The following is a 55,229-nucleotide window of genomic DNA, read 5'->3' on the forward strand; positions in this document are numbered from 1 at the left end:
CTTTCAAGCCCCGACACACACGAGTCACGATCACGAGGAGTCCCAGTGCCCAGCAAAAACGGACCGGTCCGAAGCCGGACCGTCGCCCCCCGACGAGACGCTCTACTTCGGCAGAAGGGTCAGAGGGAGACGCCTACCATCACCGTCTCCGGGACCAGGGTCACGCCGAACCGGTCGCGAACCCCGTCGCGCACCGCACGGGCGAGGGCCACGACGTCCTCGGCCCGGGCGCCGCCACGGTTGGTCATCGCGAGCGTGTGCTTGGTCGACAGCCGCGCCGGGCTGCGCTCCCCCGCCAGGCCGAAACCCTTGCCGAAGCCGGCCCGCTCGATGAGCCAGGCGGCACTGGTCTTGACGAGCGTCGGGTCGATCGCGCCGAGGCTGGGGCCCGTGCTGGTCTCCGGCGTCGACGAACGGACCGGGTACCGAGGGGCGTCCTCGGGCAGGTGCGCGAGGTGCTCGACGGGGATCACCGGATTGGTGAAGAACGATCCGGAGTTCCAGCGGTCGTGGTCCGGCTCCGCGCCGAAGGGCGGGCGATCGAGCAGCATGCCCTTGCCACCACGCAGTCCCAGCACGGTGTCGCGGACCTCCCGCATCGGGGCGCGCTGCCCCACCTCGACGCCCAGACGACGGGCCAGCTCGCCGTAGCCCACGGGCGCCGACAGGGTGCCGAGGCGGAACTGGAACTGCACGTCCAGCACCACGTAGCGCGGCGACGGGTACCAGGGAGCACGCGGGTCCTCGTCCCGGCCCTCGCTGTGCATCGAACGCTTGAGCAGCGACGTGCGGTACCCGAAGTCCAGCTGCCCGACGGAGAAGGTGCGCACCCGCCGCTCGCCCCTGTCCCAGGTACGGACCAGCGAGACCACGCCGGAGAGCTCCTGGCCGTACGCGCCGATGTTCTGCACCGGGGCCGCGCCCACCGTCCCGGGGATGCCCGACAGGGACTCGACACCCACCCAGCCCTCTGTGACGGCGCGCTCCACGAGCTCGTCCCAGTTCTGGCCGGCCGGGGCGCTCACCACGGCGCCGCCACAGGAGTCGTCCGACTCGACGGCGATGCCGCTGCGGGTGTCCCGCACGACGAGACCGTCAAAACCTTCGTCAGCCACCAGCAGGTTGGAGCCGCCACCCACGACCAGCAGCGGCACACCGTCATCGTCGGCGGTGCTCACCGCCTCGATCAGTGCAGCCTCTTCCTCGGCCTCGACGAACGAGGCTGCCGGGCCACCCACGCGGAGTGTGGTGAGGTCGGCGAGGCTTGGGGCCACCGCTTGCGCCTGGACGGTGTCTGCCGGGTATGGGCTCACCGTGCAAGCCTATCTACCTGTCGCGTTGGATTTGTGCACATCTTCGACATGCCGTGGGTGATGTCTGCCAATTCTGGAACCTTTTGGTGTCGGCGGACGTGTTCCTTGCTCGTCCTGGCGGGCCCCAGCGCCGAAGCCGAGGGCCCGTCTCCCTGCACTACCTCTTCACACCGGCCGCAGTGGGCAGCGGCCGGACCGACCGGGCGACGACCAGACCCAGCACCATGGGGACGAGCAGCACGAGGACCGCGAGCCGGTAGCCCGTGGCGTGCGCGACGAAGCCGATGAGCGGCGGCCCCACGAAGAACGCCGTGTAGGCGATGGTCGAGACCGCGGCCACCCGCATGGCGGCCCGCTTCGGCTCGTCGGACGCCGCGCTCATCCCCATCGGGAAACCCATCGCCGCACCCAGACCCCACAGGCCGACGCCGATCAGGGCCACCCACAGGACCGGGACCAGCGCGAACATCAGCACGCCCACGAACGCCAGCAACGCGGAGAGCACGAGCACCGGCACCCGTCCGAACCGGTCGATGGCTCCTGTCCCCGCGAGCCGAGCGGTGGTCATGGCGGTCAGGAAGACGGCGAGACCCACGGCCCCCATCCCGTCCGACGTACCGAACCCGTCCACCACCGCGAGGCCTACCCAGTCGTTGGCCACGCCCTCCGTGAGGGCTGCGGCCAGCACGACGAGCCCGATCGCCAGCGTGCGCGGCTCCCGCCAGGCGGCGAGAAGCCCCGCCAGGCCCGACGTCGGCGGGGTCACTGCTCCCGGGTCGGCGCCGTCCGCGCTCCCCACCTCGGCGGTGGGCACGCCGTGGGGCACAGCGGCCGAGACGACGCTCGGCGAGAAGTAGCGGACCGCGATCAGCACCGAAAGAAGAGCCACGGCCCCTGCCGTCACGATGTGCCAGATCACCGGGACCCCCATCGTGGCCACGAGAGCGCCGATCCCAGCGCCGATCACCGTTCCGAACGAGAACCCGGCGTGGAAGATCGGCATGACCGCACGGCCGAGGCGCTGCTCCACCGCCGCGCCCTCGAGGTTCATCGCGGCGTCCCAGACGCCGGCGCCCACGCCGAACAGGATCAGCCCGAGTCGCACCGCGAGGTGCGCGTCGGCCACGACGCCGTACCCGGCCACCACCAGCCCCACCACCACGACGCTCGCGAAGGTGACCACCGTCCTCGCAGTGCCGAAACGCTCGGCGACCAGGCCTGACAGCGGGATGGCCGCGACGGAGCCGACGGACCCCGTGAGCAGCAGCAGACCCATCTCCTGCTCGGAGAAGGCCAGCCCGTCCCGGACGGCCGGAAGACGTGATGCCCAGCTCGCGAAGGCGAACCCACTGGCGGCGAAGACGACGAAGACCGCACGAGCGGCGGCGTGTGCAGTAGGCACTGAACTCCTTGGTGCGATTGAATCTCCCGACCGTAAGCCACAATCTGGGACCAGCCCAGCAGATTCCTGGGCCCCGCACCACTGGTGCCGAGTGAGAGACAAGGAACCCGCGATGAGCCGCCAGACCGTACGACCGACCCTCGCGAGGGTCGCCGAGCTGGCCGGTGTCTCCGTCTCCACCGCGTCGCTCGCCTTCTCCGGCGCCGGACCGATCACCCCGGAGACCCGGGAGAAGGTGCTGGCCGCCGCACGCGAGCTCGAGTACTCCGGTCCCAACCCGCTGGGGCGGCAGCTCCGCTCGGGACGGTCCGGGATCGTCGGTGTGGTGATCGGTGACCAGCTCGGCAGGTCGTTCCGCGACCCCGTCTCCACCCAGGTGCTGCACGGCCTGGTCTCCGCGATCGGTGAGCAGGGCCTCGGTGTGCTGCTCGTGCCCGGTATGCCGCAGGGCGCCACCACGCAGTCCATGGGGCTCGCCGCCGAAGCGGGGCTGCCGCCCGCCGTCGACCCGCTGGTCGAGGCCGCCGCGATGGACGTCGCGGTGCTCGTCTGGGGCACCATGAAGGACGACCCGAACCTTGCCGCGCTGCAGCGGCGCGGCGTGCCCGTCGTGGTCGGTGAGGGACAGGAGGTGTCCGGCGTGCCGGTGGTGGGCGTCGAGGACCGGCGCGGCGCCGCCGACGCGGTGCGACACCTCGTCGAGCTCGGGCACACGCGGATCGCGGAGATCACGCTGCCGTTCGGGCGGGACGAGCGGTCCGGGCTGGTCGACGCGGATCGGCTCGCGTCCGCCGAGCGCACGCCGACGCGCAACCGGCTGGCCGGCGTGCGGGACGTCATCGAGCCCGTCATCTCGTGGGAGACGCCCGCCTCGCTCGTGGAGCACGGCCGCGACGCCGCCACCGAGATCCTCTCCGAGTGGGCGCCCGCCCGGGACCGTCCGACGGCGATCATCGCCCACTCCGACCTGCTCGCCGCCGGTGCCGTGATCGCCGCCCGCGAGCTCGGGCTGCGGGTTCCCGAGGACGTTTCGGTAGCGGGGTTCGACGGCCTCGACCTGCCGTGGCTCTCCCCCGACGTGCTGACCAGCGTGCATCAGCCGCTCGTCGAGAAGGGCCGCGCGCTCGGTCTGGCCGTCATCGCGCTGCTGGCCGGCGAGGACCCCCCGTCGGTGATGCTGCCCGTGAGCCTGGTCGAGGGCACGACCACGGGCCCGGTGCCCGACCTGACCTGACCCTCCGCGGCCCGTCCCCACAGGTCCGCGAAGTAGAGCAACTGTCCGGACATGCGCTCTACTTCGCGGACCTGTCGGGGGCGGGTGTCAGGCGCGGAGCCTGGGCTCCGGGAGGTAGACCTCGCCGCCCGACTCGCGGAACTCCGCGGACTTCTGTGCCATACCCTCCGCGGCCGCCGCGTCCGCGAGCGCCGCCTGGTTCTGCGCCCCGCCGAACTCGTCGCGGATGTCCTGCGAGATCCGCATCGAGCAGAACTTGGGCCCGCACATCGAGCAGAAGTGCGCGGTCTTCGCAGCCTCGGCCGGAAGGGTCTCGTCGTGGTACGACTCCGCGAGCTCCGGGTCGAGCGACAGGTTGAACTGGTCCCGCCAGCGGAACTCGAAGCGGGCCTTGGACAGGGCGTCGTCGCGGTCGCGGGCGCCGGTGTGGCCCTTGGCGACGTCGGCGGCGTGCGCGGCGATCTTGTAGGTCACCACGCCGGTGCGGACGTCGTCGCGGTTCGGCAGGCCGAGGTGCTCCTTGGGCGTGACGTAGCAGAGCATCGCGGTGCCGTACCGGGCGATCTCGGTGGCGCCGATCGCTGAGGTGATGTGGTCGTAGCCGGGCGCGATGTCGGTCACGAGCGGGCCGAGCGTGTAGAACGGGGCGCCGTCGCAGAGCTCCTGCTGCCGCTCCACGTTCTCGCGCACCAGGTGGAAGGGGACGTGTCCGGGTCCCTCGACCATCACCTGGACGTCGTAGGCCCAGGCCCGCTTCGTCAGCTCGGCGAGCGTGTCGAGCTCGGCGAACTGCGCGGCGTCGTTCGCGTCGGCGAGCGATCCGGGCCGCAGGCCGTCGCCGAGGGAGAAGGCGACGTCGTACCGGGCGAAGATCTCGCAGAGCTCGTCGAAGTGCGTGTAGAGGAAGTTCTCCTGGTGGTGCGCCAGGCACCAGCCGGCGAGGATCGACCCGCCGCGCGAGACGATGCCCGTGACCCGGTCGGCGGTGAGCGGCACGTACCGCAGCAGCACGCCGGCGTGCACCGTCATGTAGTCGACGCCCTGCTCGCACTGCTCGATCACGGTGTCGCGGTAGATCTCCCAGGTCAGCGCGCTGGCGTCGCCGTTGACCTTCTCGAGGGCCTGGTAGATCGGCACGGTGCCGATGGGCACCGGCGAGTTCCGCATGAGCCATTCCCGCGTGGTGTGGATGTCGTCGCCCGTGGACAGGTCCATGACGGTGTCGGCGCCCCACTTGGTGGCCCACTCGAGCTTTTCCACCTCCTCCGCGATGGAGCTGTGGACGGCGGAGTTGCCGATGTTCGCGTTGACCTTCACGAGGAACGCCCTGCCGATGATCATCGGCTCCGACTCCGGGTGGTTCACGTTGTTCGGGATGATCGCCCGGCCCGCGGCCACCTCGCTGCGCACCAGCTCGACGTCGCAGCCCTCGCGCACCGCGACGAACCGCATCTCGGGCGTGATCACGCCCTGGCGCGCGTAGTGCATCTGGGTGACGGTCCGGCCGGGGAGCGCCCGGCGGGGCCGACGTCGTTCACCCTGCCACTCCTGGCTGGCCGCACCGCGGCGCAGCGCGCCGCGCCCGTCGTCGGCCAGTGCCCGGTCGCGGCCGTCGTACTCCTCGGTGTCTCCGCGCGCCACGACCCAGGGTTCGCGGGCCGGCGGGAGGCCGCGGACCGGGTCGGAACCGGGGCCCTGCGTGCGGTAGACGCGGACCGGCTCGTTGGGGGCGCCGTCGGGCGACGGCGCCAGCGTGATCTCCGTGACCGGCACCCGGAGACCGGTGTCGTCCTGCGGTGTGCTGGACCCGCCGTCGTGCTCGTGGTCGCGCTCGTACTGGTAGGCGAGCGTGCGGGACTGGGACTTCTCCATCATGAGACTCCTGCTTCCTACGCCGGTGTTAACCGGACAGGTTCAACGGTCCCGGGCCGTACAGCCCGATCTCAGCCCCTGCGTGAGGCACCCGTGGGATCGCCGCCGAGGTTAGCACTGTCCGGCACTTTCCTTCTGCCCCGCCGCCGACCGTGATAAGCAAGGCCGGACGGCTCGCTCACCCCAGCAGCGAGCCCGGGACATGGAGGCTGGAATGCCGGTACGGAACAACCTGCGAACGAGGGCGTTCGCGTTGGCGGCTGCGGGGGCACTCGTGGTCCAGACAGGGATCGTGGCGGGTGCGGTGTCAGCGGCGGGAGCTGAGGTGAGCCCTACGGCTTCGGACAACCAGATCACCCTGACCTCCTGGGAGGGGCGCCGGGAGCTGCTCGCGGGCGAACGCGACGGACTGCGGTTCGACGTCCACGGCGGGCTCTTCCTGCCCCGCGGAGGCGACCTCGTGGACTACACGGACCCGTTCGGCGACGGCACGCCCGTCACGTACGAGACCGGCACGTGGACCTCGCCCGTCGTCGAGACCGGGTACCCGATCAAGCAGGCCGTTCCGTCCTGGAACGCGGACACCCCCACGGGCACCTGGGTCGAGGTGGAGTTCCGCGGCCGTAAGGCCGACGGGACATGGACCAAGTGGTTCGTGATGGGCCGCTGGGCGTCAGGCGACGAGTTCGCGCCGGCCGACGGGCGCGTCGGCGACATCCACCGCACCTCCCTGAACGGCCAGGGCGACACCGACGCGGCCCTGTTCACCGACACGTTCGTCGCGAGGGCGGGCTTCGAGCCGGACGCGTTCCAGACCCGGGCCCGGCTGTACCGGCCCGAGGGCGCCAGGACCTCGCCGCGCCTGGCGTCGGTGAGCACCATGACCAACGAGAACCTGCCCGACGAGCACTACACGGGAACCAGCGACTTCACGCTCGGGCGCGAGGTATCGCTCGACGTGCCGCAGTACAGCCAGAACATCCACCGCGGCGAGTACCCCGAGTTCGGTGGCGGCGGCCAGGTGTGGTGCTCGCCGACGTCGTCCACGATGGTGATCTACTCCTACGGACGCGAGGTGCCTGCCGAGGAGCTGGAGGACATCGTCGCTCCCAACGGCGACCCGCAGGTCGACTACGCCGCGATGAACACCTGGGACTACGCGTACGAGGGTGCGGGGAACTGGCCGTTCAACGCCGCCTACGCCCACAGGTTCGGGCTGAAGTCGTTCGTGACCCGGCTGCGCTCCCTCGCGGAGGCCGAGAAGTTCATCGAGGCGGGTATCCCGCTCACCGTCTCGCTCAACTTCGACGAGGCGGAGATGCCCGAGGCCGGTTACAGCACCCCCGGGCACCTCGTCGTGCTGATCGGGTTCACCGCGGACGGTGACCCGATCATCAACGACCCGAACAAGGCCAGCAACGAGGAAGTGCGACAGGTCTACACGCGCGAGAACTTCGAGCGCGTATGGCAGACGTCGACCGACGGCGTCACGTACGTCTACCACCCGAAGAACGTGAAGCTGCCGGCCAACATGCCGGGCGTCACGCAGAACTGGTAACCCCATCCCGCCGAGGTAGAACTGTGGCGAGATAGAACGGCAGCGAAGCAGGACCAGGGCTTGGCGCTCGGGTTCTACTTCGCTGCAGTTCTATCCCGCCAGTTCTATCCCGCCCTGGTTCTACCTACCTCGGCGGGACCTGCTTCGGCTCAGAGGTGTACGTCGCCGACGTGTAGCCGTCCGCGGAGACCGTCACCTGCACGGTGAGCTCAGCGCCCTGGTCGAGGCCCGTCACCAGGTACCGGTCACCCTTCGCCCAGCGCACCGGCTCGCCGTCGCGCAGCCAGCGGTACTCCACGTCGACCTCGCCCGGCAGGTACGTGCCGGCGTCCGCACGCAGGACCTTCCCCGGCTTGGCCCGGCCCTCGATGCTCGGCCCGGTCACGTCCGCCACCACGGGGTCGTGGATCTCGACGTCCGCCGCGTTGACGAAGACGTACCGGTGCGCCAGCCAGAGCTGGTAGTACACGTCGTCGCCCCGCACCACCGTGCGGTCGCCCGGCCCCGTGCCGTCGAACGTGGCGGCCCGGTAGTAGTCGGACGCGACGTGGTCGTCGGCCACCGCGTACGTCTGGCCCACCCCGACCGTGTACTCGATCGGCGTGACCGGCTGCACCGGGACGCCCGGGTACTCCTCGTAGGCCGCCACCTCCGGGTAGGCCCTGCCGAAGACCGGCGCCGGGGCGTCGCCCGCGACGGTGACGGTCTTCGCCGTCGCAGGCACCACCACCGGGCGCTCGGCAGGATTGTGCAGCCAGGCCAGCGATCCGGCCCACCACACGCCCAGCCAGTCGCCCTCGACCTGGTCGACGACGAGCTTGTGCCCCGACTGCACGCGCGCGCTCACGTCGCTCGCGTACGTGGTCCCGTTCGATCCGTCCGGCTTCCAGCCCGGGTCCTTCGCGAGCGGCGCGTCGGCCGACGGCGACTGGTGCAGGTACCGGAAGTTCGTCCCGGCGCCCGTTACGCACGCGCCCGAGCCCGGCGACGCCTCCTCGCAGCCCGTCACCGTGTTCGGGTTGTCGGCGTACCCGGTGCGCACCTCGACCACGTCGCCGGGCGCGACGTTCGTCGTCGCCTCCAGGTCACCGCCGATCGGGGCACCGAGCAGCTCGAAGTAGTGGTCCCAGTCCCAGTAGGGGCCCGGGTCCCAGTGCACGTTCTTGGTGGACCCCGGCAGGGTGCCCGGCACCTGGTCGTGCCCGATGATGTGCGCCCGGTCGAGCGGGATGTCGTGCTCCGCCGCCAGGTGCCGGACCAGGTCCGCCGACGCCTGGTACATCGCCTCCGTGTACCAGGCGCCCGTACCGGCCCAGCCCTCGTGCTCCAGGCCTATCGAGTGCATGTTCAAGAACCAGTTGCCCGCGTGCCAGCCGATGTCGGCCGGGTCGAGGTGGTTCGCGACGTGCCCGTCCGAAGACCGCAGCGTGTAGTTCCAGGCCAGGTAGGACTGGTCCAGCACCAGGTTGACCGACGGCTGGTAGGCCGTCTCGGTGTCATGGATCAGGATGTAGTCGAGCGACGGCCCGCCCGCGCCGGTGCGGTCGGCCTGGTCGTGGTTGCCGTAGCTCCCGGTGTTGTCGGGCAGGTCCGGGGAGTCCTTCGCGTACGGCGCGGGCAGCCACTCGCAGCCCAGGTCCTCGGGGCAGTCGGCCTCCGGGTCGCTCGCGCTGGAGGCCCGCGGCACGACGACGTCCCGGTTACCCGTGAGGATCACCGCGCCGTCGGAGGGGGTGGTAGCGCCCGCGCCCTCCCTGAGGATTGTGTACACCCGTGTAGCGAAACCCTCGACGTCACTCATGCGGGACACCGCGTTCTCCCACTCCCCCAGGCTGTCCGACGTTGTCCCGGCCGGCTCGGCCTCGACGGCACCGTCGCGTATCGCCTGGGCCTGGTACGACGCGAGCAGGGCTGCACCGCCGCACACGTTGGCCTGTGCCTCGGACTTCAGGGTCTCCTCGCTGAGGCCGGTGAGCTCGGCCGCCCGGACGAGCTCTGGGGTACCCTCGCGCGCCGGGCCCTCCTTGTCGTTGACGTCCGACAGCGGGAGTCCGTCGCCGTGCGCGTGGCCGGGCCCGTGGTCGCCCGCGAGGTTGAACACGCCGTAGCCGCCGTCGGCGCTGGCCTGGCCGGCATGCTGGTCCCAGCGCGACTCCATGTAGGACACGGCCTTGAGGAGGTCCTGCGGCACTCCGGTGGCCTCGGCCGCCGCCGAGAACGCCTCGTCGAGCGAGCCCGCGGCAAGGACGGCGGCGCACGCGACCACACCGCCGTCGGGCACGGCCGCCGGGGCCGCATCGGCCGCCGAGAGCGGTATGAGTGGAAGAAGCAGCCCGGCAGCTGCGGCCAGGGCTGTGCTGCGCCGTCGTGACGTCACGCGGAGATCCTCTCGTCGGCCGTACATGGGGACGAGAGAATCACACCCGATCCGGGAGCGCACGGAAAGACCTGCGGGTTAAATTCTGAAACCGGGACGCCGGGGCGTCAGAGGCGGACGAGCACCTGGGTGCGGCCAAGGACCTTTGCACCGTCGACCGTGACGGCAAGGTCGACGCGGACGGTGCCTGCCTCGATGTCGATCACGCCGATGGTGCCCGTGACGTCGATCGACGCACTGCCGGGGTTGGGGACCTCTACCGGCTTGGTGAACCGCGTCTGGTAGTCGACGACGGCGCCCGGGTCGCCCGCCCAGTCCGAGACCAGGTCGACGACGGTGCCCATGGTGAGCATGCCGTGCGCGATCACGCCGGGCAGGCCCGCTCCCACTGCGAACTTGTCGTTCCAGTGGATCGGGTTGAGGTCGCCGCTCGCACCCGCGTAGCGGACGAGGGCCGCGCGGTCGAAGGTGACCGCGCGCGTGCCGATCACGTCGCCCACTGCGAGGTCGGCGATGTCGGGGCGGCTCATGCGTCAGCACCTCGGATCGCCAGCGTGGACGTGACGGTGGCGACGGGCTCACCGAGGCTGTCGGCCTCGGGGGACGGCACCTCGATGCTCTCCGGGATCGCGTAGATCTCGCAGCGGGTGGTCACCATGCTGATGGCCCCGCGGGAGACGACCCGGTCCACGTGCAGCACCGTCGTCAGCTCGTCACCTGCGACGATCGGGCGGTGGTGCGTGAAGCGCTCGTCCGCATGCACCACGCGGGAGAAGTCGATGTCGGCCTCGGGGTCGCTGATGTACTGCGACTCCGCGCGCTGCGCGACGATGACGGCGAACGTCGGTGGGGCGACCAGGTCCTGATAGCCAGAACCCCGCGCCGCCACGAGATCGTGGTGCGCGGGGTGCGTGGCACCGACGGCACTGGCGAACTCGCGGATCTTCTCGCGGCCTACGGAGTAGGGAGCGTTGGCCGGGTAGACCCGGCCCTCGAAGTCAGCGTTCGCCACGTCGGTGTGAGCCTGCTACCGAGACTCAGCGAGTCTCGCGGTGCGACGTGTGCTTGCCACAGCGCGGGCAGAACTTCGCCAGCTCCAGGCGGTCGGGGTCGTTACGACGGTTCTTCTTGGTGATGTAGTTCCGCTCCTTGCAGTCCACGCATGCGAGCGTGATCTTCGGGCGGACATCCGCACTCTTGCTTGCCATGGCTCTCACCTCCGCGCCTCGAGAGGGAGGCGCCATGTGTCTTCTCGTCGTCCGGCATAGGGACGCCGAACGGATGTACTTGCTTGGTAGCGAGGGCGGGGCTCGAACCCGCGACCTCACGATTATGAGTCGTGCGCTCTGACCAGCTGAGCTACCCCGCCGCGCGTGACTGAACGCGAGGCCGTCCGCCGTTGTTCCCTCACCAGTATCACTGCTGAGGGAAACGGACGACCCCGCGTCGATCACAGAGCCCCGAAAGGGAATCGAACCCTTGACCTTCTCCTTACCATGGAGACGCTCTGCCGACTGAGCTATCGGGGCGGCGAGGAAGACTCTACATGCCCTCCGGCCTGGCGTGAAATCGAATCGGGTGTGAGTTGTGCCGCGTCGCCCAGGAGCCCTGGTGGCGCGCGCCGTGGACAGCCTTGAGCGGCTGCACCGACATCGGTCCGTTGGTGGGCGGACCCGGTGAGATCGGTCGTTTGCGCCGAGATCGGTCGTTCGATTGACCGATCTCGGCGCGACCGACCGAAGTCACGGACGAGGCGCGGCAAGGGACCGAAGTCGGCCGGGAACGAGAACAGGGCGCCATCCCTGAGGATGACGCCCTGCTCGTCGCGGTGGCGGATGAGGGATTCGAACCCCCGTAGGCTGTGCCAGCTGATTTACAGTCAGCCCCCTTTGGCCGCTCGGGTAATCCGCCGCGAACGGGTCCAACCATAGCCCCCAACCGGCCGCCGGGAGAAATCGAAAAGAGGCCTCGGCCTGGTGACGCGCCCCACAGGGCTCGCCGTGATCCGGGCCGACGAGCGGGGACCTATCGTGACGGCGTGACACAACAACAAGATCGCTGGGGTCTGCCCCTCGGCGTCGGGGCCTACCTGGCCTGGGGCGGCATGCCGCTGTTCTTCCCGCTGCTGCAGCCCGCCGGTGCCCTGGAGATCGTGGCGCACCGCATCGTGTGGAGCCTGCTCTTCTGCCTGATCGCGCTCGCCGTGCTGCGCCAGCTGGGTGACTTCCGCACCGCCCTGCGTTCGCCGCGCATCCTGGGCACGTTCGCCGTCGCGGCCGCGCTGATCGTCGTCAACTGGGGCGTGTACGTGTACGCCGTGCTCAGCGACCGCGTGCTCGACGCCGCCCTCGGCTACTTCATCAACCCGATCGTCACCGTGCTGCTCGGCGTGCTCGTGCTCCGGGAACGGCTGCGGCCCGCGCAGTGGATCGCGATCGGCTTCGGTGCCGCGTCGGTGGTCGTGCTGTCCACCGGGCTGGGCGGCCTGCCCTGGATCTCGCTGTGCCTCGCACTGTCGTTCGGTCTGTACGGGCTCGCGAAGAACCGCGTGGGCCGCACCGTCGCTGCGCTGCCCGGCCTCGCCGTAGAGACGGCGGTGGCGACGCCGTTCGCGCTCGCCTACCTCCTGTGGCTCGGCAGCTCCGGGACGTTCGTCGGGCACGGCGCCGGCCACTCGCTGCTGCTCATGTCGACGGGTGTGATCACCGCCCTGCCCCTGCTCATGTTCAGCGCTGCGGCGCGGCGTCTGCCGCTGTCCGTGGTCGGGATGCTGCAGTACCTGGCTCCCGCCCTCCAGTTCCTGGTGGGGCTGCTCGTGTTCGGCGAGCACATGCCCGCAGCGCGCTGGGCCGGGTTCGTGCTGGTGTGGGTGGCGCTGGCGCTGCTCACCGTGGACGGGATCCGGCAGGCTCGGCGGACGCCGCGGCCGGGGCTGGACTGATCCGGCCGGCCGTTGGCCGGGCTTGGCGGGTCTCGACAAGCTCGACCAACGGGTGGCTCGACCAGCGGGTGGCTCGACCAGCGGGTGGCTCGACCAGCGGGTGGCTCGACGAACGGGGTTGCTCAGTAGCCGGTGCCGGTTACCTGGCGGGTCGTCACGTTGAGGCGGTTGTAGAGGTTGGTCACCCCGACGTAGAGCACCAGCGCGGCGAGCCCCTGCTCGTCGTAGTGCTCCGACGCCCGCGCCCAGACGGCGTCGGGCACCGGGTCCGGGCTGTCGGCGAGCCGCGTCACGGCCTCCGCCAGCTCGAGCGCCGCGCACTCGGCCTCGGACAGGTACGGCGACTCGCGCCAGGCGGAGACCGAGGCGAGGCGGTCCTCCGACTCGCCGGCCTTGCGCGCCTGCCGCATCCCGTAGTCGATGCACCAGCCGCAGCCGTTGATCTGGCTGGCGCGGAGGTGCACCAGCTCGAGCGTGGTCGCCGGGACGCCCTGCCCGTGGACCAGCTGCCCCAGCGCGGCCAGGTGCTTCACCGCGCCCGGCACGAGGATCGCCGGGCTCGTCATCCGGGAGGTCAGCGTCCGCAGGTGCGGGGTCGTGGACGCCTCGGGGGCGAAGTCGTGCGTGGTGGTCTCGGTGGTCATCGTGGCCCTCTCGTCATGGCCGGGGTGCCGGCCGGTCACATCGGCGCCCTGCGCGCCGTCACACTCCTGACGACCCCGAGAACGAGGATGTGACGGATGAACCCCGACGAGCTCGCCACCGCCTTCGAGCAGCACCGACCCCGCCTGCGTGCGGTCGCGTACCGGATGCTCGGCAACCCCGACGACGCCGACGACGCGCTGCAGGAGGCCTGGCTGCGCCTGAACCGCACCGGCGACGCCGAGATCGACAACCTCGCCGCCTGGCTGACCACCGTCACCGGCCGGATCTGCCTCGACATGCTCCGCTCCCGGTCGACCCGTCGTGAGGCACCGCTGCCGTCCGGCCTGCCCGACGACCCCGGGCCCGAGCTCCCCCACGACGACGCCCCTGACCCCGCACAGGAGGCCGAGCTCGCCGACGTCGTCGGGCTGGCCATGCAGATCGTGCTGCAGAGCCTCGACCCGGCCGAACGCCTGGCGTTCGTGCTGCACGACCTGTTCGCCGTCCCCTACGAGCAGATCGCCCCGGTGCTGGGCCGCTCGGTCGCCGCGTCACGTCAGCTCGCGAGCCGTGGACGACGGCGGGTGCAGTCCGGTGCGGCGGCCCAGGACGCCGCCGGGGCCGGCTCCCGGACCGCCGCGGAGACCCGGACCGACCGGCAGGTGGTCGAGGCGTTCCTCACGGCGTCCCGCACGGGTGACCTCGCGGGTCTGCTGGCCGTGCTCGCACCGGACGTGGTCCTGCGGGCCGACCAGTCCGCCGTCGAGACGGCGGCGGCGTCCGCCGACAAGGGCGCTCCCCTGCTGGCGCGCGAGGTGCGCGGGGCCGCGGCGGTCGCGGAGTCGTTCCGGGGACGGGCGGGAGGCGCCGTGCCGGCGCTCGTCGGTGGGTCCGTCGGGTTCACGTGGGCACCGGGCGGCACGCCGCGCGCCGTGTTCGCGGTGGTCGTGCACGACGGTCGCATCGCCTCCGTCGACCTGGTGGGCGACCCGGCCGCCATCGCCGTGCTGGGTGTGGAGCTGCTGGGCTGACCGTCCGCGGCTGTGTCGACGGCGGTGTGGGTGCCGGATGGCAGGGTGTGCGCATGGACGCACCTCGCACAGTGGTGGCCGGACCGGCGGCGTGGAACACGCTGGTCCGGCTCGATCAGCTGCCCGACCCCAGGCCGCACACCGTGTTCGCGCGTGGCGCGGTGCGGACGCTGGGCGGCACGAGCGCGGGCAAGGTCCTGCACCTCGCAGATCTCGGGGTCGCGAGCACGCTCGCCGCCGACGTCGGGACCGATCCGGAGGGCGACCTGATCCTGGCGGCGCTCGGGCGTGCGCGGGGTGCCGAGATCCTCGGCCGCCGGGTCGCCGGGCCCTCGGAGCAGCACCTGAACCTGATGACCGACGCCGGCGAGCGCCTCTCGATCTACCTCGCCACACCCGCGGCCTCGCCCGGGCCCGACGCCGTGGCTCTGGATCGGGTGGCCGCCGCCGAGCACGTGGTGCTGGACCTGAGCGCCGTCGGGCTGAGCCTGCTTCCCGCCGCCGTGGCGAGCGGGGCGACGCTCTGGACCGACCTGCACGACTACGACGGCGTGGCCGAGTTCCACCGGCCGTTCGCCGACGCGTGCTCGTACGTCTTCCTCAACGACGACGGCACGGACGACCACCGGGCCCTCATGACGTCCCTGCTGGAGCGGGGTGCGAGCACGGTGGTGTGCACCCTCGGAGCACGAGGCGCCGTCGCGCGTACCGCCGAGGGCTGGTACGAGTGCCCCGCCGAGCCCGTCGACGTCGTCGACACGAACGGTGCGGGCGACGCGTTCTTCGCCGGGTTCTTCGCCGCCGGTCTCGCCGGCGCGGGCACCGCGGAATGCCTCCGGGCCGGCACGCGCCAGGCCGTCCGCGCCCTGACGACGGCCCACCTGTCCCCGCTCCTCGACGAGCAATCCCTGTTGTGAACGCGACCGTTGCAGCCAGCAAGGTCATGTAGGCGCATCGGCCGCGCTCACAACAAAGGTCAGGGGGTCAGCTCACCACGCGGAAGGTCGCGTCCGCGCGCCCGTTCGCGTCGGCGATGGTGTCGATCCGCAGGACGTAGCCCCAGTGCCGGAGGTACCGGTCGGGGTAGTTGTACGACTGGTACGAGGTCCACGAGGACGAGGCCAGACCGGGGACGGCCTTGAAGCTGGCATCGGACCGGAAGGTCGATGTGCTGTCGTAGCGCTCCAGCCTGAGGTCGTAGTCCCAGTGCCGCAGGTAGTGGTCGGGGTGGTTCACCGATTGGAACGAGACGGTGCCGGTGCCGGCCAGGCCTGGGACGATCCGCCACTGGCCGTCCTGGGCCGGCGAGACGTTGGGGTCGATGCGGACGTCGTAGTTCGTGTGCCGCAGGTACCGGTCCTGGAAGTTGTAGGACTGGACCCGGCTGACCGCCGTGCTGCCCCAGCGCGCGAGAACCCGGCTCTGCTCGGCCGCAGTGATCTGCAGGATCGATCCGTGCCGCTTCCGCGTGCTACCCAGGTTGTAGGAGCTCACCGTCTGGAAGTTCTGGGTGCTGCCGAGATTGGTCGAACGGATGGGCATGTAGCCGCGTCCGGTGGCGTACTGGTCGAGCCACAGCGCCCAGGACGACCCGTTGTTGAACGGCATCCACATGGGGCCCTCGACGACGTTCCCGCCGCCCGTGCCGTTGGAGATGCCCATGTGGGACAGGTTTCCGATGGTGGTCCACGTGCCGAGGATCGAGTTGCTGCCCTCGATCGTGATGTGGCCGTCGGCGGAGGCGCGGTAGTACCGGAAGCCGCCCACGCTCGTCGGCGACTCGACGATCTGGGTGTCGATGATGCCCTGCGTGCTGCTGGGGCGGTCGATGTAGAGCTGCGCGGTGCTGAAGGTCCGGAAGTCCCGGGTGCGCGAGTAGTAGATGCGGTGCTTGGTGACGCCGTCGCGGGCGGCGTTCGTGGCCCAGTACACGACGTAGTCGCCGGTGGCTGGGTCGTAGATCGCCTCAGGCGCCCAGGCGTTGCCCGCGCCCGGGATACCGCCGGCGACGTCGACGAGACGCGGCTCGGACCAGTCCACCAGGTTGGTGGACTCCCAGACGACGAGCGACTTGCTGCCCCGGTTGGCGGCGTCGGACCACGACGTGCCGCTCGCGATGCGCAGGTCGGTCGCGATGATCCAGTACTTGTCACCCTGCGGTGAACGGACGATCGCGGGATCGCGGACGCCGCGGGTGCCGACGGTGGAGACCACCACCGGGGCACCGTTGTTCAGGTCGCTCCAGTTCAGGCCGTCGGTGCTGTGGGCCAGGTAGATCTGCTCACCGCTGGTGGACTCGCCGGTGAAGTGAGCCATCAGATAGCCGGTGAACGGGTCGAGGGCGGCCGCACGCTGTGCCGTCGCGACGACCCACGCGCTGGTCAGCAGGGCCACGGTGACGAGCATCGCGATGGTCGCCGTCATCGTGCGTCGCGGGAGTGCGATGACGGGCGCGGTCATGGGTGAGCTTCTCATGGTTCTCTCCTTCGAGGACCTTGTGTGGCAGACGGGCTTCATCGCCCGCCGTGTCATGCACGAACTGGCTGATGTTAGCGCTCACACAGACTTGGCCGAAACCGTCTCCAGAGGATTGTGCAACCGAAGGTTGCGTGATGCGATCCGGCGTCATAGAGTCACTCGCAACCAAAGGTTGCACTACACGACACTGGAGGAACCGAGATGGTCGACATCCTGCACCGGGTCGGCGCGCTGGCACCGCTCGAGAAGGTCTACGAGGCGATCGCCACGCCCCACGGCGTCGCAAGCTGGTGGACGAAGGACACGACGGGTGAGGGGACGGTCGGCAGCACGCTGACGACCACCTTCAACGACGAGGCCGGGAAGCGGCTCGGCGCCTTCGAGCTCGAGATCACGGAGCTCGACCCGGCGGGGTCGGTGGACTGGCTGGTCACCGCAGGGCCTGACGAGTGGATCGGCACGCACATCCACTTCGACCTCAAGGAGGAGGACGGGTTCACGATCGTGCTGTTCGGCCACACCGGCTGGAAGGAGCCGGTCGAGTTCATGAACCACTGCAGCACCAAGTGGGCCACCTTCCTGATGAGCCTCAAGCGGTTCGTCGAGACCGGCACGGGTGAGCCGTCGCCGCACGACGTGCAGATCAGCAACTGGCACTGACAACGTGGTCTTCTTGGACCCGGACACGACGAGAGGCTGGTCGGCGATGGAGTACGGCACGATCGAGCGAGAGATCTACATCGAGGCCTCACCGGAGGTCGTCTTCGACGTGGTGAGCAATCCCGAGCACGTGCGGGAGTGGTGGTCCGACGAGGCGGAGTTCGGCCCCGAGCCAGGGAAGCCGGGCTGGGTCGGCTTCGGGGATCTCACCCAGGACGGCCACAAGGCTCAGCTCACGGTCGCCGACGCAGTGCCGTACACGCACTTCTCGTTCCGCTGGACCCACGAGGAGGGAGAGGTGGCCGCGCCGGGAAACTCGAACCTGGTCGTCTTCGAGCTGGTGCCCTCGGGCGGTGGCACCCTCCTGAAGTTCACCGAGAGCGGCTTCCGCGAGCGCGGCTGGGACGAGGCGAAGGCCGCCGCCGAGCACGCCGACCACAGCTCCGGCTGGGACCACTTCCTGCCGAGGCTCCGCGCGTACGCCGCGACGGTGGGCGCGCGCACATGAGCCTGGCGGTGGACGACGACCTCTGGTCGGCGATCGGGGACCCTACCCGTCGGCGCCTGATCGACCTGCTGCTGAGCGACGGTCACGGGACGGCGACGAGCCTGAGCGAGCGGCTACCCGTGACCCGCCAGGCCGTGGCGAAGCACCTCGGCGTGCTCGACCAGGCCGGTCTGGTGCACGGCACGACGGCCGGCCGGGAGAAGCTGTACCGGGTCGACCAGGAGCAGCTCGCCCGCGCCGTCGGGCAGCTCGTCGAGGTCGGCACGGCCTGGGACGGCCGCCTCGGCCGCATCCGTCGCATCGCCGAACGCATCCAGCGCGAGGCCACCGGTGCGGCCGGGACCGGCGACGGCGGGGAGCCGTCCCCCTGAGTCGCACTCACCGGCGTGGCCGGAGAGCTCCGTCCAGTGCGGACGCCAGCTCTTCGGCCACGCCGTCGGCGTCGTGGTGCCCGACGACGGCGTCCGCGCTCGCCAGCACGTCCCGGTGGGCGTTCGCGACGGCGATGCCGCGGCCCGCCCACATAAGCATCGGCAGGTCGTTGGGCATGTCGCCGAAGGCCCAGACGTCGGAGGCGTCGACGCCGAGCCGTGCGCACCAGCGCGCCAGGGCGGCCGCCTTGTCGACGCCGGGCGGCATGAGCTCGGCCAGGCCGACCGCGCCCGAGTACGCGAGCTGCGCGTGCGGCCCGACGGCGCCCCGGACCGCGGCGAAGAACTGCTCCTGCGCGAGCCGGATCTCCTCCGGCGGGTCGAGGAGGATGCCGGGTGGCGGGATGTAGGCGGGGTCGAGCGCGAGGATCTTCGACACCGGCCCGGGCGTGCCGACGGCGCCGAGCGTGTCCTCGACCGGTACCGACCAGAGTGCTGGGTCGAGCGCCGGCTCGCGGTTCGGGTAGTGCGGGTCGAACGTGACGCCGTCGGGCCGCTCGAAGGCGAGTGCTGCGTGCGGCAGCGCGGCGCGGATCCCGGTCACCACGGCGCGTACGGCGTCGTCGTCGAACCCGCAGGTGTCGAGGGTCTCGCCGGAGGCGAGATCCAGCACGCACGCCCCACCGATGCAGATGACGCGGCCGTGGCCGCCGACGGTGTCGGCGAGGTGGGTGAGCCAGCGCGGTGGGCGGGCGGTCACGAAGACCACCTCGACGCCGGCCGCGTCCAGGTCCGCGAGGACCTTACGGGTGCGATCGGAGACCTTGCCGTCGCTGCGCAGCAGCGTCCCGTCGAGATCGGTGGCGACCACGCGGGGCAGGCCTGTCGAGCTGATGTCCGTGCTGACCACCTCCTGGGGGCGACCACAGGTTACCGCTCTTGGCGGACCGGGATCACGCGCTGAGCTCGGCCACCGAACGGTGGCCCTTGGGGAACAACGGGCCGACGAGGATGCGGTCGAGGCCGGGCAGCCTCATGGCGCGGAACCCCCACCGGCGCAGGAGCAGGGTCGCCATCCGCGTCGGCACGAACCATTCGGTGACACGGTCCCGAGCCGCCTCCTGGACGTCGGCGACGACCGGGCGCCAGCGCCGTTCGTAGTCGGCGAGCCCTTCAGGCACCGATGACGCGGCCTGGAGACGTTCGGCCAGCACGTACGCGCCCGCGACGCCGAGAGACGCGCCCTGGCCGGCGACCAGCGAAACCGCGTGGGCGGCATCACCCACGAGCACCACCCGCCCGTCGGTCCAGCGCGGCGTGTCGATCTGGGCCACGTGGTCGTAGTAGATCTCGTCGGACGGCGGGCACTGGGCGAGGGCCCTGTCAGCCAGGTCACCCATGCCGGTGAACGTACGGCGGAGCACTGCGCGCGGATCGTCGGGCAACGCCCGGTCGTCGGTGCGGAACACCGTGAAGACGGCGACGCGGCCGTCGTCGAGCCCGTAGAAGCCCAGCTGGCGGTTGAGCGTCTCCGTGAGCACGAACCGGCCGCGGACCTGCTCGAACGCCGTCGGATCGGTGAACACGAACGCGCCGGTCTGCATGCCGAGGTAGCGGAGGTCGTCACGTTCGGCGCCGAACGTCAGCGAGCGGACGCCGGAGTGCACGCCGTCGGCCCCGACGATCAGGTCGGCGTCCAGGGTCGTGGCGTCGGAGAGCCCGACGGCTCCGTCGGCGATCCGGTCGACAGCGGTGCCGTAACGCAGGTCGATCGCGCCCGCCGTCGATTCGCGGAGCAGCCGTTCGAGCGCCGGTCGCATGATGCTGACCATGCCGCCGTCGACCGCCTTGGCGAAGAGGACGTAGTCGACGCTCACGGTGGTGCGGCCGCGGTCGTCGATATAGCTGAACTCCTGGACGGGGCTCGCGAGCTCACGCAGTCTCGGCTCCAGGCCCATCGCGGTGATCGCCTCGAACCCCGGACCGAAGAAGTCGATCATGTAGCCCTGGGCGCGTGGACCGGGCGCGCGATCGACGACGTGCACGTCCCAGCCGTGGTGGTGCAGACGGTTGGCCAGGGCGAGGCCTGCGATCCCAGCGCCGCTGATCACTGCTCTCATCGTTGCGCTCCGTTCGGTTCGGCGGGGGTCGCGGATGCCGGACGTGGCGCCGGGCCGGTGAGCGTGCGCAGCAGGGGCGCGATCCGGGTGCCCGTCAGCTCCGGATCCAGCCCCTTGTGCAGGATGAACCCGTCGAAGACGGCCATGACCAGCCGTGCTGCCGCGTCCGGTGACTGATGCCCGGCGTCGGCGAAGGATGTGGTGAGTGCGGTCCGGAACCTCGCCACGAGCTCGCCCATGCGTGCGTGCAACTCGTCGTCCCGGGTGGCGGCGAGGTAGCCCTCGACGAAGAGCAGCGAAGCAGGGTCGGAGCCGTTGTAGCGGTCGAGCTCCGTCAGCATCGCCTCGACGCCGTCGGCCGGGCTCGCGGCCTCGCCCAGCAGGGCGGCGGTGCCGTCGAGCATGTCGGCCATCGCCTCCAGCGTGGCCTGACGCAGCAGCGCCTGGAGCGACTCGAAGTGGTAGTGCACGAGCCCGTACCGCACACCAGCACGCTCGGCCAGCACCCGCGTGCTCACGCCGCTCCAGCCCACCTCGGCGATGAGCTCTCGTGCGGCGGTCAGCAGCCGCTCGCGCACCTCACGTCCGCGCTCGGCGTTGGTCTGGCCCGGCATCCGCGCTCCTTGGTCGATCGTCTTGGACGACTGACCAAACATAGCGCCGACGTGCGCCGATGCACAAGGTCCGGTGCCCCCGCCGTCAGGCCATCGCCAGCGCCGCCACCGACACGAGCGCCGACGCGACGAGCAGGCAGAGGACCACGCGCTCGTACCGCGAGCTACCGAAGGCGTGAAACGCCCTCGACCCCACCAGCTGGCCCAGCAGCGCGGCGCCGACGAGGGGCAGCCAGTACTCGTACGTCTCCCACGTCCCGGCGAGCACCAGCGACGCGACGCTCAGCGGGAGGCGCACGAGCGAGACCGTGACGAGCGTGTCGCGCATCGCGTACGGCTTCAGGTCCCGGTGGACCAGGTAGTAGACGCTCGGCGGGCCGCCGAGCGAGGTCGAGGTGCTCAGCGCACCCGAGAGAAGTCCGGCAGGCACAGCCCAGGCGGGCCGGACGACGACACCCCGCTCCCGCGAGCGCAGCCGCAGGACCACCGCGCCGATCACCACGCAGGCCACGAAGATCTGGAGGCCGGACGCCGGCAACCAGGCGAGCAGCCAGGCACCGGCCAGCATGCCCGGCACCGACCAGCCGGCCAGCGCCCACACCTCGCGGGCGACCGGGCGCGGCACGCTGCGCCGCATCGCGAGGATCGCGACGTCGCAGACGGTGCCGGTGATGATGATCGTCGAGACCGCCTCAGCGCCCCCGATGGTCGCGGCGAGCAGCGGGGCGCTCAGCAGCGCGAACCCGAACCCCGACAGCGACTGCAGTACCGCGCTCACGAAGATCAGCCCGAAGAGGGCGCCGAGGAGGATCCCGCCGTCCAGGTGCACGGCTCAGGCGGCTCGCAGCCCGACGGCGGGCAGGATCACCCCGTCGATGTTCGAGAGCAGGAACTCCCGGTCGACAGGCTTGCGCAGCATGAGCACCCGGTACGCGGCCAGCGCCGGGCCGATCATGCAGAGCTTCTCGACGTCGACGTCCGCCGGGATCTCGCCCCTGTCGATCGCGCGCTGGAAGAAGATGCGGTTGACGGCCGCGCGGGGTTCGACCAGCGCCTCGTGCGCAGCGGCTGCCATCTCGGGGTTGCGGGCGATCATGGAGACGATCCCGGCCATCACCTTGAGCTTGCGTTCACTCTCGCGGATGCTCGGCGGCTTGATCATCGCCACCAGGTCACCGCGGAGCGTCCCGGTGTCGGGCAGGCTGTCGAGGTCGAGGTCCCTGCCCTTCATGCAGGCGACTGCGTCGAGCACCAGCTCGGACTTGGACGGCCACCGCCGGTAGAGCGTCGCCTTGCCCGCCTTGGCGCGCGTCGCGACCATCTCGATGGTCATCCCGTCGTAGCCGGTCTCCGCCAGGACGTCGAGCGCGACGTCCAGGATCTCGGGGTCGCGGGTGTGGTCCCTCTTGCGCCCGAGCCGGGGCTTCACCTCGGCCTGCTCGATCTGCGCCATCGCAGTCCCCCTCCTTTCTGTCGGACTCGACCTTACCGTTGGGTTAATTATTGAACCGGCCATATCCGGAACTGCTCAGTACCGTATATGGTGACCGGCATGTCCGATATCTCAACACCCGCGACCGACCGTCGGCGCTGGATCACGCTCGTCGTGGTCGGGCTCGCACAGCTCATGGTCGTGCTCGACGCGACAGTCGTGAACATCGCGCTCCCGTCGGCCCAAGCCGACCTCGGCTTCACGGACGGTCAGCGGCAGTGGGTCATCACTGCCTACTCCCTCGCCTTCGCCAGCCTGCTCCTGCTCGGCGGGCGCCTCTCCGACCTCATCGGCCGCAAGCGCACCTTCGTCATCGGGCTCATCGGCTTCGCTGTCGCCTCGGCCCTCGGCGGTGCGGCGGGCTCGTTCGAGCTGCTGGTCGCCGCCCGTGCGCTGCAGGGCGTGTTCGGCGCGCTGCTCGCCCCTACCGCGCTCGCCGTGCTGACGACCACCTTCACCGTCCCGAAGGAACGCGCCCGCGCCTTCGGCGTCTTCGGCGCGATCGCCGGGGCCGGTGGCGCCGTCGGGCTGCTGCTCGGCGGTGTCCTGACGGAGACGCTCGACTGGCGCTGGAACCTCTACATCAACGTCCTCATCGCCGCGTTCGCCCTCGTCGGCGCCCTCGTCTTCATCCCGCGCGTCACGCGGACCGGCCCGCGGCCGAGGCTGGACGTCCCGGGAACGCTGCTCGTGTCGGGCGCGCTCTTCGGCCTCGTCTACGGCTTCTCGAACGCCGAGACCGGCGGCTGGGACGCGCCCCTGACCTGGGGCATGCTGGCGGGCGCCGCCGTGCTGCTCACCGCGTTCGTCGCCTGGCAGGCAGGGGCGGCCCACCCGCTGCTGCCGCTCTCGATAGTCCTCGACCGCAACCGTGGCGCCGCGTACCTCGCGGTACTGATCGCGGGTGCGGGGATGTTCGGCATCTTCCTCTTCGTCACCTACTACCTGCAGCTCACGCTCGGGTACTCACCGATCCAGACAGGCCTGTCGTTCCTGCCCATGATCGGGATGCTCGTGCTCGCCGCACAGCTCGGCACCAACCTGTTCGTGCCCCGGTTCGGCCCCAAGCTCATGGTGCCGACCGGCATGACGCTCGGCGCGATCGGGATGTTCTTCCTGACGTTCCTGGACGCCTCGAGCACCTACGCACCGCACGTCCTGGTGCCGCTGATGATCATCGGCTTCGCGATGGGCACGATCATGCCCGCGTCGATGCAGACCGCCACGCTCGGGGTGGACCGGCAGTTCGCCGGCGTCGCGTCCGCGATGGTGAACACGAGCCAGCAGGTGGGTGGCTCGATCGGCACGGCGCTGCTCAACACGCTGGCCGCCACCGCCGCTGCCGACTACCTCGCGGCCCACGCGCCCGTCACCGCGGCGGTCGGCGTGCAGGCGGCGATCACCAGCTACTCGACCGCGTACTGGTGGGGCGCCGGGTTCTTCGCCGTGGGTGCTGTGCTGTCGGCACTGCTGTTCCGTCGGCGGGGCGACGGCCTGTCGCTCACGACGACACCCCCGGCTGCCGCCCCGGCCGAGCGCGTGCCCGACCCGCTACCGGTCGCCTGACACCGCGTCGTTGAGTGCTGGATCTTCGCCCCGATCCGGTCCCGTCAGGGGCGAAGATCCAGCACTCGACGGGACAGGGGCTTTCAGCTCTTGACTCGGCGGTCCACCGCGATCCAGTTCGTCTCCCACGTCGTCCCGCCGTCCGCCGAGAACGCCTGCTCGAACCTCGCCTCGTCCTTGCTCACGCGGACGATGAGGAACCGCACCTTGATCGGGCGGCCGTCCAGCTGGTCGTCGCCGTAGAACTCGCCGACGCCGTCGTGGAACCCGCCGTAGACCGCCGGGGTCAGCAGGCCGTCGCGGAGGTTGACGAAGGTCAGGCTCCACCGCTGGGCCTGCGGCTCGTACAGTCGCAGATTGAGCGCTTCGATGCGGCCGTTCGGCCCCGACACGTCGAGCTCGACGACGTTGGCCCGCCGGTCCGCGAGCGGCCGCACCGTGCTGGTGCCGGCGAACTCGAGCCATTGGTCCGGGGACTCCGAGAGCGGGTCGGCGAGGACCTGCACGGTGGTGCGCCAGGTGCCGATCTCCCAGTTGAAGTCCCGTTGACCATCGGCGACCGTCGATGACACGGGGGACGGTGCAGCGGTGCCCGATGCCGCCGTCGCGAGAAGCATGAGGGCGGAGAGGCCTGCGGTCAGGATCCGTCGGTATGGAATGGTCATGGTCCGACTATCGAGCGGAGCACTGCCGTGAACAAGAAGGCACCTGCGGGTAACCCCTCTCGTCCCAATCCGCTGCCCGGCTGCCCGATGGCGGCGGCTTTCGCCGCCATCGGCGGGAAGTGGAAGCTGACCCTCCTCTACTGGCTCGCCCACGGGGAGACCCACTTCGCCGGCCTCCGCCGCAGAGGTGCGCCCATCACACCCAAGGTGCTTGCCGAGCAGCTGCGTGAGCTCGAGGCCGACGGACTCGTCGAACGTGTGGTGACGGGGCCGGTTCCCGCGCCCGTCATCTACCGGCTCACTCCCTACGGGGCCTCCGTCCTGCCCATCGTCGAAGGGGTCAGGGTCTGGGGCGAGGCTCACCTGCGGCGCACCGAGGGCGAGACCGCGCTGCACCCGGCGATGGGCTGCGCCGGCTCGATCGCGTAGGGCGGACTTGCATCTTCCGTAGCGGAATGTGGTCCCGTGGACTCATGTCCCGCCCCACTGAGGAAGACTCCCCGCTCATGTACTCGTCCTTCATCCCGCCGCGCCAGGTCAAGATCGGTGACGCGGCGGCCTTCGTCGGCACCACGCCGCGGGCGATCCGGCACTACCACGAGATCGGTCTGCTTCCCGAGCCCGAACGGGGCGGTGACGACCGCCGCCGGTACGGCTACGAGGACATGATCCGGCTGCTGTGGATCCGCAGGATGGCCGACGCCGGGATCGCGCTGGACGACATCCGCGACGCCTTCGCAGACACGGCTTCTGCCGGGACTGCTTCTGCCCCGGCCGCTCCTGCCGCTGCCGACGGTGACCACGGCATCGCGGGCATCCTGGAACGGCTGGAGGAATCCCTCGTCGCCCAGGAAGCGGAACTGCGGCGGCAGCGGACCGCCGTCCAGCGCATGCGCACCGAGGGCAGCAGGATGGGTCTGCTCTCCGACTTCGTCACCAGCCGCCTCAAGAACCTGCCCGAGGGCTCCCTGCGCCAGGCGGACCTGGATACCCTGCTGGTCACCGAGCGGATGCTCGGCCCGCTCGTCGCCGCCATCCAGGCGAGCCGTTTCATCGCCCTGGCCACCCACCCGGACCTGCGGGAGCAGTCCGACCGGGTTGATGCCGCCGAGGAGGCGCTCAACGACACCGTGGCCGTCGACGACCCCCGTGTGGCCCAGGTGGCAGCCGAACGGTACGCCTTCGAGGAGGCGCTGCACGCCGTCATCGACGGTTCCGGCCTGGCGCAGGACGAAGATGCGCTCATCGACTCCTGGGAGGATCCGCACCCCGCTCCTGCTGGGGAGTCCATGAGCGTCCTCGAAGCCATCGGAAAGATGCCGTACGACTGGGCCCCCGCCCGCCTGCGCTGCATGCAGCTGGCCGCGGAGCTCGCGGCGGCCTCCTGATGGACTGAACGGGCTCGTAGGGCCTGTTCGTTGGCCGGCCGGCTGGATAGCATCCGGCCATGGCGAACGCGCGATCGGAAAGGCAGGCCTCCGACGATCTCCACCGGGTCGCCTTCATCTTCTTGCTGAGCTGCGCCATCGGTGCGCTCGTCGTGCCGGGCATCCTCGTCTACCACCTCGTGACCGGAGACCCGGAGGAAGCAGGGGCCTGGGGGTTTGGCTCTCTGACGTGCCTCTTCATCGCGTTCATGCTCGGGAGTGGGTTGATCAACTCGTCGCGTGACAACCGCCAGCTGCGCGCCTCCGGCGTTCCCGGGACTGCGAAGGTCCTGTCCGTGGAACCCCGCGAGGACAGCGTCGCCGCCGTGCTCCGGATCCAGGTCGACGGCCTGGAAGTGTTCGAGGCGGACGCCGTCTTCTCCTGGGGAAACGTCCGCGTCGGCGCGCAGGTCGACGTTGTGGTCGACCCGTCCGACCGCCTCTTCGCCGTCGCCTGACTGACACCGCTCACGCCGGCGGTAGCTCGTGGACCGCAGTTCGGACATCTGGCACGGGCTGGCCAGCTCCGCGATTCACAGGACATCCTGGGTCCGGTCGGAGCTGTCGAGGAAGGCTGAAGTGATCGCCGCGACCGCCTTGACGACAGTGGCCCGGTGATCGACCAGCCGCTGGTCGCGGTCGCCGCCCAGCGGGTTACGAATCTGCTCGGGCGTGGTGTTCCAGCTCAGAGCCGCGGCGAAGATGATCATCAGGACGTCGGTGGCCGACGTGACGCTGATACCCGACCGCTCGGCCAGCTCGGTCGCCTTGGACACGTGCGCCTCGACCTCGCCGTCGGACGCGTCGGGGATCTCCAGCGTCTTCCACAGGCTCAGTCGTTGGATGCCCGGATCGGCGACCAGGGCGTCGAAGAGAGCGCCTGCGTAACCGGGCAGGTCGTCGGCCTCGAACGGAGCCACGTCCGCCAGGACCCGCAGGCGGTCAGCGAGCACGGCCTCGAACAGCGCTTCCTTGGAACCGAAGTAGAGGTAGATGGCCTGTTTGTTCGCTGACGCCTCTCGCGCGATCCGATCGACTCGGGCACCAGCCAGGCCGAATCGGACGAACTCCTCGTAGCCCGCCTCGAGCAGGCGGGCGCGGGTGGCGGTGGAGTCGTAGGGCATGACGCCAACAATAAACCATCCAGTTGACTTCGATCCGGAGGAGGGCTAGCGTCCAACTAAACCATCCAGTTGGATTACAGGAGGATCGATCATGACTTCGAAGACTTGGTTCGTGACGGGCGCTTCGACCGGCATCGGGCGCGAGGTCACCGAACAGCTGCTCGCCGCTGGACATCGCGTGGCCGCCACCGCCCGCAGGCCTGAGAGCTTGGCCGATCTGGCCGGGCGATACCCCGATCTGTTGTGGACCGCGGCGCTGGATGTCACCGACACCGCGAACCTGCGCACCGTGGTCGAGCGTGCGTTCACGGACCTGGGCCGCATCGACGTCGTCTTCTCCAACGCCGGGCGAGGCTCCGTCGGCGCCGCGGAGGAACTGTCGGACCAGGCGATCGACTCGCAGATCGCGCTGAACCTCACCGCTCCGATACACCTGCTTCGTGCGGTACTCCCGCACCTGCGTGAGCAGGGCGGCGGACGGTTCATCCAGCTCTCGACGATGGGTTCGCAGATCACGACCCCCGGGGCGAGCATGTATCACGCCTCGAAGTGGGGCGTCGAGGGCTTCATGGAGTCGGTGATCGGCGAGGTCGCTCCGTTCGGTGTGGGTATCACCATGGTCGAGCCGGGCATCATCCGCACCGCGTTCGGCGCGAACCTCGACGTCGCCGAACCGATGCCGGCCTACGCCTCCGGCCCGGTCGGGCAGCTCCACCAGTACCTGGCGGCTGCCGACAACGTCACCGCCCAGGCACCAGGGGACCCGAAGAAGGTGGCGGCCGCGATCGTCGCCTCCGCCGAGACCAGCCCCGTCCCGCGTCGTCTCGCGCTTGGCAGCGACGCGTACTCCGCGATCAAGGACGCTCTGGCCGGCCGCCTCGCCGAGCTCGAAGCGGGCCGCGACATCGCCCGCTCGATCGATTTCTGAGCACCCTGTCGGCCGGCGGCTTGCTGACCGACGCCGTACGAGACCAAAGGAACACCCATGTCACAAGTCATCGCCATCTTCGGCGCCGGCACCGGGCTCGGAACGGCCCTGGCCCGCCGGTTCGGCAAGGAAGGCTTTCGCATCGCGCTGGTCGCCCGCCGCAGCGACAAGCTCCAGGCAATCGTGAACGAGCTGGCGACCGAGAACATCGATGCGGCCGCTTTCCCGGCCGATCTGTTCGATCCGGCCAACGCGCGCGCCGTCGTCGACGCGATCAGGGACCGCTTCGGCCGGATCGACGTCGTCTCCTACCAGCCCCTGCCTGGCGGTACCGCATTCGTCCCGGCGACCGAGCTGGACAGCGACCAGCTCGGTCGCTACGTGAACCTGCTCCTGCTCAGCCCGGTCGCGATCGCCCACTCGGTGCTGCCCGAGATGATCGGGCGCGGCACCGGCGGCTTCATCGTCACCGGCGGCTTCACCGCCACGGACCCGCAGCCCTACATCAGCGGGATCGGTCCGGCGATGGCCGGCATCCGCAACTTCGTCTACTCGCTGCACGGCGAGGTCGCCAAGTCGGGCGTCTACGCCGGGGTGGCCACCTTGGCCGCGCTCATCAAGGACAGCGAGGCCTACGCGGCGATGACTCCCGAGATGCTCGCCGAGGCCACAGGCGGCACGACCGGCCTGAACATCCTCGACCCCGACGAGCTCGCCCAGACCTACTGGCGGCTCTACACCGACCGCGACCAGGTCGAGTACCGCTTCCCCGCGTCAGCGGGGAACTGACCGACCGACCAGCAGCACCACACCGAAGGAACACGGACATGACTGATCTCACCGGCAGGACAGCCCTGATCACGGGCTCCGCACGAGGCATCGGCAAGGCGATCGCGCTGCGCTACGCGAAGCTCGGCGCCAACGTCGTGCTCAACTACTCGACCAACGCCGCCAACGCTGAGCAGGCCCTGCACGAGGTCCGCGAGCACACGGAGCAGGCCATCGCGGTCCAGGCCGATATCTCCCAGGCCGCTGACGTCGACCGTCTCTTCACCGAGGCCACAGAACGTTTCGGCGCCATCGACATCGTCGCGGCCAACGCCGGCCTGGAGCTGCTCGGAACTCCGATCGTCGATCTGACCGACGAGCAGATCAACCGCATGGTCGACGTCAACGCCCGAGGCGCTCTCTTCACGATGCAGCGAGCCGCCAAGCACGTCGCCGACAACGGGCGAATCGTCTACATCGCCTCCACCGCCCTCGCGAACCCCGTAGCAGGGGCAGGTCTCTACACCGCGGTGAAGGCACCCGGCCGCTACTTCGCCGAGGTCCTCGCCAGAGAGACGGCTGATCGTGGCATCACGGTCAACACGATCATGCCAGGCCCGATCGGCGACGCAGGTGTCTTCATCGACACGATCCCCGCCGACTCCCCATTCCGCGACATCCAGGCCTCCGGCCGCATCCAGGACCGCATCGGCACCCCCGACGACGTCGCCGACGCCGCCGAATACCTCGCCAGCGACCTCGCCGCCTGGGTCAGCGGCACCACCATCACCATCTCCGGCGGCCTCCCGCAGTAAGAAGCGACCAGGTCCGGCAATGGTCGGGCGGCGCTCATCCGGCCGCCACACGGCAACGGTTCCGTCTGTCAACGCAACCCCACCTCGTGCTGGTGGTCCGCACCCCCGTTGGGGACCGGACCACCAGCACTGCTTCTGCCCGGCAGCTCGTGCCCGGCCCCCACCTTCGACCGCGGGGCGCGTCGACCAATGAAGGCTCGATCGTCGTCAGCAACGTCGATCGCCTGAACTTCGGTCAGGTCTCGACAGGCTCGACCAACGGGTGAGGCTCCACCAGCAGGTGCGACGTCAGCGGTAGTTCGTGGATCGCAGTTCGGACATCTGGCACGGTGTGGTGGGAGCGACAACGGCCGGGAACGTTGGAACTCCAACGTTCCCGGCCGTTGGTCGTGTTGGGGCTGGACGGTCCGGTGCGGACTTCTTGCGGACTATCTGCGGACTGCATGATGCGCATGATCGCGGTGCGGTCAGCGACGTCGGACGCGGTCTTGAGATGTGCGGACTGCGGCGGTGATGCTGTCGACCTCGACATCCCAGCGCCCCTCGACCAGTTCAACGTGGCTCAGGAGCCGTATCACCGAGTCCACCTGCCCACCTCCTGCTTCATCGCAGTCAGGCTGCCATCGGTTCGACGCCAGCAGCTTCAGCGTGATCTGCCGTAGTGTTCATGGAGCAACCTGACCTGACTAATCCAGAACCGCTCCCTTGCTTCCTTCGACGCGCCAGGTGTGAGGAGGCCGAGATCGGTGGCGAGTGCGTAGAACCCGGTGCCGGCGTCGTTTCCGTTGAGATAGATCACCAAGGCAGAGAGCATGAGGCGGCCCTCGGGATAGGCCGTGTGGGCGATGTCGGTGCGAACGATCCGGCCGAGCAACTCACCGATAGCGGCGCGTTCCTCGGCTTGGGAGAAGTCAAACCCGCGCAGACCGGTCCGGCGTACGAGCGCCGCATCCACCTCGGTGTATGACGTTGTGCGTCCCAACTTAGCGCGCTCGATTAGGAACGCTGTTCCCGCCTCGACCAGTTGATCCCACTCGAGATCGTCACGTCCGAACATGGTCGGCAATCTACGGCTCGATGCAAGACACGCACCAGGCCAACAGGCCCGCCTTGGCGGGTGAACCTCGCGCAGACCGACCAGTGCGCCGCTACGCGGCGGACTGCCCGCCGGCTTCGGGCGTCATCAGCGAGCACCCTTTGATCTGGCACAGCGGTCGTTCCGCCGCCTTGCGGTTGGGTGTGTGGGCATGCCAGATCTGGTCCATGTCGATCCCGGCAGCGAGCGCGTCACGCATCTTCGTCAGGGCGTTGTCCGAGTAGCGGTCGTGCTTCTGCGATCCGAAGGTGAAGCGATAGTGACAGGAAGGATCCTGATCGATCCCGAGGTGCTCTCGGAGTGCCTTCGCCCTGGGTCTGGAGAGCTTGAGGCTGTCGGCCAAGTCGAAGGCACCACGGTGGAACTTCTTCTGGAGCGGCACTTCCCGGATCGCTGCTGCGTCGACCGGCTCGTCTGCCCCCACGAACCGGACCGGAAGACCACCCTTCTTTACGAATCGGACCTCGACAGCCAGGCCGGTTCCTGTGGTCGTAGACGCCACGTTGGCCAACTCGGGGAATACCGCACCACGGGACTTCCCAGACTGGATGCCTTTGACGACTCGACGCACGTCGGCGTCACTCACAGCAGCGTCGGGGTTGACCTGCGCTTCCATCGCCAGAAGTGATCGGATTCGGGCCTCGGCTTCAGCACGAGCTCGTCGCCCTGGCATCAGCAGCTCAGCGATCTTGCTGTACTCACGATCGACCAGCGTCTGAAACTCTTGTGGTGGCTCAGTTCCAACCGGCATCACGCGAAGCGGTAGATGCTCGGCAAGGCGGTCACCGAAGACGCGCACAAGCAGGTCATCGAACAGGGTGACAGCGGCGCGAACGTAGAGGTACAGCAAACCTTCATCGACTGTTGTGAACCAGTGCTGCTCGTTGTCCCGCATCTCGTCGACCACGCGAAGTGTTCCAGCTTCCTCGACGGAGAGTCTGATGGGCGGCTGCGTCGCCAAATTGAGGCACTTGGCGAACCCGATCGATCGTCCCGTGTCCTTGTCGAAGACAGCTTGCCGGCCCTGGACCAACGCGGCTTTCAGGAGCATCTCAAAGGCGTGCTGTAGGTGGAGTAGCACCCGGGTTGCCCGTCCGTCGTCATCTAGACCATTGAACGCGACGACCGCTGACCGCATCGACGACAGGGCCTTCGCGTGGAGGTGACGGGCCTCGTTCCGGAACTTCACGGTTTCGATCATCGGTCCTGTGACCATCCCTGCGGAAGTCCTTCGACGGACGAAATCACGCGAAGCCAGCGCGAGCACAACCGGACTTGGCTCGACCAAACTACGGAGGGCACGGCACCCGACCGACGGGCGGACGTGCCACCCTGTACGCCGGAGGATCGCAGCCCGGACATCTGACACGGAGCGGTGAGAGCGACAATGGCCGGGAACGTTGAACTCCCAACGTTCCCGGCCGTCGGCCAAGTTGGGGCCGCTTGGGCCGGGACGGGTCTCCTGCGGACCGTCGCCGGGCCGTGCCATGGCCACCTGTGAGCAATAACGATCGGGTCAAGTGCTACACGCACCGCGCCACGCGCACGTCGGTCCCCGATCTCCACGCATCAGCTCAGGTAAGCGAGAGAGCCTGCTGGAGGCAGGCAGTGCCGGCGGATCTCTTCCTCGTTGAGGCGGGCGGCCCCGATGATGTACCGCCACGAGTACAGCGCCATAAGGTTCGGCCTCCGCGCCGAGCGACACGTCGAAGCACGCCGGGAGGAATCTAAATTAAACTTTGCGAATAGGCCTCGTTATCCGAGGAGAAGCGGCCGAGCTCCAACTATGGATAAATGAGAACCTCTGGGCTCCACTCCTCGACCTTGAAATCGTTCACCTGAAGATCTTCGTCGGCGGAATCCCAAACGAGCCCGATCCAGTAGGTTCCCTTTGCATAAACCTCGCCATTAAGGTAGATCAGGCCATCGCCCCTGTCATCACTGCGCGCCACAGAAGCCGACATGCCAACCTCAAACATACCTTCAACAACGAATTCGAATAGGTCGCCTTCGCGTTCGAATTTTACGTGGTTCACATCTAGCTGCACAAAGTCGACACCCGGAACCTCCGACGTGGTGGACGAGACCTCATCTCCGACCTCCAGCTCATTAAGCGCGCGCTCCTTTACAGCGTTAAGAATGTCGTCGACCGGCCCATCCAGCAGATCTCTCCATGTTGCACCGCACACGTCACTGAGAATTACCCAGGCGCGCCGGGCCGAACCGGACAGCTCGACGCTAAAATCAATTGCACCTAGAGACGCGCTGGCGACCTCAACGGTCTCGTAGGACGAAATTTCATCCAGGTCGTAACCAAGCAAACTCAACCGCTGCGCGATCGAGGGGGCGTGCATCAAGAACAGTTCGCGGTCAGCCTGTGCAGCCAGGTCCGCCGTAGCGGCCTTGAGAAGCGCCTTCGCCAGACCACTAGTCGCACCAAACCGAAGGACGTTCTGCTTCACACGCGGTGCCAGCTTCATTGCATTTCTGAGCAAGACGAGAATCCGAGCATGTCCCGTATAGTCCACGGCACCTTTCTCGTTGTTGCACGGCCTACATATTGGTGCCAGATTTCCTGGATCGTGCACGTCCAGCGGGCCCGCAAGATGCAGTTCCTGGCCGATCTCGGCTAGTCGATCTTTGCTGGCATCCCGCGGAATTATGTGATCGATCTCAAGTTCGTTGTACTCCTTTGGCACCCGGCACCAGTAGCACCTGTTCTTGTAGAGGCCATGCAAAATTAGTTTGAGCACGGAATTATCGCCGCCAGGTCGATAGCGAACGTCAGTCGTCATGGTCTCCACCCTTGTTTACTATACGCATAACCGGAGCACCTCGCGGAATGGCGATCCGACACGCACGATATGCACTACCCGGAACGATCGACGAACAATGGCACGAGTTTATGCAAGTCACAGGACTAATCATCGCGACGCTGTGACGTGCAAACCCTGACGCGAAAGAGCGAAGAGCGGGGTTTAAGTCAACCAAGTTTTAGTCCTGTGAAAAAGCCAGCTCGGGAATGCTTGCCCACTTAGCATTTAGACTGTCTTCCATGTGGACAGCAACGTTCCACTCCTCGTCGGTCGCATCACCCTGGAGGGCAAGGGCGTCCCCGTTCTCTACGCAAGAGAGTGCGCCGCCCTCAGCAAGTTCTTCCACCTGAAGATCGCCGTTGTCGTACGCCGAGGCTAGATAACTTCTCAGCCGATCGTGAGCGGCTAATACATGCTCGACGCGCACGGTCTTGTTGGCGATCTGCCCCGCCTCCTTGTCCCACTCAACACCCCCGTAGGCGACGAGCAGAAGTTCCTGAAGATCTTTCGTACGGGCGATGTACGAATATCTCCCCCCTCGAAAATGATCGAAAACACCCTTCATTTCTTTGCGTTCCGGAGAGTAGGCCAATAGAGCCTTCATCAAATGCACAAGACCCCGCGTGTGCAGAAAGTCGAAGACAAATGCTATCTGTTCCGACCTATCGAGTCTTTTCGTGGGCACGCCTGAATCGGACTGCTCGGTCCGCCGATTTAGCTCGCTCAGCAGAGTGTCAAAGAGGGGCGTGGATGCGAGGTTGAAGTACACCGCACTAGCAAGCCGCTGCTCGGCCTGCGCCCGTTTCTCAATTCCCTGGAATTTTAGCATCGCCGAGACAACCCCAACCGTGACGGGGATCAACCAAGCGGCCAGACCGCCCGCAAGTGGGCCCAGGTTAAGGCCAATTAGAAACAGCGGGAACCAGATCCCGTTGCGGAATTCGGCTTCGCTTCGCCATCGGTCGTACTCCTGGTACTGCTCGGGCGACCTGGACGTTAGGATCACGTCCGCAAGTTCGTACTCTTCAAGCAGGATTTGGCGCGCCACGTCCCGAACGGCTGGTGGGTACTTGGCGAATCTTTCCCGCGCGGCGTCGGCCAGGTAGTCCTTCGTTTCCAGCCGTGGCACGAGCCCTAGTTTTACCAGCACCGAGGACATCAACTTGGACAAGCGTGAACCGAACTGCGCCCGTCGATACAAGTTGGATATCCAGTCCTGGACGCCCCTCGCCACGAGCCCAATCAGATAGGTCGTGAATCCGAGCACCCCTAGTATCACAACGTCAGGTGTGTGACCCAGTAGATCGTACAATATGGACAGTAAATTGGCCTGGGAAAGATCTCCGTCATAACGCGCCCAGGCCCACAATGTGGCGGCAGTTAACCAGAGCGCACCGACGACAAACGGTGTCCTGAAGTCACGCACACCCGGCAACAGCGTTGATAGGAAGCCCACAATTAATTTCCTTTGGCCAGAATCCAAACTACCTCGATAGAAGGGTTGCGCGATCGGCGATCAGGCGCAACCCTGTCCATGCTTGATTCCGGTTCTTTCACCCAGGTTCCGGCAGATTCACCCGCGCGGGTTGAGGCACGGGCCCGATCGTTTCTACTGCCGCGGATTGCGGAGGCCGTTCCACCTCTGTGGTCCGACAGCTGGAGCGGGCGAGTCTTTGGGTCGGCTTCGTCGCCGGCGCCTCACCTCCGAGCTGGATGTCGGAGGGTCCGCGACAGATGGCCGGGGCCCGGAGAGCCTGATCAGTGGCCATTGCTCGTACCCCCGTCTCCTGGATCAGCGCGCTCGTCCCGTGACCAAACCCCACAGGGCCAGACTGCTACGGCGCGTCAAAAGCGTGCGCGAGTGCAGCGAAACGGGGTCCGCGGCGTCTGGTGGCTCGGTCGAGCAGCGCGCGCATCGTGGCGATGCCCAGCGGTTGGCTGGTGGCCCAGTCTGGGGCGAGGCGGTGAGCTTGGTCGAGGTGGTGCAGCGCGTCGTCGTACCGCCGGGTCCTGAGGGAGGCTGACGCAATGTGCAAGGCGGAACCGGCCTCCCAGAAGGCAGGGAGCTCACCGGGCACTGACTGCAGGGTAGCCGCCTGGTGGAGGGCGGTTTCAGGATCGTTGCTCCGGGACCAGTGATCGACTTCTTGAAGAGCTACTGCGCGCGGGCTGAAGATCGCCGCTTCGGTCACGACGCTGCTCATGGTCCGCGCGGCGGCTGACCGAGCTTCGGCCAGCAGGTCGGCCGCGCGGTGCACGGCGCCTGCCTTGACGGCAGCGGTGGCGGCGTTGAAGAGCAGGTTTCCGAACACGGCGGTGCGCACGTGTTCCGCATCGAGCATCGTGGGCTGGATGGCCTCGGCGGCGTTCGTGGCCACTTGCTCGGCTTCGTTCTCCCGACCTTGTCGGACCAGGGTCCAGGCGAGGTAGCGCAGAGCGACAGCCTGCTGAAGCTCGGGGTCATCGGAACTGCGCGCGACGTCGAGCGCTCGTTCGGCCGCCGTCCATGCCAGGTCGTCCTGGCCTAGGCGCCCGGCGATTCCCGCCGCGATGCGGTACGTGGTGGCCAGGACGCGCCGTCCGGCAGCGGCTTCATCGCCGTGCCTTGTCTCGACCAGTCGCCGGGCATCGGCGAGCACGGCGGGCAGCAAGGCCAGCAGCTCGGTGTGGCGCCCGTCCACGTAGAGCCGCCACACCGCAGTGGTCTGGCGCTCCGCGTCCGTCAGCGACACTGTCTCGGTGTTCTCCGCGAAGTCAGACAGACCCGGGACCAGGCCACCGCTGGTGATGGCTTGCCGCAGCCGGACCATCTCCGCGTTTGTGGCTGGAGCCGACTGCCTGTGGTCCGCTCCCGTGAGAAGCGTTTGCGCTGAGACGGAGAGGGCTGCTGCCAAGCGGTGAAGCGTGGCCGGGCGGCAAGTGGTCCTGGTGCCGCGTTCAATGCGCGCCACCGTATCGACGCCGACTCCAGCGCGCTCTGCAAGCGATTCCTGCGACAGGTCCTTCGCCTTGCGCAAGCGTGCAAGGTTCTCGGCGAGGTCCGTCATGGCGTACCCGAGATCGGCACCCCGTCGTCGCACAGGACCGGGGCAATACCGCTCTTCACAGCAGCCAGTGCGGTCGACAACCTGCGGGCAAGCGGACCGGTCGTCTTGCCGCTGACCTCGTCCAGCCGGTACAGGCCTACCGAGACGATCTCGGGGTCGTCGAGTGACAGTGCCGCCAACTCAAGCTCGCTGATGGGGCCGCCGTCGAAGACCCAGGCGATGCCCTCGGGCATCCCGTCTTCCGTAGCGGCCTCGTGGTCGATTACCAGCGGTCGCATCTGCTGACGGACGAGCCCGAGCTCTTCGGTCAGTTCACGTAAAGCGGCATGCCACGGTGACTCACCGTCGTCCACGACCCCGCCGGGGATATCCCATTCCGGCTTGTACGACGGCTCGACAAGCACAACCCGGCCGGCGTCGTCGTACAGCAGGACACCCGCGGACATGCGCTTGCGCGGGAGCGAGGCGACGTACTCGTCGAAGGGGAGCAGCTTCACTGTTCGACCATAGCGGCGAGCCCGTGCCTGAACCATGCCTGCGAGGCATGGTTCGCCAGCCCCGATCGGACCAATCCTGCACGAGCGGCCGTGGTGCGAGTGGTGGTGCCAGCGGAGGCTCGTCCTGCGAGTTCACGGGGAACCCGCAGGAGGGAGCCGAAGATGCGAGCCACATCGCTACAGACCAAGAACGACGACGACCTGCTGCGCGCGATCGCGCACGCCGGGACCTCCGTCAGCGAGGTCGGCGCGCACCGGATCGAGGTCGTGACCATCACCCGGAACCGCATGTGCCTGCATCCCGTCCACCTGGCCGAGGGCGAAGCCATCGCCCGCTCGCTTGGGCTAGACCTGCCGCTGGACCATCGGATGTTCGTCCCGGGCAACACGCTGTGGACCGGTGAGCGCGACGGCCTCGAGGTCCAGGTGCGGTCCGCGCTGCGTCAGGCCGTGACCCGATGAACGCGGCGACAACTATCAGCACCCGCGCCGTGGTGGCTCTCGACATCGACGGGACCCTGGTAGACAGCGAAGCGCGGATACCTGCAGGCACTGTCGAGGCCCTGGACCTGGTCCGCGCAGCGGGCCATGACGTAGTGCTAGCCACGGGCCGGTCATTGACCGGGCTGCTCCCGATCGCGACACGGCTGGGCCTCACACGCGGGTGGGCGGTGTGCTCCAACGGAGCGTTGACCGTTCACCTGGACCCGGCCGCTTCGTCCGGGTACGACGTGGTCGAGGCCCGCACATTCGACCCTGCACCCGTGCTCCGCCGTGCAATGGACCTCGCACCGTCCGTGCGCGTCGCGGTGGAGGAGGTTGGGTGGGGCTGGCGCACCAGCGGCACGTTCGGGCCCGGTGAACTCAACGGGGAGCAGAAGACCGTCCTGCTGGCCGACCTGATGGCTGAATCAGCGACCCGCGTCGTACTCACCGCACCGGGTATCAGGCGGTACACCGACGCCTTGCGTGCCTGTGGCGTGACGGTGGCTCCGCAGGGTCCGGACTGGCTCGACCTGACCGCAACCGGTGTGAACAAGGCCGTCGCACTCGACGCTGTCCGCGCCCACCTCGGCATCCCTGCGGATCGCACGGTTGCGGTCGGGGACGGGGTCAACGATCTGGACATGCTGGCCTGGGCCGGACGCTCGGTCGCGATGGGCCAGGCGCCCGCGATCGTGCGTAGCGCCGCGGATGAGACCACCAGCAGCATCGACCAGGCCGGGGTCCTGCCCGTGCTCGCGTCGCTCGTCCCTGCTTTGGACCGGACGTTGTCGCGCTTGGCCGCGCAGATCGTCACCGCCGAGCGCACCGCGCCCGGACCGGCCGTGCTGCGGGTGTGGCACGGCAGCGGACCGGACCTCGCCCGGTGCGAAGCCTGGACCCTCCAGGACGGGCGCTGGGCGAGGCACGCCCCGATCCCGTCCGGCGTCGGGGTCACGATGCGGGCGATCGAGACCGCTGCCCTGGACGCCGGGATGCCAGTCCCGCGCGGTGAGGAAGGCCGTCGTCGGGCGCGGTGGCGCTCTGTAACCGACGACGGTCCCGCTGGGTTCGAGCTACCCCTGAGCGGCCTGTAACCGCTCGCCATTGATCTTGCGGCTGGGGGCGCCCCAGACCCCTTCATCACCTCCCAGCCGCAAGCCCGCTTCTGGCGGGCATGTCCAGCACCACCCCGCACAACGAGGAGGAAGCACATGACCACCACCACCGCACGTGAACTGCGAGAGGGCCGGTCGCTCGTCGAGCCGGAGCTGTTCCACCGGCTCGTTCAGCGAGTCGCCGAGGAGCACGACCGAGACCTGAGCATGGCGGCACGGATCGTGGACCAGGCACTGGCGTTCCTGGGCACCACCGCCACCCACCAGGGCCGACCGCTGTCACCGTCAGAGATCGTGGACCCGGGGTGGCACGAGTTCATCCTGCACACGGTTGACTACTCCGCGTTCTGCGAGCAGATTGCAGGGCGGTTCCTGCACCACGTGCCCACCGACACTGAGGACCCGTCCACCCGGGGCGAGTCCGCTCACGATGCGATCCAGTACACGGTGGACGCTATCGCCGAGGCCGGGTTCTACGTCGACACCGACCTGTGGCCCACCGCGCACGCGGTCGCCTGCTCGCAATGCCATCAGGGCTGCACCAGCTCCACCACGCCCTGACCGACCACGAGGAGACACGATGCACCGCCGCTCATGGGAGGAACTGCCCACCGCGCTGCGCCGCGTCGTCGAAGCGGAGACCGGGCCCGTGGTCCGTGCTGAGGCGCCGTCTGCGGGACGCAACTCGGCCTTCGCCGCGTTCCTGCACACGGCCGACGGGTCGGTGTTCGTCAAGGGCGTTCCTGACTGTGACCGGCTCGTGGCAGTGCATGAACACGAGATCCAAGTCAACGCTCGACTGCGAGACGCAGTGCATGACGCGCCTCGCTTGTTGTGGGTCGTGCGCACCGAGGGATGGCTGCTCGCCGGGTACGAGACCGTGCCCGGCGAGCACGCCGACCTCACCCCCGGGTCGCCCGATGTTCTGGCGGTGGTCGATGCCCTCTCCCGTCTTGCACAGCAGCTCACTCCGAGCCCTGCCGCTGGCATGGCACCGTTGCGTAAGCGGTACGCACGCCTGGCGGGGTGGCAGTGGCTCGGGGAGCATCACCCGGACCGGCTCGACGCCTGGGAGGAACAGCACCTCGATCTACTGGTCCAGTTCGACATGGAGGTGCCGAGCCGCCTGCTCGGGGATTCTCTGGTCCACGGCGATATCCACCAGCTCAACCTGCTCGTCGACGGTGAACGGGTTCGTCTGATCGACTGGGCATGGTCCCGAACCGGTCCGCCGTGGGTCGACGCCGCGCTACTCATTCCCCGCCTGATCGGCGACGGGCACGAACCAGCCGACGCCGAAAGCCTAGTGTCCGGTACCTGGGGCGTACAGCATCCCAGCGCGACACCAGACGCCATCACGGCCTTCGCCGCGACCACCTACGGCCAATGGCGCCGCCTGGCAGTCGAGTACCCCAGCCCGCACCGCGATGCAGCATTGCGAGGCGCATGCCTGTGGAGCCAGTACCGACTTTCCGTGAGCTAGGCGCCTTCGGAACGACAGACGAAAGGCCCTAACTTGCTCGCCCTGGATTCCAGGGTCGTCGCAACACTCTGAGCCAGGTTGTTGCGACGACCGCTAGAACCAAAGCACGCGGTGGGACTTCCGCCATGTCTGTCAGGCCGATGTGAGATGCCCGCGCCTCCGCGACCCAACGAAGATGTCGTTGTCTGCGGGCCGATGAAATCCCGACAGGGTTGCGATCTCGCTGGCAGTAAGGCCGCGCGCCTCCAACGAGTCAGCGATGTGCCGGGTAAGCCGCGGGTTCTCCACCGGGATCTCATCGCTCGCGGGCTCGTTGGTCCGCCATCCTCGGGCACTGAGTTGCTTCCAAAATGAGGTCCGCTCATCGCGAGTGATGAGGTCAAGCGAGTAGGCGCGCTCGATCAGGGACTGGATCGACGTTCCCCAGTACCGCTTGAGGTCGACGAACTTCCCCAACGTGAGTCGCCCTCGGAGCATCGGTTTGATCTCGGCCTCGGGCATCAGTAGCTCAGCAGCGAACGCGTTCGCTTGCTGTTCCATGTCGTCGCCTCCGTACTGGGAGTGAAGTACCAGGTGTCCAAGTTCGTGGGCGAGTGTCAGACGCTTTTTGTCCGATGGTGACGAGCTGTTGAGCATGACGATCGGGTAGTCGGTGGCCCACTGCGAGAGGCCATCGACCTTCGCGCCCGCGCCGAAGTCGGCCTCGGCGATGAGAACACCTGCTGCTTCCATCCAGGGGCTGAGCGAGTGCACAGGGCCGATAGGAAGCCGCCACTGCACGCGAACCATGCGAGCGGCGTACTCCGGGGGGTCCACGTCGGGATCGAAGGACGGCACGTGCCGGTCGGAACTCATATTGATCTCCTCGTGCAGCGCCGTCGTGTGGAGCCGGAGCATGTTCAGTCGTGCCTCAAGAGCGCGCCATACGGTCGGCTTGGCAGTGGCCCGTCTGCGCATATGCGCAGCCACGGCGATGCCGCCCTCAATGCGCACGCCGCGGCCGAGGAGGTCGGGTGTTACGCCGAGGGCACGTGCCAGCCGTTCGAGCGCCTCGGGCTCAGGTGCACGCAGGTCGTTCTCGTATCGCGATAGAGCGGCCTGCGTCATCTGTGCCGCTTCCGCAAGCTCTCCTTGGGTCATCCCCTTGGCCTGGCGGGCGGTCTTGAGGACCTCGCCAATGCCGCTCATCGAGCCTCAGTGCTCCCCTCGCCGTCCTGCTCCGATGCGCGGCGCAGGTCGATGGAAGGCAGGTCAGGCAGGACCGGTGAGTAAGTGAAGGGCAGAACTCCACCCGAGAGGTCATCCTCGATCGCGTACGCCCACACGGGATCCCCCTTGCTCTCGCGGTATGAAATGACAGGTTCGCCGATTTCGCGCAGATCCTTGCGCCAGCGGTAGCCGACAGCGAGGTTGATGCTCTGGAGACCGTCGAACGTTCCCGCGCCCCCGCCGCTCCAGAACAGGATGTCGGAGGCCGTCGGGTACGAGCGGATGCGGTCGCGGGCGCTGTGCCGCTTGATGCGCATGCGATAAGTGCGCCCGATGTCCGGTATCTGCACGATCAGTTCGCGATGAGGCTCACGGTTGACGAAAGTGACCCCTGGCACAGCCTCAAGCTCATCCTGGAGGTGCGCGAAGAGCCGGGGATGGATCACGTTGGCCATGTCGCGCTCAAACAGCCCTGGCAGCCATGACCGGAACTGGCTCTTGAACTCCTCGAAGTCGTCGCGAGCCTTGCCGGTAGCGACGAGGAGCGCGCGGGGGATCTTGTCCCCGATCTCTTCCAGGACAGACTGTGAATTTCGAGGTGAAAACATACCGGAAAATATACCAGCACATGCGGACCTCCGCGCCCTACATTCCGCCGCTCCGCGGTTACGGTTCCATCTCGATTCGAACGTGCGTTCGATATATGCGCTCACGGTTTGTGTTCGGCAGCTGCCCTACACTTCGCACGACTCGGGCTGTCGGCGCCGGTCCCGGTGACCACTCGCCTCCCCGTCACTACGAGTTCCGAAGTGAGCCGGGCACAGAGGGCCCACAGGACCCCTCGACGCGCCATTCGCTCGACATCGCCGGACGTGCGAACGAGAAGACCCCACCCTGCTCGTCTTGGGTTCTAGTGGTCGTCGCACCACCACAGCTCAGAGGGTGTGCGTTGGACTACCAGATCCGCGAAGACCGTCCACCGGACTTGCCATGTCACCCCAACGCGGGACCGTGTGCCTGGCTCGGCCGGGGACGGAGGCGTTCGGCGCTGTCTGCGCGTGCGGTGTTCTGCACCACGGCTTGGACAGAACGGACGTGGTCGCGTTGGATCAGGGTGGTCGGTGGCCCGCCGAGCAGATTGTCTCCTGTCACTTCGTAGAGGTCTCGGTATGCGGCCACGGCGACGACGCCATCAAGCCACTCACGTTCGGCCGGTCCGTGGGGACGACGTGGTAGGTGCCGAGTCCAGGGTTCGAGGTCGCGGAGGGCTTGGCGAGCCAGGGTGTGCGCGCGTTGACCGATGAGTTCGGCACGCTGATCGAGGGCTTCACGGACGTCCTGCGGGAACTGCCCTTGGGCCTGTGGGACCAGTCCGACGATCCGGTCCCGCCTGGTCGACGTGCGCATTGCTGCGTGGGTGAGTCGGTCGTGCAGGACGGCGGCGATGTCGTCGGCGTCGTACAGGCTCCTGGTGGCTGCGATCCGGTGCAGGAGCCGGTTGACGTCGTGGCCGTCTGCTTCGGCTCGGCGTATTTCCGCGCACAGTGGTCCGAACGCGTCCGACTCCACGACCTGGGCGATGTCACGCCGGGTGAAGCCTTCCCCGGCCAGGGTGTGCGCCACGAGTTGGGTCCAGCGGGGTCGCTGGGCGTGGTTGGCGATGGTGTCGTACTCCGCGGCGAGCTGCGCGATGGAACCCCAGCGGTGTTCCTCGTCGTACCGGGTCTGGTGTGCGGAGGACTCTGCGCCGACCCGGTACAGGATGCCCGCCAGGACTGTGCGGGCCGCATCGAGGTCCGGCAGGTCCGGGTCGATGTGCGCGCCGATGGCGTGTTCGTGGTTGTGGTTCCGGTCGGGCTGGTCGACGGGCACGAACATGGCGTTCGTCGCGCGGCCTCGCGTGAGGGCGACGTACAGGTTCTCCCGGCTCATGCTCGGGCTCGCAACCGTGTAGGCGGTGTCGACGGTCAGGCCCTGGGCGCGGTGCGCGGTGATCGCGTAGCCGAGGTCGACGTGCTCGGCCACGTACGCGGCGGGCAGGCGGACCATCTGACCGCTGAGTTGCTGGCGGTCGGCGTTCCGGGCATCGGTGTGCGCGTCGGGATCGATGCGCTGGGCGGTGACCGACCCGTCGGCGTGAACGTCGGTGATCTGCCACCGGTCGCCGTTGCGGACCCATCCGGCGTGTCCGTGGCGCAGGGTGCGGTCGTTGCGCCGAGTGAGGATGAGGTCTCCGGCCGAGGCGCGGGTCTGCCCGGTCAGGCGCACGGTGTTGCCGTCGGAGACCTGTCCGGTCAGGACGCGTTCGGCGCGGGCTCGGCGGTTGAGGTCGTTCATCGTGGCGGTGTCCGGCACGACCAGCACCGACGACAACCCCGTCTCGGTGTCGGCCTTCCAAGCCGTGTACGCGGCGTCGGTCATGTCCTCGGTGCTGCCCGCCTGGATGCGTCCATGCTCCTGGTAGGTGGCAAGGATGCTGGGGTCACCGTCGCGCAGTCGGAGTGTGGCGCGCTTCTCCCAGTCGGCGTGGAAGCGATGCACCTCGATCAGCGTCGGGACGTCACCGGTGGTGCGGGCGCGTTCGCCGGTCAGGAGGGTCAGGGCTCCACCGGTCTCCACGGCGGGGAGTTGGGCGGGGTCGCCGACCAGGAGCACCTTGGCGCCGGCCTCGACGGCCGCGCGGGTGAGGCGGTCCAGGGTGTGCGTGCCGGCGAGGGATGCCTCGTCCACGATCACCAGTTGCCCAGCCGCGAACTGCGCCCGCCCGTGCTGGTGGCGGGTGAGCCACATCGCGGTGTTCTCGCATTCGATCCCGAGCTCGGTGCTCAGGACGTCAGCGGCAGCGGCGGAGGGCGCTAGACCGACGACGGTGCCGGGGCCGTGCTGCCCTTCCCACAGGGTGCGCAGTGCGCGCAGGGTCGTGGTCTTCCCGGTCCCTGCCGGACCGACCAGTAGGTCCAGGCGGCGCCCTGAACTGGCCACGGCCGCGATGGCGTCAGCCCGCGACGCGTCGAGCGCACCGTCCCGCACACCCTGGTTCAGGATGGCTCGCAGCCACTCGCCGCCTACGCATGGTGCGGTGTGGTCGTCCATGAGTCCGAGGAGACGCTTCTCCGCGTCCAGGACGGCCTGGGAGGTGAACACGGTCGAGTGCTTGGGGCGCAGGGTGCTGGACCCGTCCGCGTGCTGCATCGCCAGGGGTGTCGGGGCCAGTTCGGGTGGGGTCAGGGTGACTGAGCTGCCCTCGGCTTGGGCGACGATCCGGGCCACGATCTGGACGCGGTCCTGGTGGGTGGCCATGCGCCAGTGCATGGTCTGGCGTTCTGCTTCGGCCCACAGGTTCCAGTGCTTCCACGTGGCCCGCTTGTCCCCCACCACGCCCAGCACCACCGAGGCTGCCATGTCCACCACGTCCTGGGGGACGTCACCGGCCGCGAACACCTGGCCCGGTTCTGCCAGAGCAGCGGACAGCAGTCCCTGCGCCCACGCGGTCGGGTCCTGGCCCAGGATGCGGCGGGCCCGCCCTCTCCACTGCTCCGAGAGGTCGGCCAAGGACTCGATGGTCTTGGGCGGGCGGGTCTCCAAGGTGGCCTGTTCGCGCAGCCGGTTGATCGTGCCGGGAGACGGGGTGCGCCCGTGCTCCTCGCGGTAGTCGTCGATGAGCTGGTCGGCGCAGTGCTCGATCTCGGCCGAGCGGTTGGAGAACTCTTCGATCAGCTCGTCAGTGACGCCGACGATCTCCATGCGCGGGTTGCGGTCCTTGCCCCGGACGCGTCGTTCCCACTTCACGCCCAGGGCGCCGGTGAGGCGGTCGGCCAGGACGGCGTTGTAATGCTCGCTGAACGCGACGTTCGCGTTGAACAACGCCCTCGAGTCCAGGGTGCGCCACTTGCCATCAACCAGGGCACGGACCTTGTTCGCGATCACCAGGTGCGTGTGAAGCTGCGGGTCGTGCGCACGGGAGTCCCAGTGGTCGTACGCGGTGGCGATCACCCCGGAGACGTCGGCCTGCATGATCGACCCGTTCCCGGCATCAGTTCCCATCCTGGTGGCGGCAATGTGGTCCTCGATGAACTTGATCGTCTCGGCCATCGCCGCCCGGTGCGCACCCAGGATGATCGCCTGCGTGTTCCGGTCCGACAGGCCCCACAGGACCGAGACCGACTTCGCGGGCGAGAACGTCAGATCAAACCCGGCGACCGCCGTCCGCTTCCCGACCAGCGCCTCGTCCCACACGATGTCATCGACGGCGGCCTGCCGGTCCTCGGGGCTCAGGTTCGGGTCCAGAGCAGCGGCACGGTTCTCGATCCGCTCACGCAGCGGCACGATCTTCGGGTAGGCCCGTCCCAGGGGCTCGGTCGTGACCGGATCCCGGCCCGCTTCCAGGAGCCGCTGGAGCTGGGTGGTGATCACGCGGTCCCCCGGGACCAGGACACCTCCACCGAGGTCCGCGACGCCGCTTCCGAGCCAGTACCCGGGTGGGGTGCCCACGGCCGTGTAGTACGCGGTGACCGGGTCCAGGCCGGGGCCGTCGCCGAGGTCCGGGGCGTCACAGTCGGCGTTGGCCACGGAACCGGTCAGGTACTCCGTGCCGTTGCCCACGCTCATCGGAACGATGCTCACCGCCACGACCGATCACCACCCTTGGTGTGTGCGGGCGAGGTGTGCGGGCCGTCGGCCAACGGTGCCAAAACGCACCAACGCCAACGGTGCCGTCGCTCCTCAACTGCCTGAGGTGTGCTGCGTTGCCAGGCGACCAACCCCGCGTACGTCGTCGCCCGCCTGCGACTTGCCAGCCGCGTGCCGTAGTCCGTACCGCTGCCGTCGCTCAGTGCACGCGCTGTACGTGTCCAGTTCGCTGCAACGTGCACCTGCATAGTCGCGCAAGTCAGGTAGGAGGGAGCAGCGGGGTGGGAACCCCGGGCGATGACCCAACCCGCTGCGCCGGCGAACGTCTCGGGGCGCATCGCCGGGGCGGGCCGGTGCGGGCCGGTGGCGTTGCCGCCAACGACAACGGGGCCCAGACACCGAAGTGTCCGAGCCCCGTTCCCCTGCCTGCCCCTGCGGGAGGGTTCAGGCCGCTGTGCGCTTGGCACCCGCCGCCTCCTGCTCCGCCAGCCACGCCAACACCTTCGAACGCCGGTAGACCACCCGACGCTGACCGAGCCGGAACGACTCGGGCCCCTTCCCGATGTACCGCCACCACCGCAGCGTGTTCTCGGGCACGCCCAGGAGGTCAGAGACCTCCCGCGTGCGCAGCAACGGATCAGTTTCCATTACGAACCAGCCTCCCTAGTTGTAACCAACTTTGAATTCTAGTGAAACATATTTTCTAGTGGCTGTAAACAAGAATCGCCGGTACGGTTGGAGCGTGGCAGCAGACGAACGAGACGTACACGTCGGGCAGAACCTCACCAAGCATCGAGGCATCCGCAGTCAGAAGGCCCTTGCGGACTGGATGCGTATGCGTGGCTGGAAGTGGTCCCAGGCCACGGTCTGGTCCATCGAGAAGGGGGAACGCCCACTCAAGTTCGTTGAAGCCGTCGATCTGGCCGAAGCCCTCGACATCCGTATCGAAGACCTCTTGCAGGAGCCCGAGCTGGCGACCGCCACACGCGACGTCTCCGCCCGCACCCGCCAGACCCTTGCCCTGGCCGAGCACGCCACCGAAGCACTCATCGAGTTCGAACGTGAGCGCCGGAACCTGGACGACGCGATCGACACCGGCGTACGACTTCCGGGCTGGGACCGCATGGCCGACCACAACCAGATCAGCAGCGCCCTGACCTACACCACCGAGGTCATCGCCGACATGGCCCGATCACAGGTCGAGCGGGAGCGCGATCCGCTACTGGCCCGCAAGAGCGATCCCGAGCGCGTCAAGCAGATCATCCTCGAACGCGAACAGGTCTGGTTCATCCCCGACCAGTGGCGCGCCAAACGTGGCCTCCCACTTCGCGAAGACCCCCAAGAACCCCCGGATACCCCACAGGAAGGAACGACCGATGGCGTCCATCAAGAAGAGACCGAACGGTAAGTGGCGCGCCCGCTACCGAGACGAAGCCAAGAAGGAACACTCGCGCCACTTCGATCGCAAGACCGACGCTCAGGACTGGCTGGATGAAGTCACCGCCACGGTTGTGACAGGTACGTACGCCGATCCCAAGCGTGGGGCACTCACGTTCGACCAGTGGTGGGGCGTCTGGTCTGAGCGCCAGGTCTGGGCGACCGGCACCACCGAAGCAGCAACCACCGCGTTCGAGTCGGTCACGTTCGGATCAGTTCGGATGCGGGACATCAGGCCTTCGCATCTGGAGAAGTGGGTCAAGGCGATGTCTCAGCCCACCAAGACCCGGAAGAAGGGCCTGGAGCCGTCCACGATCACGACGCGATTCAACTACGTCCGAGCAGCCTTCGCGGCTGCCACTCGTGATCGCGTGATCGGGATCGACCCGGCGACGAACGTCAAGCTTCCTCGGCGCAGGCGCGCCGAAGCGGCGATGACAATTCCCGAACCTCTCAGCGTGCGGAAGGCGCTGGAAGTCGCACCGAAGTACTTCTCCGGGTTCATCGCTGTCTGCGCGTTCGCCGGCCTCCGGCTCGGAGAGGCGGCCGGGCTCCAGGTCAGCGACATCAACTTTCTCGGTCGCACGATCACCATCAACAGGCAGATACAGGGTTCCACCGCAGCGACGTCAACGATCGAGCCACCGAAGTACGGCTCAGAGCGGACCATCCACGTGCCGCGCGAGCTGCTGACGATGATCTCCAGCCACATCGAGAAGTTCGCTCCGCGTGGTGACGAGCAGTGGATCTTCTGGAACCCCAACGGAGACGAGCGCGGACTCTGGAACCGCAACAGCGCGTCACAGGCGTGGCGAATGACGCGCCGTCAGGTGGGACTGGACGCCTACACGCTCCACGATCTGCGGCACTTCTTCGCGTCGGGCCTGATCGCCGACAACTGCGACGTCGTCACCGTCCAGCGGGCTCTGGGTCATTCCAGCCCGACCATCACGCTCGGCACGTACGCACACCTGTGGCCGAGCGCTGAGGACAAGACCCGAGCGGCGGCCACGTCGCTCATGCGGACCGTGCTGTCCGCACAGCCCGTGGCTGAGGCCGCGAAGTCCTCCTGACAGACTAAACGGGCGGCCACCGGAATCCCGGCAACCACCCGTCAGCCAGTGCTCATCGTCCGCTCTTGCGGACTGTGTGCGGACTGCCAGCCTAAAACGGGCTGCTGACCTGCATGTTCACCGGTAGTTCGTGAACTGCAGCGCGAAGTCCAGGTCCGAGCCCTTCAGCAGGGCCATGACCTCCTGCAGGTCGTCGCGCGACTTGCTGGTCACGCGCACCTCGTCACCCGTGATCTGCGTCTTCACGCCCTTGGGGCCCTCTTCGCGGATGATCTTGGTGACCTTCTTCGCGGACTCCCCTGCCAGCCCTTCCTTGAGGGTGGCCTCGAGGCGGTACTCCTTGCCCGACGGCCGGGGCTCCCGCTCGCCGACGTCGAGCGCCTTGAGCGAGATACCGCGCTTGATCAGCTTGATCTCGAAGACGTCCAGGGCCGCGAGCACACGCTCCGACGAGTTGGCGACGATCACTATGTTCTCGCCGCTCCAGGCGATCGAGGCGCCGACGTTCTTGAAGTCGTACCGCTGCGAGATCTCTTTGCCCGCCTGGTTCAGCGCGTTGTCGACCTCCTGGCGGTCGACCTTGCTGACGATGTCGAACGACGAGTCGGCCATGTGGTGCTCCTTCTATGTCATACCCGGGCGCCCCTGCACGCCCAGTTGGATTCGGCACCACCGTATCCGCAGCCAGGGAGCGCGACGAACGCATTCCGTGGCGGCGGACAGGTGAGGTCAGAACATCCCGGGCGGAGTGCCCCAGTCCGGGCCCGACGTCGGACCGCCGATACCGCCCTGGCCGTAACCGCCCGACGGGCCGCCGGCCATGGCCTCGAGGCGACGGATCCGGTCCGCCATCGGCGGGTGCGTGGCGAACAGGCGGCCGATCCCCGCGCCCCGGAACGGGTTGGCGATCATCACGTGGGACACGTTGGTGAGCTCGCGGTCCTGCGGCAGGGGCGCCCGCTGCGTGCCCTGCTCGAGCTTGGCCAGCGCCGATGCCAGCGCGAGGGGGTCGCCCGTGAGGCGGGCGCCGTCCTCGTCGGCGTCGTACTCACGCGTGCGGGAGATCGCCATCTGGATGAGCATCGCGGCGATCGGGGCGAGTATCGCCATCGCCAGTGCCGCGAGCGGGTTGCCGCCCTCGCGACGGTCGCCGCCGCCGAAGAACAGCAGGAACTGCGCCAGAGCCGTGACGAGCCCGGCCAGCGCGGACGCGACCGACGCCGTGAGGATGTCGCGGTTGTAGACGTGCATGAGCTCGTGCCCCAGCACGCCGCGCAGCTCGCGCTCGTTCAGCAGCTGGAGGATGCCCTCCGTGCAGCAGACCGCGGCGTTCTTCGGGTCGCGCCCCGTCGCGAACGCGTTGGGCGCCTTGGTGGGCGAGATGTAGAGCCGGGGCATCGGCTGGCGCGCCGCCGTGGACAGCTCGCGCACTATGCGGTGCATCTCCGGTGCCTGCAGCTCCGTGACCGGGTAGGCGCGCATCGCGCGGATCGCCAGCTTGTCGGAGTTCCAGTAGCCGTACGCGGTGGTGCCCAGCCCGATGAGCACGAAGATCCACAGCATGCCGCTGGAGCCGCGCCCGAAGAGCGCCCAGAGCCCGAGGATCACGGCCCACATGCCACCGAACAGCGCGGCGGTCTTCAGCCCGTTGTAGTGCTTGTGCATCGCACTCCTTTCCTCCCAGCCGAACGTGCCGCGCCGGGCGGCGGTTCCCACAATGCCGTCGAAGGAGGCCTGTGGCGAGAACTGGGGCGAGAAAGAGCTGGGGCGGAGCGAACCACTTGGTCGCTCCGCCCCAGTTCTACTTCGCCACAGCTCTACTTCGCTGCGGTTCTACTGCGCTGCAGCTCTACTTCGACAGGGCCCTGGCGATCGTCACCATCTCCTCGCGGGGGACGACCTTGACGCGCTCGCGCCCCTCGGCCTCGCCGAGCGACCGCTCGTGCGCGTCCAGGAGCTCCCAGCCCGCCCACTCGACGTACTCGACGCCCTTGCCGCCGAGGAACTCCAGGATGGCCTCCGGCTCGCCCTGGGGCGCGGTTCGGCCGCCGTCCAGGTCGCCGGGCGCCTCGCCGTCGGCCACACCGGTGACGTCCTCGACGAGGTGGCGGATGGTCTCCGACGCGTCGGACTTGGTGTGGCCGATGAGACCCACCGGGCCGCGCTTGATCCAGCCCGTCGCGTAGACGCCGGGAACCTGGTTCCCGTCGATGTCGACGACCCGGCCCTCGCGGTTGGTGATGACGCCCTTGACGTCGTCGTACGGGATCTCCGGCAGGGACGAGCCGAAGTAGCCGACGGCACGGTAGACGGCCTGGACGGGCCAGTCGGTGAACTCGCCCGTGCCCTTGACGGTGCCGTCGCCCTGCAGCGCGGTGCGCTCGGTGCGGAACCCGACGACCTTGCCGTTCTCGCCGAGCACCTCGACGGGAGCGTGCAGGAAGTGCAGGTGCAGCCGGCGCGACGCCGTGTTCTGCGCCGGGTCCTTGAGCGTCCAGTCGACCAGGGTCTTGACGACCTGCTTGGTCTGGTTCGACGAGTTGATGGCGGCCTCGGAGCCCTCGTCGAAGTCGAAGTCCTCCGGGTACACGACGATGTCGACGTCGGGCACGTGGCCGAGCTCGCGCAGCTCGAGCGGCGAGAACTTGACCTGGGCCGGGCCGCGGCGCGCGAACACGTGCACGTCGGTGACCGGCGAGGACTTCAGGATCTCGTGCACGTTGGCCGGGATCTCGGTCGGCAGCAGGTCGTCCGCGTGCTTCGCCAGGATGCGCGCCACGTCGAGGGCGACGTTGCCGGCCCCGATCACGGCCACCTGCTCCGCCTCAAGCGGCCAGGTGCGCGGCACGTCGGGGTGGCCGTCGTACCAGGACACGAAGTCGGCGGCACCGTAGGAGCCGTCGAGGTCGATGCCCGGGATGTTCAGCTCGGCGTCCTTGATGGAGCCGGTCGAGAAGATGACGGCGTCGTAGAACTGGCGCAGGTCTTCGAGCTTCACGTCCACGCCGTAGTCCACGTTGGCGATCAGGCGCACGTCTCCACGGCTCAGCACCTTGTGGAGCGCGACGATGATCTGCTTGATGCGCGGGTGGTCCGGTGCCACGCCGTACCGCACCAGACCGAACGGCGCGGGAAGGCGCTCGAACAGGTCGATGCTCACGTCGAGGTCGGTCTTGGACAGGATGTCGCTCGCGTAGATGCCGGCAGGGCCGGCGCCGACGACGGCGACACGCAGGGGTCGGGTGGTGCTCACGAAAGGGGCGCCTTCCGGTCGAGGTCAGGAGAGGAAGCGAAGGCCGCTGACGATTCTACCGATTGAGTAAGGCGCGCCTCACCCCCGCTCAGGGGGTGGACGTGGCGTTCCTGTGAGAATCCTCGCGTCAGGAGCTCAGTGCCCCTGCTCGCGCTCGCGAGCGACCTTGGCAGCACGACGCCGGAGCTGGGACCTCTCGGCCGCTTCGTCAAGCGCGCCGTACCCCGCGAAGCCGAGCGCGAGCAGTGCCAGGAGTCCTGCGATCACGGTGACGGGGATGAGGTCCAGCGCCCTGGCGAGCAGCGCCACGCCGACAAGGCCCAGGCCAATCCAAAAACTCCACTTGATGACGCGACTCATACGGAACGCTCCAGTGCTGCGACCAGTCGAGGGATCTGACCGCCCGCGTCGGCAGGGTTGCCGCTGATCCGGACCATCGGGAGCACGTGCTGGGCGAGTCCGGCGACCGGATGCCCCAGGTCCACGAGAGCGGACTCCAGTGCACCCACCAGACGGTCGGGCTGCCGCCAGGTGCCGAACCACCAGAGAACGCGCTGTCGCCGTGCTGGATCTTCCGCTCCGAACGTCCCGGCCATGTCCACATACTTTCGACGGGCGACCGGCCCCAGGGCCGCGACGAAGGCCACGCCGTTCCAGGCCCAGACCGCGGTGCGCCCGGTGGTGAGCAGGCCACGCCCGGGGACCATGCGGCCAAGCTTCCACGCTGGTCGCGCGGCCGTGATCGAGGCGACATCGAACCGGTCGAACGGCACCACGTGGGGGCGCAGGAACAGGGCGAACGAACCGATGAGCAGGCCTCGGTCGAGCACCACAACCTTCTCCGCGCCCATGTATCCGAGGATGATCCAGCCGAACAGGATCAACCAAGGGATCTGAAGGAGCGAATCGACGATCCCGCCGTTTCCGAGCGTGATGCCGACGACGACAAAGAGGCTGAACCCGATCGCGACCCACCACGCCGTCGGTGACGGCGGGTTTGCCTCGACGTGCCGGATCCTGCCGAGCTCCGGGAACTCTGCAGCGATCCGGCGGATCTTCCCCGTGACGCGGTCACCGGTGACGGAGGAAACGCCCGCAGCGCTCACGCGGCGAGCAGCTTTCCGGGGAGCGCGCGGACGACTGCCGCCCCCACCTCGGTGAACGTGAACCGGTCGTCCACCCCGTCTCGCTCGCCGCCTTCCAGCGTGAACACCCCGCGAGGCCCGGAGTAGACGGTTGCGTTCCGCACCGTGTCCCCGCCTATCTTGGCGACCGACAGCACGCACACCGTGAGAGCCTCCGTCAGCTCGGGCATGGTCGCCGCGGCGGCCTCGAACTCCGGCACCGTGAACGTGCGCGGCTTGCTGCCCATAATCGCGGCGGACGTGGGGTCGAGGAATGCCTCCAACCGCTCACCGAGATACTCCTCGGGATACACCGAGTAGGTGTGGTGACCGCTCGTCGCGACCTCCTCCTCCAGGATCCCGTAGCCCTCGTGCACGTAGCAGTACACCCAGTGCCGGCCCAGCGTGGTCACGCGCTCGACCGTGAGGATCGCCTGGGGGGTCCGCCGCAGCACGAGGGTACCGGTGAGCTCGGGGATCGCATCGATCCCCACCGGCTGGCCCTCGCCCCGGTCGGCGGGCACCACATAGCCCTGGCCGAGGAGCGCCCGCAGGGCCACCTTGCCCACGAGCTCTCTGTCGATGTCGCCTTGCGTCTCGAGCCACGGCATCGGCGTGGGCTGAGCTGTCTGGACACCGTCGAGCACCATGACCTGCTCGTCGGTCAGGTTCACGATCCGCATCGCCTTGCCGGCCTCGGCACGTCCGAGCACGGCGATCGCCGCCTCATAGTCGGCCTTGGTGAATTTCAATGTCTGCTCGCTCAACTGAACAGCCCCCCTACGAAGTCACCGGCGGCTTCCAGGCCGTCACCGACCGCTTCGCCGGCATCGGATATGGCGTCTCCTGCCGCGTCCGCCATGTTACCGACCCCGTCGCCCACCCAGTTCGCAGCGTCTCCGACAGCGCCAGAGATCGAGTCCCAGTTGTCGTACACCAGGTTGCCCAGCGCCCAGGCGCCCGCAACCAAGCCCGCACCGACGACGACCCCGACGCCCACGGGGCCGAGCATCGCGGCCCCGCCGAGGGCGATCATGAGACTGCCGCCACCACCGACGACCGACGCGACGCCCATACCCCGATCGACCCAGCCACGAGCGCCGTCGTACTGAGTGTTGAACATCTGGTTGAGTCCGCCGACGACACCCAGCACGCCACCGAAGCCGCCCGCTACGCGCCCAGCGGTAGTGGTCCACTTGGCAGCCTTTGCGATGTCGGCCGTCGTGCCGCCCACCTCCGCCAAGGTGCGTCCGACGAGCCCCTTCGCGCCGCGATAGACATCCCTGGTCGTCTCGGTGATTCTTGCCGCGTCGCCGAGCCGGGTAGCCTGGAGGAACGCGTTCAGCGCTCTGCCGGTCTTGATGGCCTTCATAGTGTCCCTGACCAGGCCAAAAGCCCCCATGCCCAACGCCCCGGCCAGGCCCAGCCCGGCCCAGTTGATGCCGCCGTCGTTCCCGAGCTCCCCGCCGCCAGGCCAACCGCCCGGACCGCCGCCGTTGTACTCGTTCGACGTGGTCTCCTGCGCGTCGGCGTTGGAGCGCACCGTGAGGGCGGCGTCGCTGAGCGCGGCGGCCGCATCCCTGAGCTTTGTCAGGTGGCTGCCGGTCCACTCCTGCCGAAAGCCGTCCGCGTCGGGACCGCTCCAGCCGTCCTCTTGCGGAGTTGCAGCCTCGACGGCCGTGGCGACCGTATCGAGCGTCTCGCTGCCCTCGTCGAACTTGTCGGCAAGGAGACGCAGCGCCTCGATATCGGCGCCGGACATGCTCCCGCTCACGTGGTCCTCCTCGTGTTTCGCCACCGACAAGTTCGGATGGCCGCCCAACCCCTACTGATCAAGGGATGCGGGACCGTGACGGTCCCGCATCCCTTGTCGTTGGCCCCCGCGTGTACGGGAACCCTCCTACCTGGAAGAGCTCGGGCTCGATCAGAGCGAGGCCGAGGTGCTCTCCTGGGTGTTGGCGTTGTTGTCCGCCGTGGTGCCGTAGGCCTCGAGCGCAGCGGCGATCTCGTTCAGCTTGGCGGCGTGGGTGCCGTCCCACTCCTCCTGGAACTGCG

Annotated in this window: 55 protein-coding genes, 3 tRNA genes, 1 pseudogene and 1 riboswitch (1 of these 60 running past the window's edge); of the genes and pseudogenes, 22 read left to right on the forward strand and 37 right to left on the reverse strand. The window is 68.4% G+C overall.

What is annotated here, in order from left to right; genetic code table 11:
• Positions 1-119: 119 nt before the first annotated feature.
• Together AB0I32_RS14000 and AB0I32_RS14005 are read right to left on the reverse strand one after the other, a co-directional pair.
• A complete protein-coding gene (locus tag AB0I32_RS14000) occupies positions 120-1,313 on the reverse strand; it encodes a UDP-N-acetylmuramate dehydrogenase (protein ID WP_357506888.1) in 1,194 nt (397 codons plus the stop codon).
• 157 nt (positions 1,314-1,470) lie between these two features.
• Positions 1,471-2,715, reverse strand: coding sequence for an MFS transporter (locus tag AB0I32_RS14005; protein WP_357506890.1), 1,245 nt, complete (start codon positions 2,713-2,715; stop codon positions 1,471-1,473).
• 112 nt (positions 2,716-2,827) lie between these two features.
• Between AB0I32_RS14005 and AB0I32_RS14010 the strand changes: the two genes are divergently transcribed.
• Entirely contained in the window at positions 2,828-3,949 is a 1,122-nt protein-coding gene (locus AB0I32_RS14010; RefSeq protein WP_357506892.1) for a LacI family DNA-binding transcriptional regulator, read from the forward strand.
• Positions 3,950-4,036: 87 nt separating this feature from the next.
• Here AB0I32_RS14010 and thiC read toward each other — a convergent pair whose 3' ends face one another.
• Positions 4,037-5,824 (reverse strand): phosphomethylpyrimidine synthase ThiC, encoded by a 1,788-nt coding sequence (gene thiC, locus AB0I32_RS14015; protein WP_357506894.1) that lies wholly within the window; start codon positions 5,822-5,824, stop codon positions 4,037-4,039.
• Positions 5,819-5,924: riboswitch (TPP riboswitch) on the reverse strand. It overlaps the preceding gene by 6 nt.
• Positions 5,925-6,146: 222 nt before the next feature.
• Between thiC and AB0I32_RS14020 the strand changes: the two genes are divergently transcribed.
• The gene (locus AB0I32_RS14020) at positions 6,147-7,379 is read left to right on the forward strand and encodes a C39 family peptidase (RefSeq protein ID WP_357506896.1); all 1,233 of its coding nucleotides are present in this window, start codon (positions 6,147-6,149) and stop codon (positions 7,377-7,379) included.
• A gap of 124 nt (positions 7,380-7,503) precedes the next feature.
• On the opposite strand, the gene AB0I32_RS14025 is transcribed toward AB0I32_RS14020, so the two are convergent.
• The 7 genes from AB0I32_RS14025 to AB0I32_RS14055 all read right to left on the reverse strand — a co-directional run bounded on the left by AB0I32_RS14025 (position 7,504) and on the right by AB0I32_RS14055 (position 11,667).
• Positions 7,504-9,756 carry an N-acetylmuramoyl-L-alanine amidase gene (locus tag AB0I32_RS14025; RefSeq protein WP_357506898.1) on the reverse strand — a complete coding sequence of 751 codons (2,253 nt, stop codon included), beginning with the start codon at positions 9,754-9,756 and terminating at the stop codon, positions 7,504-7,506.
• 107 nt (positions 9,757-9,863) lie between these two features.
• A complete protein-coding gene (locus AB0I32_RS14030) occupies positions 9,864-10,286 on the reverse strand; it encodes a MaoC/PaaZ C-terminal domain-containing protein (RefSeq protein ID WP_357506900.1) in 423 nt (140 codons plus the stop codon).
• Positions 10,283-10,768 carry a MaoC family dehydratase N-terminal domain-containing protein gene (locus tag AB0I32_RS14035; RefSeq protein ID WP_357506902.1) on the reverse strand — a complete coding sequence of 162 codons (486 nt, stop codon included), beginning with the start codon at positions 10,766-10,768 and terminating at the stop codon, positions 10,283-10,285. Before AB0I32_RS14035 ends, AB0I32_RS14030 begins: the two co-directional genes overlap by 4 nt.
• A gap of 25 nt (positions 10,769-10,793) precedes the next feature.
• Complete coding sequence (gene rpmG, locus AB0I32_RS14040) at positions 10,794-10,964, reverse strand: 50S ribosomal protein L33 (RefSeq protein WP_013837798.1); 171 nt, start codon at positions 10,962-10,964, stop codon at positions 10,794-10,796.
• An 84-nt stretch (positions 10,965-11,048) separates the two neighbouring features.
• Positions 11,049-11,125: transfer RNA gene (locus AB0I32_RS14045), tRNA-Met, on the reverse strand.
• Positions 11,126-11,212: 87 nt separating this feature from the next.
• A tRNA-Thr gene (locus AB0I32_RS14050) sits at positions 11,213-11,285 on the reverse strand.
• 300 nt (positions 11,286-11,585) lie between these two features.
• Positions 11,586-11,667, reverse strand: a tRNA-Tyr gene (locus AB0I32_RS14055).
• Positions 11,668-11,794: 127 nt separating this feature from the next.
• On the opposite strand from AB0I32_RS14055, the gene rarD reads away from it, so the two are divergent.
• Positions 11,795-12,697 carry an EamA family transporter RarD gene (gene rarD / locus AB0I32_RS14060; RefSeq protein ID WP_357506904.1) on the forward strand — a complete coding sequence of 301 codons (903 nt, stop codon included), beginning with the start codon at positions 11,795-11,797 and terminating at the stop codon, positions 12,695-12,697.
• A 122-nt stretch (positions 12,698-12,819) separates the two neighbouring features.
• Here rarD and AB0I32_RS14065 read toward each other — a convergent pair whose 3' ends face one another.
• Positions 12,820-13,341 (reverse strand): carboxymuconolactone decarboxylase family protein, encoded by a 522-nt coding sequence (locus AB0I32_RS14065; protein WP_357506906.1) that lies wholly within the window; start codon positions 13,339-13,341, stop codon positions 12,820-12,822.
• Positions 13,342-13,437: 96 nt separating this feature from the next.
• Here AB0I32_RS14065 and AB0I32_RS14070 point away from each other — a divergent pair, with 96 nt between their 5' ends.
• Positions 13,438-14,373 carry a sigma-70 family RNA polymerase sigma factor gene (locus tag AB0I32_RS14070; protein ID WP_357506908.1) on the forward strand — a complete coding sequence of 312 codons (936 nt, stop codon included), beginning with the start codon at positions 13,438-13,440 and terminating at the stop codon, positions 14,371-14,373.
• Positions 14,374-14,426: 53 nt separating this feature from the next.
• Positions 14,427-15,290, forward strand: a complete 864-nt coding sequence (locus AB0I32_RS14075) for a carbohydrate kinase family protein (RefSeq protein WP_357506910.1) — start codon at positions 14,427-14,429, stop codon at positions 15,288-15,290.
• Positions 15,291-15,357: 67 nt separating this feature from the next.
• On the opposite strand, the gene AB0I32_RS14080 is transcribed toward AB0I32_RS14075, so the two are convergent.
• Positions 15,358-16,848, reverse strand: a complete 1,491-nt coding sequence (locus tag AB0I32_RS14080; RefSeq protein WP_357506912.1) for a glycoside hydrolase family 43 protein — start codon at positions 16,846-16,848, stop codon at positions 15,358-15,360.
• Between the two features lie 204 nt (positions 16,849-17,052).
• Here AB0I32_RS14080 and AB0I32_RS14085 point away from each other — a divergent pair, with 204 nt between their 5' ends.
• From AB0I32_RS14085 to AB0I32_RS14095, 3 genes are read left to right on the forward strand one after another with little or no spacing between them, the layout of a single operon-like run.
• A complete protein-coding gene (locus AB0I32_RS14085; RefSeq protein WP_357506914.1) occupies positions 17,053-17,511 on the forward strand; it encodes an SRPBCC domain-containing protein in 459 nt (152 codons plus the stop codon).
• A gap of 46 nt (positions 17,512-17,557) precedes the next feature.
• A complete protein-coding gene (locus AB0I32_RS14090) occupies positions 17,558-18,019 on the forward strand; it encodes an SRPBCC domain-containing protein (protein ID WP_357506916.1) in 462 nt (153 codons plus the stop codon).
• A complete protein-coding gene (locus tag AB0I32_RS14095) occupies positions 18,016-18,390 on the forward strand; it encodes a metalloregulator ArsR/SmtB family transcription factor (protein WP_357506918.1) in 375 nt (124 codons plus the stop codon). Before AB0I32_RS14090 ends, AB0I32_RS14095 begins: the two co-directional genes overlap by 4 nt.
• A 7-nt stretch (positions 18,391-18,397) precedes the next feature.
• Here AB0I32_RS14095 and AB0I32_RS14100 read toward each other — a convergent pair whose 3' ends face one another.
• The 5 genes from AB0I32_RS14100 to AB0I32_RS14120 form a co-directional block, all read right to left on the reverse strand.
• A complete protein-coding gene (locus tag AB0I32_RS14100; protein ID WP_357506920.1) occupies positions 18,398-19,300 on the reverse strand; it encodes an HAD family hydrolase in 903 nt (300 codons plus the stop codon).
• A 43-nt stretch (positions 19,301-19,343) separates the two neighbouring features.
• Complete coding sequence (locus tag AB0I32_RS14105; protein ID WP_357506922.1) at positions 19,344-20,510, reverse strand: FAD-dependent monooxygenase; 1,167 nt, start codon at positions 20,508-20,510, stop codon at positions 19,344-19,346.
• Complete coding sequence (locus tag AB0I32_RS14110) at positions 20,507-21,124, reverse strand: TetR/AcrR family transcriptional regulator (RefSeq protein WP_357506924.1); 618 nt, start codon at positions 21,122-21,124, stop codon at positions 20,507-20,509. Before AB0I32_RS14110 ends, AB0I32_RS14105 begins: the two co-directional genes overlap by 4 nt.
• An 85-nt stretch (positions 21,125-21,209) precedes the next feature.
• Entirely contained in the window at positions 21,210-21,953 is a 744-nt protein-coding gene (locus tag AB0I32_RS14115; protein ID WP_357506926.1) for a sulfite exporter TauE/SafE family protein, read from the reverse strand.
• A 3-nt stretch (positions 21,954-21,956) separates the two neighbouring features.
• Positions 21,957-22,577: a TetR/AcrR family transcriptional regulator gene (locus AB0I32_RS14120; protein ID WP_357506928.1), complete on the reverse strand. Its 621-nt coding sequence runs from the start codon at positions 22,575-22,577 to the stop codon at positions 21,957-21,959.
• A gap of 99 nt (positions 22,578-22,676) precedes the next feature.
• On the opposite strand from AB0I32_RS14120, the gene AB0I32_RS14125 reads away from it, so the two are divergent.
• Entirely contained in the window at positions 22,677-24,182 is a 1,506-nt protein-coding gene (locus tag AB0I32_RS14125; RefSeq protein ID WP_357506930.1) for an MFS transporter, read from the forward strand.
• An 83-nt stretch (positions 24,183-24,265) separates the two neighbouring features.
• Here AB0I32_RS14125 and AB0I32_RS14130 read toward each other — a convergent pair whose 3' ends face one another.
• A complete protein-coding gene (locus tag AB0I32_RS14130; RefSeq protein WP_357506931.1) occupies positions 24,266-24,847 on the reverse strand; it encodes a hypothetical protein in 582 nt (193 codons plus the stop codon).
• A gap of 27 nt (positions 24,848-24,874) precedes the next feature.
• Here AB0I32_RS14130 and AB0I32_RS14135 point away from each other — a divergent pair, with 27 nt between their 5' ends.
• Genes AB0I32_RS14135 through AB0I32_RS14145 form a run of 3 tightly spaced genes read left to right on the forward strand, consistent with a single transcriptional unit; the run spans position 24,875 to position 26,732 of the window.
• Positions 24,875-25,276 (forward strand): helix-turn-helix domain-containing protein, encoded by a 402-nt coding sequence (locus tag AB0I32_RS14135; RefSeq protein ID WP_357506933.1) that lies wholly within the window; start codon positions 24,875-24,877, stop codon positions 25,274-25,276.
• 44 nt (positions 25,277-25,320) lie between these two features.
• Positions 25,321-26,235 carry a MerR family transcriptional regulator gene (locus tag AB0I32_RS14140; RefSeq protein WP_357506935.1) on the forward strand — a complete coding sequence of 305 codons (915 nt, stop codon included), beginning with the start codon at positions 25,321-25,323 and terminating at the stop codon, positions 26,233-26,235.
• A gap of 59 nt (positions 26,236-26,294) precedes the next feature.
• Positions 26,295-26,732, forward strand: coding sequence for a hypothetical protein (locus AB0I32_RS14145; RefSeq protein ID WP_357506937.1), 438 nt, complete (start codon positions 26,295-26,297; stop codon positions 26,730-26,732).
• 75 nt (positions 26,733-26,807) lie between these two features.
• On the opposite strand, the gene AB0I32_RS14150 is transcribed toward AB0I32_RS14145, so the two are convergent.
• Positions 26,808-27,398, reverse strand: a complete 591-nt coding sequence (locus AB0I32_RS14150) for a TetR family transcriptional regulator (RefSeq protein WP_357506939.1) — start codon at positions 27,396-27,398, stop codon at positions 26,808-26,810.
• Between the two features lie 91 nt (positions 27,399-27,489).
• Between AB0I32_RS14150 and AB0I32_RS14155 the strand changes: the two genes are divergently transcribed.
• From AB0I32_RS14155 to AB0I32_RS14165, 3 genes are read left to right on the forward strand one after another with little or no spacing between them, the layout of a single operon-like run.
• Positions 27,490-28,326 carry an SDR family oxidoreductase gene (locus AB0I32_RS14155; RefSeq protein ID WP_357506941.1) on the forward strand — a complete coding sequence of 279 codons (837 nt, stop codon included), beginning with the start codon at positions 27,490-27,492 and terminating at the stop codon, positions 28,324-28,326.
• A 57-nt stretch (positions 28,327-28,383) separates the two neighbouring features.
• On the forward strand, positions 28,384-29,115 hold the full coding sequence (locus tag AB0I32_RS14160) for an SDR family NAD(P)-dependent oxidoreductase (protein WP_357506943.1): 732 nt from the start codon (positions 28,384-28,386) through the stop codon (positions 29,113-29,115).
• Positions 29,116-29,153: 38 nt separating this feature from the next.
• The gene (locus tag AB0I32_RS14165; protein ID WP_357506945.1) at positions 29,154-29,909 is read left to right on the forward strand and encodes an SDR family oxidoreductase; all 756 of its coding nucleotides are present in this window, start codon (positions 29,154-29,156) and stop codon (positions 29,907-29,909) included.
• Positions 29,910-30,552: 643 nt separating this feature from the next.
• Here the strand turns inward: AB0I32_RS14165 and AB0I32_RS14170 are convergent.
• The 6 genes from AB0I32_RS14170 to AB0I32_RS14195 all read right to left on the reverse strand — a co-directional run bounded on the left by AB0I32_RS14170 (position 30,553) and on the right by AB0I32_RS14195 (position 37,365).
• Positions 30,553-30,966 carry a hypothetical protein gene (locus AB0I32_RS14170; protein WP_357506947.1) on the reverse strand — a complete coding sequence of 138 codons (414 nt, stop codon included), beginning with the start codon at positions 30,964-30,966 and terminating at the stop codon, positions 30,553-30,555.
• Between the two features lie 91 nt (positions 30,967-31,057).
• Entirely contained in the window at positions 31,058-32,206 is a 1,149-nt protein-coding gene (locus AB0I32_RS14175) for a hypothetical protein (RefSeq protein ID WP_357506949.1), read from the reverse strand.
• A 583-nt stretch (positions 32,207-32,789) separates the two neighbouring features.
• Positions 32,790-33,800 carry a hypothetical protein gene (locus AB0I32_RS14180; protein ID WP_357506951.1) on the reverse strand — a complete coding sequence of 337 codons (1,011 nt, stop codon included), beginning with the start codon at positions 33,798-33,800 and terminating at the stop codon, positions 32,790-32,792.
• Positions 33,801-33,999: 199 nt separating this feature from the next.
• Positions 34,000-35,277, reverse strand: coding sequence for a hypothetical protein (locus AB0I32_RS14185; protein WP_357506953.1), 1,278 nt, complete (start codon positions 35,275-35,277; stop codon positions 34,000-34,002).
• A gap of 379 nt (positions 35,278-35,656) precedes the next feature.
• Positions 35,657-36,868: a helix-turn-helix transcriptional regulator gene (locus AB0I32_RS14190; RefSeq protein ID WP_357506955.1), complete on the reverse strand. Its 1,212-nt coding sequence runs from the start codon at positions 36,866-36,868 to the stop codon at positions 35,657-35,659.
• Positions 36,865-37,365: an NUDIX hydrolase gene (locus tag AB0I32_RS14195; protein ID WP_357506957.1), complete on the reverse strand. Its 501-nt coding sequence runs from the start codon at positions 37,363-37,365 to the stop codon at positions 36,865-36,867. The genes AB0I32_RS14190 and AB0I32_RS14195 overlap by 4 nt, the downstream gene beginning before the upstream one ends.
• A gap of 162 nt (positions 37,366-37,527) precedes the next feature.
• On the opposite strand from AB0I32_RS14195, the gene AB0I32_RS14200 reads away from it, so the two are divergent.
• The 5 genes and pseudogenes from AB0I32_RS14200 to AB0I32_RS14220 all read left to right on the forward strand — a co-directional run bounded on the left by AB0I32_RS14200 (position 37,528) and on the right by AB0I32_RS14220 (position 40,449).
• Positions 37,528-37,827, forward strand: coding sequence for a hypothetical protein (locus tag AB0I32_RS14200; RefSeq protein WP_357506959.1), 300 nt, complete (start codon positions 37,528-37,530; stop codon positions 37,825-37,827).
• Positions 37,824-38,048 (forward strand): annotated as a pseudogene (locus tag AB0I32_RS14205) (HAD hydrolase family protein); the annotation flags it as partial. The gene AB0I32_RS14200 and the pseudogene AB0I32_RS14205, both read left to right, overlap by 4 nt.
• An 81-nt stretch (positions 38,049-38,129) precedes the next feature.
• Positions 38,130-38,945 (forward strand): HAD family hydrolase, encoded by an 816-nt coding sequence (locus tag AB0I32_RS14210; RefSeq protein WP_357507120.1) that lies wholly within the window; start codon positions 38,130-38,132, stop codon positions 38,943-38,945.
• A 117-nt stretch (positions 38,946-39,062) separates the two neighbouring features.
• Positions 39,063-39,527 (forward strand): hypothetical protein, encoded by a 465-nt coding sequence (locus tag AB0I32_RS14215; protein WP_357506961.1) that lies wholly within the window; start codon positions 39,063-39,065, stop codon positions 39,525-39,527.
• Positions 39,528-39,546: 19 nt separating this feature from the next.
• Entirely contained in the window at positions 39,547-40,449 is a 903-nt protein-coding gene (locus AB0I32_RS14220) for a phosphotransferase (protein ID WP_357506963.1), read from the forward strand.
• 132 nt (positions 40,450-40,581) lie between these two features.
• Here AB0I32_RS14220 and AB0I32_RS14225 read toward each other — a convergent pair whose 3' ends face one another.
• The 4 genes from AB0I32_RS14225 to AB0I32_RS14240 form a co-directional block, all read right to left on the reverse strand.
• A complete protein-coding gene (locus AB0I32_RS14225) occupies positions 40,582-41,637 on the reverse strand; it encodes an XRE family transcriptional regulator (protein ID WP_357506965.1) in 1,056 nt (351 codons plus the stop codon).
• On the reverse strand, positions 41,634-42,266 hold the full coding sequence (locus AB0I32_RS14230; protein ID WP_357506967.1) for a hypothetical protein: 633 nt from the start codon (positions 42,264-42,266) through the stop codon (positions 41,634-41,636). The genes AB0I32_RS14225 and AB0I32_RS14230 overlap by 4 nt, the downstream gene beginning before the upstream one ends.
• 385 nt (positions 42,267-42,651) lie before the next feature.
• Positions 42,652-46,266 (reverse strand): MobF family relaxase, encoded by a 3,615-nt coding sequence (gene mobF / locus AB0I32_RS14235; RefSeq protein ID WP_357506968.1) that lies wholly within the window; start codon positions 46,264-46,266, stop codon positions 42,652-42,654.
• A gap of 465 nt (positions 46,267-46,731) precedes the next feature.
• Positions 46,732-46,935 (reverse strand): helix-turn-helix domain-containing protein, encoded by a 204-nt coding sequence (locus AB0I32_RS14240; RefSeq protein WP_357506970.1) that lies wholly within the window; start codon positions 46,933-46,935, stop codon positions 46,732-46,734.
• A 94-nt stretch (positions 46,936-47,029) separates the two neighbouring features.
• Here AB0I32_RS14240 and AB0I32_RS14245 point away from each other — a divergent pair, with 94 nt between their 5' ends.
• Positions 47,030-47,695: a helix-turn-helix transcriptional regulator gene (locus AB0I32_RS14245; protein WP_357506972.1), complete on the forward strand. Its 666-nt coding sequence runs from the start codon at positions 47,030-47,032 to the stop codon at positions 47,693-47,695.
• Positions 47,664-48,797 (forward strand): site-specific integrase, encoded by a 1,134-nt coding sequence (locus tag AB0I32_RS14250; RefSeq protein ID WP_357506974.1) that lies wholly within the window; start codon positions 47,664-47,666, stop codon positions 48,795-48,797. The genes AB0I32_RS14245 and AB0I32_RS14250 overlap by 32 nt, the downstream gene beginning before the upstream one ends.
• Before the next feature lie 117 nt (positions 48,798-48,914).
• Here the strand turns inward: AB0I32_RS14250 and AB0I32_RS14255 are convergent, their stop codons facing one another.
• The 8 genes from AB0I32_RS14255 to AB0I32_RS14290 all read right to left on the reverse strand — a co-directional run.
• On the reverse strand, positions 48,915-49,409 hold the full coding sequence (locus AB0I32_RS14255) for a YajQ family cyclic di-GMP-binding protein (RefSeq protein WP_357506976.1): 495 nt from the start codon (positions 49,407-49,409) through the stop codon (positions 48,915-48,917).
• 117 nt (positions 49,410-49,526) lie between these two features.
• Positions 49,527-50,462, reverse strand: a complete 936-nt coding sequence (gene htpX / locus AB0I32_RS14260) for a zinc metalloprotease HtpX (protein WP_357506978.1) — start codon at positions 50,460-50,462, stop codon at positions 49,527-49,529.
• 184 nt (positions 50,463-50,646) lie between these two features.
• The gene (locus AB0I32_RS14265) at positions 50,647-52,050 is read right to left on the reverse strand and encodes an FAD-dependent oxidoreductase (protein WP_357506980.1); all 1,404 of its coding nucleotides are present in this window, start codon (positions 52,048-52,050) and stop codon (positions 50,647-50,649) included.
• Positions 52,051-52,185: 135 nt separating this feature from the next.
• Positions 52,186-52,410 carry a hypothetical protein gene (locus AB0I32_RS14270; protein WP_357506982.1) on the reverse strand — a complete coding sequence of 75 codons (225 nt, stop codon included), beginning with the start codon at positions 52,408-52,410 and terminating at the stop codon, positions 52,186-52,188.
• Positions 52,407-53,156: a hypothetical protein gene (locus AB0I32_RS14275; RefSeq protein WP_357506984.1), complete on the reverse strand. Its 750-nt coding sequence runs from the start codon at positions 53,154-53,156 to the stop codon at positions 52,407-52,409. Before AB0I32_RS14275 ends, AB0I32_RS14270 begins: the two co-directional genes overlap by 4 nt.
• Positions 53,153-53,926: a hypothetical protein gene (locus AB0I32_RS14280; RefSeq protein ID WP_357506986.1), complete on the reverse strand. Its 774-nt coding sequence runs from the start codon at positions 53,924-53,926 to the stop codon at positions 53,153-53,155. The genes AB0I32_RS14275 and AB0I32_RS14280 overlap by 4 nt, the downstream gene beginning before the upstream one ends.
• Positions 53,927-53,937: 11 nt before the next feature.
• On the reverse strand, positions 53,938-54,948 hold the full coding sequence (locus AB0I32_RS14285; RefSeq protein ID WP_357506988.1) for a hypothetical protein: 1,011 nt from the start codon (positions 54,946-54,948) through the stop codon (positions 53,938-53,940).
• A 150-nt stretch (positions 54,949-55,098) separates the two neighbouring features.
• Positions 55,099-55,229, reverse strand: partial view of a WXG100 family type VII secretion target gene (locus tag AB0I32_RS14290; RefSeq protein ID WP_357506990.1) — the 3' portion only. It continues 154 nt past the right edge of the window; only the last 131 of its 285 coding nucleotides appear in the window; its start codon lies beyond the right edge, outside the window — the gene reads right to left on this strand; it ends in the stop codon at positions 55,099-55,101.

Origin of the sequence: Promicromonospora sp. NPDC050249 (assembly GCF_040656015.1) — a bacterium.
Taxonomy (GTDB): Bacteria; Actinomycetota; Actinomycetes; order Actinomycetales; family Cellulomonadaceae; genus Promicromonospora.

Excerpts from the sequence above, each read along its gene's own strand:
- AB0I32_RS14085 (WP_357506914.1), top strand. The coding sequence starts at position 17,053 with ATGGTCGACATCCTGCACCGGGTCGGCGCGCTGGCACCGCTCGAGAAG.
- AB0I32_RS14225 (WP_357506965.1), bottom strand. The coding sequence starts at position 41,637 with ATGAGCGGCATTGGCGAGGTCCTCAAGACCGCCCGCCAGGCCAAGGGG.
- AB0I32_RS14155 (WP_357506941.1), top strand. The coding sequence starts at position 27,490 with ATGACTTCGAAGACTTGGTTCGTGACGGGCGCTTCGACCGGCATCGGG.
- AB0I32_RS14125 (WP_357506930.1), top strand. The coding sequence starts at position 22,677 with ATGTCCGATATCTCAACACCCGCGACCGACCGTCGGCGCTGGATCACG.
- AB0I32_RS14150 (WP_357506939.1), bottom strand. The coding sequence starts at position 27,398 with ATGCCCTACGACTCCACCGCCACCCGCGCCCGCCTGCTCGAGGCGGGC.
- AB0I32_RS14090 (WP_357506916.1), top strand. The coding sequence starts at position 17,558 with ATGGAGTACGGCACGATCGAGCGAGAGATCTACATCGAGGCCTCACCG.
- AB0I32_RS14070 (WP_357506908.1), top strand. The coding sequence starts at position 13,438 with ATGAACCCCGACGAGCTCGCCACCGCCTTCGAGCAGCACCGACCCCGC.
- AB0I32_RS14170 (WP_357506947.1), bottom strand. The coding sequence starts at position 30,966 with ATGTTCGGACGTGACGATCTCGAGTGGGATCAACTGGTCGAGGCGGGA.
- thiC (WP_357506894.1), bottom strand. The coding sequence starts at position 5,824 with ATGATGGAGAAGTCCCAGTCCCGCACGCTCGCCTACCAGTACGAGCGC.
- AB0I32_RS14175 (WP_357506949.1), bottom strand. The coding sequence starts at position 32,206 with ATGATCGAAACCGTGAAGTTCCGGAACGAGGCCCGTCACCTCCACGCG.
- AB0I32_RS14010 (WP_357506892.1), top strand. The coding sequence starts at position 2,828 with ATGAGCCGCCAGACCGTACGACCGACCCTCGCGAGGGTCGCCGAGCTG.
- AB0I32_RS14190 (WP_357506955.1), bottom strand. The coding sequence starts at position 36,868 with ATGACGGACCTCGCCGAGAACCTTGCACGCTTGCGCAAGGCGAAGGAC.
- AB0I32_RS14030 (WP_357506900.1), bottom strand. The coding sequence starts at position 10,286 with ATGAGCCGCCCCGACATCGCCGACCTCGCAGTGGGCGACGTGATCGGC.
- AB0I32_RS14160 (WP_357506943.1), top strand. The coding sequence starts at position 28,384 with ATGTCACAAGTCATCGCCATCTTCGGCGCCGGCACCGGGCTCGGAACG.
- rpmG (WP_013837798.1), bottom strand. The coding sequence starts at position 10,964 with ATGGCAAGCAAGAGTGCGGATGTCCGCCCGAAGATCACGCTCGCATGC.
- AB0I32_RS14130 (WP_357506931.1), bottom strand. The coding sequence starts at position 24,847 with ATGACCATTCCATACCGACGGATCCTGACCGCAGGCCTCTCCGCCCTC.
- AB0I32_RS14080 (WP_357506912.1), bottom strand. The coding sequence starts at position 16,848 with ATGAGAAGCTCACCCATGACCGCGCCCGTCATCGCACTCCCGCGACGC.
- AB0I32_RS14220 (WP_357506963.1), top strand. The coding sequence starts at position 39,547 with ATGCACCGCCGCTCATGGGAGGAACTGCCCACCGCGCTGCGCCGCGTC.
- AB0I32_RS14240 (WP_357506970.1), bottom strand. The coding sequence starts at position 46,935 with ATGGAAACTGATCCGTTGCTGCGCACGCGGGAGGTCTCTGACCTCCTG.
- AB0I32_RS14145 (WP_357506937.1), top strand. The coding sequence starts at position 26,295 with ATGGCGAACGCGCGATCGGAAAGGCAGGCCTCCGACGATCTCCACCGG.
- AB0I32_RS14140 (WP_357506935.1), top strand. The coding sequence starts at position 25,321 with ATGTCCCGCCCCACTGAGGAAGACTCCCCGCTCATGTACTCGTCCTTC.
- AB0I32_RS14075 (WP_357506910.1), top strand. The coding sequence starts at position 14,427 with ATGGACGCACCTCGCACAGTGGTGGCCGGACCGGCGGCGTGGAACACG.
- AB0I32_RS14180 (WP_357506951.1), bottom strand. The coding sequence starts at position 33,800 with ATGACGACTGACGTTCGCTATCGACCTGGCGGCGATAATTCCGTGCTC.
- AB0I32_RS14110 (WP_357506924.1), bottom strand. The coding sequence starts at position 21,124 with ATGCCGGGCCAGACCAACGCCGAGCGCGGACGTGAGGTGCGCGAGCGG.
- AB0I32_RS14215 (WP_357506961.1), top strand. The coding sequence starts at position 39,063 with ATGACCACCACCACCGCACGTGAACTGCGAGAGGGCCGGTCGCTCGTC.
- AB0I32_RS14270 (WP_357506982.1), bottom strand. The coding sequence starts at position 52,410 with ATGAGTCGCGTCATCAAGTGGAGTTTTTGGATTGGCCTGGGCCTTGTC.
- AB0I32_RS14230 (WP_357506967.1), bottom strand. The coding sequence starts at position 42,266 with ATGTTTTCACCTCGAAATTCACAGTCTGTCCTGGAAGAGATCGGGGAC.
- AB0I32_RS14200 (WP_357506959.1), top strand. The coding sequence starts at position 37,528 with ATGCGAGCCACATCGCTACAGACCAAGAACGACGACGACCTGCTGCGC.
- AB0I32_RS14165 (WP_357506945.1), top strand. The coding sequence starts at position 29,154 with ATGACTGATCTCACCGGCAGGACAGCCCTGATCACGGGCTCCGCACGA.
- htpX (WP_357506978.1), bottom strand. The coding sequence starts at position 50,462 with ATGCACAAGCACTACAACGGGCTGAAGACCGCCGCGCTGTTCGGTGGC.
- mobF (WP_357506968.1), bottom strand. The coding sequence starts at position 46,266 with ATGAGCGTGGGCAACGGCACGGAGTACCTGACCGGTTCCGTGGCCAAC.
- AB0I32_RS14095 (WP_357506918.1), top strand. The coding sequence starts at position 18,016 with ATGAGCCTGGCGGTGGACGACGACCTCTGGTCGGCGATCGGGGACCCT.
- AB0I32_RS14105 (WP_357506922.1), bottom strand. The coding sequence starts at position 20,510 with ATGAGAGCAGTGATCAGCGGCGCTGGGATCGCAGGCCTCGCCCTGGCC.
- AB0I32_RS14250 (WP_357506974.1), top strand. The coding sequence starts at position 47,664 with ATGGCGTCCATCAAGAAGAGACCGAACGGTAAGTGGCGCGCCCGCTAC.
- AB0I32_RS14120 (WP_357506928.1), bottom strand. The coding sequence starts at position 22,577 with ATGGCGCAGATCGAGCAGGCCGAGGTGAAGCCCCGGCTCGGGCGCAAG.
- AB0I32_RS14255 (WP_357506976.1), bottom strand. The coding sequence starts at position 49,409 with ATGGCCGACTCGTCGTTCGACATCGTCAGCAAGGTCGACCGCCAGGAG.
- AB0I32_RS14065 (WP_357506906.1), bottom strand. The coding sequence starts at position 13,341 with ATGACCACCGAGACCACCACGCACGACTTCGCCCCCGAGGCGTCCACG.